This window comes from Bradyrhizobium sp. WSM4874 (genome assembly GCF_055811835.1).
In genome coordinates this window covers 167,236-222,185 of record NZ_JBVVPR010000009.1, presented here as the reverse complement: position 1 = coordinate 222,185, position 54,950 = coordinate 167,236, and the positions used below count along the sequence as shown (strand labels likewise).

At 64.6% G+C, this 54,950-nt stretch carries 55 protein-coding genes, 1 tRNA gene and 2 pseudogenes (1 of these 58 running past the window's edge); 43 read left to right on the top strand and 15 right to left on the bottom strand.

Going from position 1 to position 54,950, the window contains the following annotated elements:
• Window positions 1–286, bottom strand: the 5' portion of a protein-coding gene (locus tag AC0L3P_RS12630; RefSeq protein ID WP_354062685.1) for a YgiQ family radical SAM protein. Its footprint begins 1,736 nt before the window's first position; the window shows 286 of its 2,022 coding nt (coding positions 1–286); its start codon is at window positions 284–286; its stop codon lies off the left edge, out of view.
• A 193-nt stretch (window positions 287–479) separates the two neighbouring features.
• Here AC0L3P_RS12630 and AC0L3P_RS12625 point away from each other — a divergent pair, with 193 nt between their 5' ends.
• Together AC0L3P_RS12625 and AC0L3P_RS12620 are read left to right on the top strand one after the other, a co-directional pair.
• A complete protein-coding gene (locus tag AC0L3P_RS12625) occupies window positions 480–665 on the top strand; it encodes a hypothetical protein (protein WP_473302082.1) in 186 nt (61 codons plus the stop codon).
• Between the two features lie 154 nt (window positions 666–819).
• Window positions 820–984, top strand: coding sequence for a hypothetical protein (locus tag AC0L3P_RS12620; RefSeq protein WP_275174072.1), 165 nt, complete (start codon window positions 820–822; stop codon window positions 982–984).
• A gap of 6 nt (window positions 985–990) precedes the next feature.
• Here AC0L3P_RS12620 and AC0L3P_RS12615 read toward each other — a convergent pair whose 3' ends face one another.
• Window positions 991–1,656 (bottom strand): GntR family transcriptional regulator, encoded by a 666-nt coding sequence (locus tag AC0L3P_RS12615; RefSeq protein WP_473302081.1) that lies wholly within the window; start codon window positions 1,654–1,656, stop codon window positions 991–993.
• An 8-nt stretch (window positions 1,657–1,664) separates the two neighbouring features.
• A complete protein-coding gene (locus AC0L3P_RS12610) occupies window positions 1,665–3,077 on the bottom strand; it encodes an FAD-binding oxidoreductase (protein WP_473302080.1) in 1,413 nt (470 codons plus the stop codon).
• Between the two features lie 178 nt (window positions 3,078–3,255).
• Between AC0L3P_RS12610 and AC0L3P_RS12605 the strand changes: the two genes are divergently transcribed.
• From AC0L3P_RS12605 to AC0L3P_RS12575, 7 genes and pseudogenes are all read left to right on the top strand, one after another.
• A complete protein-coding gene (locus AC0L3P_RS12605; RefSeq protein ID WP_473302079.1) occupies window positions 3,256–4,140 on the top strand; it encodes a dihydrodipicolinate synthase family protein in 885 nt (294 codons plus the stop codon).
• Between the two features lie 204 nt (window positions 4,141–4,344).
• Window positions 4,345–6,668: pseudogene (locus AC0L3P_RS12600) on the top strand (TonB-dependent siderophore receptor).
• Between the two features lie 63 nt (window positions 6,669–6,731).
• Window positions 6,732–7,928 (top strand): PepSY-associated TM helix domain-containing protein, encoded by a 1,197-nt coding sequence (locus tag AC0L3P_RS12595; RefSeq protein WP_473302101.1) that lies wholly within the window; start codon window positions 6,732–6,734, stop codon window positions 7,926–7,928.
• A gap of 137 nt (window positions 7,929–8,065) precedes the next feature.
• Window positions 8,066–9,355, top strand: a complete 1,290-nt coding sequence (locus AC0L3P_RS12590; RefSeq protein WP_473302076.1) for a DUF1963 domain-containing protein — start codon at window positions 8,066–8,068, stop codon at window positions 9,353–9,355.
• A 173-nt stretch (window positions 9,356–9,528) separates the two neighbouring features.
• Complete coding sequence (locus AC0L3P_RS12585; RefSeq protein ID WP_473302075.1) at window positions 9,529–10,761, top strand: rhodanese-like domain-containing protein; 1,233 nt, start codon at window positions 9,529–9,531, stop codon at window positions 10,759–10,761.
• Window positions 10,762–10,860: 99 nt separating this feature from the next.
• Window positions 10,861–12,105, top strand: a complete 1,245-nt coding sequence (gene serA / locus AC0L3P_RS12580) for a phosphoglycerate dehydrogenase (protein WP_473302072.1) — start codon at window positions 10,861–10,863, stop codon at window positions 12,103–12,105.
• Window positions 12,106–12,182: 77 nt separating this feature from the next.
• Window positions 12,183–13,844: a tannase/feruloyl esterase family alpha/beta hydrolase gene (locus tag AC0L3P_RS12575; RefSeq protein WP_473302071.1), complete on the top strand. Its 1,662-nt coding sequence runs from the start codon at window positions 12,183–12,185 to the stop codon at window positions 13,842–13,844.
• 21 nt (window positions 13,845–13,865) lie between these two features.
• Here the strand turns inward: AC0L3P_RS12575 and AC0L3P_RS12570 are convergent, their stop codons facing one another.
• Window positions 13,866–15,584, bottom strand: a complete 1,719-nt coding sequence (locus tag AC0L3P_RS12570) for an ATP-dependent Clp protease adaptor ClpS (RefSeq protein ID WP_473302098.1) — start codon at window positions 15,582–15,584, stop codon at window positions 13,866–13,868.
• 209 nt (window positions 15,585–15,793) lie between these two features.
• Between AC0L3P_RS12570 and AC0L3P_RS12565 the strand changes: the two genes are divergently transcribed.
• The 6 genes from AC0L3P_RS12565 to AC0L3P_RS12540 all read left to right on the top strand — a co-directional run bounded on the left by AC0L3P_RS12565 (window position 15,794) and on the right by AC0L3P_RS12540 (window position 22,718).
• On the top strand, window positions 15,794–16,279 hold the full coding sequence (locus AC0L3P_RS12565) for a MarR family winged helix-turn-helix transcriptional regulator (protein ID WP_354209627.1): 486 nt from the start codon (window positions 15,794–15,796) through the stop codon (window positions 16,277–16,279).
• A gap of 11 nt (window positions 16,280–16,290) precedes the next feature.
• The gene (locus tag AC0L3P_RS12560) at window positions 16,291–17,061 is read left to right on the top strand and encodes an enoyl-CoA hydratase (protein WP_354209607.1); all 771 of its coding nucleotides are present in this window, start codon (window positions 16,291–16,293) and stop codon (window positions 17,059–17,061) included.
• Window positions 17,062–17,180: 119 nt separating this feature from the next.
• Complete coding sequence (locus tag AC0L3P_RS12555; protein ID WP_473302070.1) at window positions 17,181–19,262, top strand: methyl-accepting chemotaxis protein; 2,082 nt, start codon at window positions 17,181–17,183, stop codon at window positions 19,260–19,262.
• Between the two features lie 124 nt (window positions 19,263–19,386).
• On the top strand, window positions 19,387–20,328 hold the full coding sequence (locus AC0L3P_RS12550; protein WP_354062712.1) for a dihydrodipicolinate synthase family protein: 942 nt from the start codon (window positions 19,387–19,389) through the stop codon (window positions 20,326–20,328).
• A 318-nt stretch (window positions 20,329–20,646) separates the two neighbouring features.
• Window positions 20,647–22,047: a selenium-binding protein SBP56-related protein gene (locus tag AC0L3P_RS12545; protein ID WP_354062714.1), complete on the top strand. Its 1,401-nt coding sequence runs from the start codon at window positions 20,647–20,649 to the stop codon at window positions 22,045–22,047.
• A 77-nt stretch (window positions 22,048–22,124) separates the two neighbouring features.
• Complete coding sequence (locus AC0L3P_RS12540) at window positions 22,125–22,718, top strand: hypothetical protein (RefSeq protein ID WP_473302096.1); 594 nt, start codon at window positions 22,125–22,127, stop codon at window positions 22,716–22,718.
• Between the two features lie 3 nt (window positions 22,719–22,721).
• Here the strand turns inward: AC0L3P_RS12540 and AC0L3P_RS12535 are convergent, their stop codons facing one another.
• The 3 genes from AC0L3P_RS12535 to AC0L3P_RS12525 are packed head-to-tail and all read right to left on the bottom strand — an operon-like array spanning window position 22,722 to window position 25,300.
• Window positions 22,722–23,420, bottom strand: a complete 699-nt coding sequence (locus tag AC0L3P_RS12535; RefSeq protein WP_473302069.1) for a DUF1045 domain-containing protein — start codon at window positions 23,418–23,420, stop codon at window positions 22,722–22,724.
• Window positions 23,421–23,438: 18 nt separating this feature from the next.
• On the bottom strand, window positions 23,439–24,632 hold the full coding sequence (locus AC0L3P_RS12530) for an alpha-D-ribose 1-methylphosphonate 5-triphosphate diphosphatase (RefSeq protein WP_473302068.1): 1,194 nt from the start codon (window positions 24,630–24,632) through the stop codon (window positions 23,439–23,441).
• The gene (locus AC0L3P_RS12525) at window positions 24,629–25,300 is read right to left on the bottom strand and encodes an LbetaH domain-containing protein (RefSeq protein WP_473302067.1); all 672 of its coding nucleotides are present in this window, start codon (window positions 25,298–25,300) and stop codon (window positions 24,629–24,631) included. Before AC0L3P_RS12525 ends, AC0L3P_RS12530 begins: the two co-directional genes overlap by 4 nt.
• A gap of 183 nt (window positions 25,301–25,483) precedes the next feature.
• Here AC0L3P_RS12525 and phnC point away from each other — a divergent pair, with 183 nt between their 5' ends.
• The 4 genes from phnC to phnE (AC0L3P_RS12505) all read left to right on the top strand — a co-directional run bounded on the left by phnC (window position 25,484) and on the right by phnE (AC0L3P_RS12505) (window position 29,098).
• Window positions 25,484–26,293, top strand: a complete 810-nt coding sequence (gene phnC / locus AC0L3P_RS12520; RefSeq protein ID WP_354062722.1) for a phosphonate ABC transporter ATP-binding protein — start codon at window positions 25,484–25,486, stop codon at window positions 26,291–26,293.
• Window positions 26,294–26,356: 63 nt separating this feature from the next.
• Window positions 26,357–27,292, top strand: coding sequence for a phosphonate ABC transporter substrate-binding protein (gene phnD / locus AC0L3P_RS12515; protein ID WP_473302066.1), 936 nt, complete (start codon window positions 26,357–26,359; stop codon window positions 27,290–27,292).
• Window positions 27,293–27,368: 76 nt separating this feature from the next.
• Entirely contained in the window at window positions 27,369–28,253 is an 885-nt protein-coding gene (gene phnE, locus AC0L3P_RS12510; protein WP_473302065.1) for a phosphonate ABC transporter, permease protein PhnE, read from the top strand.
• Window positions 28,250–29,098: a phosphonate ABC transporter, permease protein PhnE gene (gene phnE, locus AC0L3P_RS12505; protein WP_473302064.1), complete on the top strand. Its 849-nt coding sequence runs from the start codon at window positions 28,250–28,252 to the stop codon at window positions 29,096–29,098. The genes phnE (AC0L3P_RS12510) and phnE (AC0L3P_RS12505) overlap by 4 nt, the downstream gene beginning before the upstream one ends.
• Before the next feature lie 46 nt (window positions 29,099–29,144).
• On the opposite strand, the gene phnF is transcribed toward phnE (AC0L3P_RS12505), so the two are convergent.
• The gene (gene phnF / locus AC0L3P_RS12500; RefSeq protein ID WP_473302063.1) at window positions 29,145–29,876 is read right to left on the bottom strand and encodes a phosphonate metabolism transcriptional regulator PhnF; all 732 of its coding nucleotides are present in this window, start codon (window positions 29,874–29,876) and stop codon (window positions 29,145–29,147) included.
• 119 nt (window positions 29,877–29,995) lie between these two features.
• Here phnF and phnG point away from each other — a divergent pair, with 119 nt between their 5' ends.
• The 9 genes from phnG to AC0L3P_RS12455 are packed head-to-tail and all read left to right on the top strand — an operon-like array spanning window position 29,996 to window position 36,976.
• A complete protein-coding gene (phnG, locus tag AC0L3P_RS12495) occupies window positions 29,996–30,460 on the top strand; it encodes a phosphonate C-P lyase system protein PhnG (protein WP_473302062.1) in 465 nt (154 codons plus the stop codon).
• A gap of 4 nt (window positions 30,461–30,464) precedes the next feature.
• Window positions 30,465–31,073 carry a phosphonate C-P lyase system protein PhnH gene (gene phnH / locus AC0L3P_RS12490; RefSeq protein WP_275174033.1) on the top strand — a complete coding sequence of 203 codons (609 nt, stop codon included), beginning with the start codon at window positions 30,465–30,467 and terminating at the stop codon, window positions 31,071–31,073.
• A 2-nt stretch (window positions 31,074–31,075) separates the two neighbouring features.
• Window positions 31,076–32,179 carry a carbon-phosphorus lyase complex subunit gene (locus tag AC0L3P_RS12485; RefSeq protein ID WP_275174031.1) on the top strand — a complete coding sequence of 368 codons (1,104 nt, stop codon included), beginning with the start codon at window positions 31,076–31,078 and terminating at the stop codon, window positions 32,177–32,179.
• The gene (locus AC0L3P_RS12480) at window positions 32,176–33,072 is read left to right on the top strand and encodes an alpha-D-ribose 1-methylphosphonate 5-phosphate C-P-lyase PhnJ (protein WP_473302061.1); all 897 of its coding nucleotides are present in this window, start codon (window positions 32,176–32,178) and stop codon (window positions 33,070–33,072) included. The genes AC0L3P_RS12485 and AC0L3P_RS12480 overlap by 4 nt, the downstream gene beginning before the upstream one ends.
• A complete protein-coding gene (gene phnK, locus AC0L3P_RS12475; protein ID WP_275174028.1) occupies window positions 33,065–33,862 on the top strand; it encodes a phosphonate C-P lyase system protein PhnK in 798 nt (265 codons plus the stop codon). The genes AC0L3P_RS12480 and phnK overlap by 8 nt, the downstream gene beginning before the upstream one ends.
• Before the next feature lie 22 nt (window positions 33,863–33,884).
• A complete protein-coding gene (gene phnL / locus AC0L3P_RS12470; protein WP_473302060.1) occupies window positions 33,885–34,583 on the top strand; it encodes a phosphonate C-P lyase system protein PhnL in 699 nt (232 codons plus the stop codon).
• A gap of 11 nt (window positions 34,584–34,594) precedes the next feature.
• A complete protein-coding gene (locus AC0L3P_RS12465) occupies window positions 34,595–35,749 on the top strand; it encodes an alpha-D-ribose 1-methylphosphonate 5-triphosphate diphosphatase (protein ID WP_473302059.1) in 1,155 nt (384 codons plus the stop codon).
• On the top strand, window positions 35,746–36,342 hold the full coding sequence (gene phnN / locus AC0L3P_RS12460) for a phosphonate metabolism protein/1,5-bisphosphokinase (PRPP-forming) PhnN (RefSeq protein ID WP_354062744.1): 597 nt from the start codon (window positions 35,746–35,748) through the stop codon (window positions 36,340–36,342). Before AC0L3P_RS12465 ends, phnN begins: the two co-directional genes overlap by 4 nt.
• Before the next feature lie 22 nt (window positions 36,343–36,364).
• Entirely contained in the window at window positions 36,365–36,976 is a 612-nt protein-coding gene (locus AC0L3P_RS12455) for a pyridoxamine 5'-phosphate oxidase family protein (RefSeq protein WP_354062746.1), read from the top strand.
• Between the two features lie 201 nt (window positions 36,977–37,177).
• Here the strand turns inward: AC0L3P_RS12455 and AC0L3P_RS12450 are convergent, their stop codons facing one another.
• The 4 genes and pseudogenes from AC0L3P_RS12450 to AC0L3P_RS12435 all read right to left on the bottom strand — a co-directional run bounded on the left by AC0L3P_RS12450 (window position 37,178) and on the right by AC0L3P_RS12435 (window position 40,714).
• A complete protein-coding gene (locus tag AC0L3P_RS12450) occupies window positions 37,178–37,681 on the bottom strand; it encodes a DUF6496 domain-containing protein (RefSeq protein ID WP_275174019.1) in 504 nt (167 codons plus the stop codon).
• 69 nt (window positions 37,682–37,750) lie between these two features.
• A complete protein-coding gene (locus AC0L3P_RS12445; protein ID WP_473302058.1) occupies window positions 37,751–38,533 on the bottom strand; it encodes an alpha/beta fold hydrolase in 783 nt (260 codons plus the stop codon).
• A 4-nt stretch (window positions 38,534–38,537) separates the two neighbouring features.
• Complete coding sequence (locus AC0L3P_RS12440) at window positions 38,538–39,833, bottom strand: O-acetylhomoserine aminocarboxypropyltransferase (RefSeq protein ID WP_473302057.1); 1,296 nt, start codon at window positions 39,831–39,833, stop codon at window positions 38,538–38,540.
• A gap of 81 nt (window positions 39,834–39,914) precedes the next feature.
• A pseudogene (locus AC0L3P_RS12435) lies at window positions 39,915–40,714 on the bottom strand (IclR family transcriptional regulator).
• A 131-nt stretch (window positions 40,715–40,845) separates the two neighbouring features.
• Here AC0L3P_RS12435 and AC0L3P_RS12430 point away from each other — a divergent pair.
• The 6 genes from AC0L3P_RS12430 to AC0L3P_RS12405 are packed head-to-tail and all read left to right on the top strand — an operon-like array spanning window position 40,846 to window position 45,450.
• Window positions 40,846–41,811: a Bug family tripartite tricarboxylate transporter substrate binding protein gene (locus AC0L3P_RS12430; protein ID WP_473302056.1), complete on the top strand. Its 966-nt coding sequence runs from the start codon at window positions 40,846–40,848 to the stop codon at window positions 41,809–41,811.
• Between the two features lie 3 nt (window positions 41,812–41,814).
• Window positions 41,815–42,432 carry a flavin reductase family protein gene (locus AC0L3P_RS12425; RefSeq protein WP_473302055.1) on the top strand — a complete coding sequence of 206 codons (618 nt, stop codon included), beginning with the start codon at window positions 41,815–41,817 and terminating at the stop codon, window positions 42,430–42,432.
• A gap of 43 nt (window positions 42,433–42,475) precedes the next feature.
• Complete coding sequence (locus AC0L3P_RS12420) at window positions 42,476–43,336, top strand: fumarylacetoacetate hydrolase family protein (RefSeq protein ID WP_473302054.1); 861 nt, start codon at window positions 42,476–42,478, stop codon at window positions 43,334–43,336.
• Between the two features lie 3 nt (window positions 43,337–43,339).
• Window positions 43,340–44,143, top strand: coding sequence for a 2-oxo-hept-4-ene-1,7-dioate hydratase (gene hpaH, locus AC0L3P_RS12415; protein WP_473302053.1), 804 nt, complete (start codon window positions 43,340–43,342; stop codon window positions 44,141–44,143).
• A gap of 25 nt (window positions 44,144–44,168) precedes the next feature.
• Complete coding sequence (locus AC0L3P_RS12410; protein WP_473302052.1) at window positions 44,169–44,561, top strand: RidA family protein; 393 nt, start codon at window positions 44,169–44,171, stop codon at window positions 44,559–44,561.
• Between the two features lie 13 nt (window positions 44,562–44,574).
• Window positions 44,575–45,450 carry an amidohydrolase family protein gene (locus AC0L3P_RS12405; RefSeq protein WP_473302051.1) on the top strand — a complete coding sequence of 292 codons (876 nt, stop codon included), beginning with the start codon at window positions 44,575–44,577 and terminating at the stop codon, window positions 45,448–45,450.
• 140 nt (window positions 45,451–45,590) lie between these two features.
• Here the strand turns inward: AC0L3P_RS12405 and AC0L3P_RS12400 are convergent, their stop codons facing one another.
• Window positions 45,591–46,598, bottom strand: coding sequence for an LLM class flavin-dependent oxidoreductase (locus AC0L3P_RS12400; protein WP_473302050.1), 1,008 nt, complete (start codon window positions 46,596–46,598; stop codon window positions 45,591–45,593).
• A gap of 229 nt (window positions 46,599–46,827) precedes the next feature.
• Between AC0L3P_RS12400 and AC0L3P_RS12395 the strand changes: the two genes are divergently transcribed.
• The 4 genes from AC0L3P_RS12395 (at window position 46,828) to AC0L3P_RS12380 (ending at window position 49,227) form a co-directional block, all read left to right on the top strand.
• Window positions 46,828–47,250, top strand: coding sequence for an MgtC/SapB family protein (locus AC0L3P_RS12395; protein WP_275174002.1), 423 nt, complete (start codon window positions 46,828–46,830; stop codon window positions 47,248–47,250).
• 153 nt (window positions 47,251–47,403) lie between these two features.
• Entirely contained in the window at window positions 47,404–47,892 is a 489-nt protein-coding gene (locus AC0L3P_RS12390) for a peptidase associated/transthyretin-like domain-containing protein (protein ID WP_473302049.1), read from the top strand.
• A gap of 11 nt (window positions 47,893–47,903) precedes the next feature.
• Window positions 47,904–48,533, top strand: a complete 630-nt coding sequence (locus tag AC0L3P_RS12385; protein WP_473302048.1) for a ferric reductase-like transmembrane domain-containing protein — start codon at window positions 47,904–47,906, stop codon at window positions 48,531–48,533.
• 190 nt (window positions 48,534–48,723) lie between these two features.
• Entirely contained in the window at window positions 48,724–49,227 is a 504-nt protein-coding gene (locus AC0L3P_RS12380) for a Crp/Fnr family transcriptional regulator (RefSeq protein ID WP_473302095.1), read from the top strand.
• Between the two features lie 177 nt (window positions 49,228–49,404).
• On the opposite strand, the gene AC0L3P_RS12375 is transcribed toward AC0L3P_RS12380, so the two are convergent.
• Window positions 49,405–49,809 carry a VOC family protein gene (locus tag AC0L3P_RS12375; RefSeq protein ID WP_275173994.1) on the bottom strand — a complete coding sequence of 135 codons (405 nt, stop codon included), beginning with the start codon at window positions 49,807–49,809 and terminating at the stop codon, window positions 49,405–49,407.
• 159 nt (window positions 49,810–49,968) lie between these two features.
• Between AC0L3P_RS12375 and AC0L3P_RS12370 the strand changes: the two genes are divergently transcribed.
• Window positions 49,969–50,298 carry a hypothetical protein gene (locus tag AC0L3P_RS12370; RefSeq protein WP_275173992.1) on the top strand — a complete coding sequence of 110 codons (330 nt, stop codon included), beginning with the start codon at window positions 49,969–49,971 and terminating at the stop codon, window positions 50,296–50,298.
• Between the two features lie 117 nt (window positions 50,299–50,415).
• Window positions 50,416–51,282: a hypothetical protein gene (locus AC0L3P_RS12365; RefSeq protein ID WP_473302047.1), complete on the top strand. Its 867-nt coding sequence runs from the start codon at window positions 50,416–50,418 to the stop codon at window positions 51,280–51,282.
• A gap of 715 nt (window positions 51,283–51,997) precedes the next feature.
• Here AC0L3P_RS12365 and AC0L3P_RS12360 read toward each other — a convergent pair.
• Window positions 51,998–52,072 (bottom strand) — tRNA-Thr (locus AC0L3P_RS12360).
• A 315-nt stretch (window positions 52,073–52,387) separates the two neighbouring features.
• Between AC0L3P_RS12360 and AC0L3P_RS12355 the strand changes: the two genes are divergently transcribed.
• From AC0L3P_RS12355 to AC0L3P_RS12345, 3 genes are all read left to right on the top strand, one after another.
• Window positions 52,388–52,600, top strand: coding sequence for a hypothetical protein (locus tag AC0L3P_RS12355; RefSeq protein ID WP_275173986.1), 213 nt, complete (start codon window positions 52,388–52,390; stop codon window positions 52,598–52,600).
• A 27-nt stretch (window positions 52,601–52,627) separates the two neighbouring features.
• Complete coding sequence (locus AC0L3P_RS12350) at window positions 52,628–54,334, top strand: FAD-dependent oxidoreductase (RefSeq protein WP_275173984.1); 1,707 nt, start codon at window positions 52,628–52,630, stop codon at window positions 54,332–54,334.
• A gap of 213 nt (window positions 54,335–54,547) precedes the next feature.
• Window positions 54,548–54,856, top strand: coding sequence for an EthD family reductase (locus AC0L3P_RS12345; protein WP_007615494.1), 309 nt, complete (start codon window positions 54,548–54,550; stop codon window positions 54,854–54,856).
• The last annotated feature ends 94 nt before the right edge of the window (window positions 54,857–54,950 follow it).

Genomic DNA, 54,950 nt, shown 5'->3' with positions numbered 1-54,950 from the left:
AGAAGACCTTTGGCTTGCCCAGCGCCTTGAACGGCTCGGCCGAATGCCAGTCCGGCTGCGAGATGATGCCGACGCGAAAGCCCTGCGCCTCCAGCAGGCGGCCGATGATGGCCATGCCAAAGCTGGGATGGTCGACATAGGCATCGCCCGTCACCAGCACGATGTCGCAGGCGTCCCAGCCGAGCGCATCCATTTCGGCGCGGCTCATGGGGAGGAACGGCGCCGGCTTGCGCGGGCGCGCCTGCGCCATCAGGGGTTTTTCGGCGGCGATGATCTGGATGTCCATGGCGCATACGCATAGGACTCCGGGACGGCGAATACAACCGACGGGCACGTGAAAGATCCGGTTCCGTGGGCGGCAGCCCAGGCGTGCGACCGCGTTAACCGTTCGCGAGCGCCGCCATCAGCTGTGTGACGCCGTCCACATACCGCCCAGCCTGTCCCACGTCATGCTCTGCCTCGTTTCAAGGGAGAGATCGATGTTTGTGGTCGACATGCTGCTGATCCTGGCGATGATGTTTTTCCTGTTCCTGCCGATCACCGATCGCAGGACGGTGCGGATGAGGCTCTGCATGCTGTGCGCGCTGCTGGCGCTGTTCTCGGTCTCGGTCACCCGTACCCACGTCGCACCGGTGCAACTCGCGCGCGTAGGCTCGATCCATTAGGCGCGCCAGCTGATCCACGTTCTCGCGTCATACGCAGGAACCAACTGCCCTCGCGAACATTCTGATGCAGGGTTTGCGCCGGACCCGGCTGGCGCGCGCTCGCGTCCGGGGTCTAATATCGCCTCGATGTTCGCCTCTGGCGGATGGGGGAGCCGTGAGTACAGTCATAGAGAACTTGCTGCTCCGAAAGCAGAAGCTCGTCGAGCAGCTCGAGAAGGCGCCCACGGTCGAGGACCGCGACAGGATCGAGCACCAGCTCGAACAGATCAACACCGCCCTGGATTTTCTGGACAGGCCCGGCACGAAGGGCGCGCGGTAGCAGCGCTCAATCCACCTTCAGCGCTTTGGCGTAGACCACGCCAGAATTGGTGATGTGCGTGGTCATCAGCGTCGCGAAGCCGGCGAACTCGCCGAGTGCGAACAGATCGAGCAGCTTGCGATGCTCGTCGAAGGACGTGCGCGTGCGAACGTCGATCGGCGAAGTCAAATTGGTACGCAGTGCTGCGACGCGGCTGGATGCGAGCTGATAGGATTCCCCGAGATAGCGATTGCCGCAATGGGCGAACAGCGCCTCGTGGAAAGCGGCATCGGCGCGGCCATAGGCGATATTGTCCCTGGCTGCAATCGCCGGCTCCATCGCCGCGATTGCCTCGCTCATCGTCGCGGTCGCACCGGCGCGATCATGGTGGAAGGCGAGCTCGGCGGCCTTGGGCTCGAGCGCGATCCTGAACGTGCAGAGCGCGGTGATGTCTTCCGCGCTTGGCGTAAAGACAAAACTGCCGACCTGCGGCCGGATCACGACGAGGCCCTGCGCCTGCAGCTGGCCCATCGCCTCGCGCACCGGGGTGCGGCTGACGCCGAAGGAGTTTGCCACCATCTCCTCGGAGATGGCGGCGCCGAGCGCGAACTCGCCGTCGATGATGGCCTGGCGCAGCCGCTGCATCACCCGCTGCGACAGCGATTTCGGTGCATCGAGCTTCAGTGATCGCATCGGCTCTCTCAGATCACCTTGCCGGGGTTGAGCAGATGATCGGGATCGAGCGCGGCCTTCAGCGTTCGCATCAGCGCGATCTCGGCCTCGCTGCGGGCATGACCTAGCCACTTCTTCTTCAGCGTGCCGATGCCGTGCTCGGCGGAGACGCTGCCGCCCATCTCGCGCACGAGGCCGTAGATGATCGCATCCATCTCTTCCTTCGGCTGCAGCTCGACGGCAAGGCCGGTCACCCAGGAGACGAGATGCAGATTGCCGTCGCCGATATGGCCGTAATAGACGCTCTCGCAGCCCTCGATGCCATCAGCCAGCGCGGACTTGCAGTGCGTGACGAACTCGTCCATCCGCGCCACGGCCAAGCCGATGTCGTAGGAGATGTGCGGCCCCAGCACCTGGCCGAACTCGGCGCAGATGTCGCGCACGCGCCAGAACGCCTGCGTCTGCGCCAGCGATTGCGCCACGGCGGCGTCGGCGAGCAGCCCGCGCTCCATCAGCTCTTCGAGCCAGCTTTGGAAGCGCGGCGCGTCGAGGCTCTCGTCGGTGCCTTGCGCTTCCACCAGCACGTAGAGGCCGTGGCCTGCGGCGACCGGCGGCTTGACGTCGGCGCGTTTCGTGATCACGTCCCAGTAATCCGGCCACATCACCTCAAATGCCGACAGCAGCGGGCCGAGTCCGCTTCGCGCGGCGCCGAGCAGCGCGATCACCGCGGCATAGTCCTCGAGCGCGCAGAGCGCGGCCATGGTCGAGCGCGGTTTTGGAAACAGCCGCAGCACCACGCGGGTGATGATGCCGAGGGTGCCCTCCGAGCCGATGAACAGATGCTTCAGATCATAGCCGGCATTGTTCTTCATGAGCTTGTTGAGGCCGGTGATGATGGTGCCGTCGGGCAGCACCACTTCGAGCCCGAGCACCAGCTCGCGCGTCATGCCGTAGCGGATCACGCGGTTGCCGCCGGCATTGGTCGAGAGGTTGCCGCCGATGGCGCAGGAGCCGCGCGAGCCGAGATCGAGCGGAAAGAAGAAGCCGGCTTCGTCGGCCGCCATCTGGATCGTCTGAAGCGGCGTGCCCGCTTTCACCGTCATCGTCATCGAGGCATGATCGATCTCCTCGATGCCGCTCATGCGCTCCAGCGAGATCGCGACCCAGCCCGCTTCGGGCGATGCGCCGCGGCACAGCCCGGTCAATCCGCCCTGCGGCACGAACGGCAGCTGCGCCTGCCGGCAGGTCGCTATCGCATCGGCAACGCCTTGCGCGTCGACCGGGCGGATCACCGCGAGCGGCGTTTGCGGCAGGCTCGCGCTCCAGTCGTTGCAATTGCGTGCGGGCACGTCGGTGCCGACAAGCACGGCAGCCGCGCCGATCCTGTCGCGCAAGGCGCCAAGCAACTGGGTCGGCCGTTCAATGGGGGTCACCATGTTCATGCGAGACCTCCTCAGAATCTGGCTGCGTGTCATGCGCGCCATGACGACGGAAAGGATTGCGCCTTTGTTGTATGTAAGGTACAAGGACGAAAGTAAAGCAAAAACAACGCTCGGGAAGCCTTCCTCAGATCTTTCGAGATCAGAGGCCTGGTCCGAAGCCACAGCAACGGATGGCGTGATGACGGAGGCAATTCGCGGGTTCTGGATGGCGTCGGCGACGCCGCTGGCAACGGACGGCAGCGTGGACTCCGCCAAGCTCGCGGCCCACGCCAAGCAACTCTTCGGCAAGGGCGTTGATGGTGTCGTGCTGTTCGGCACTACCGGCGAGGGCACCTCCCTCAATGTCACCGAACGCGTCGCGACCATCGAGGCCGTGCTCAAGGCCGGCGTCGCGCCGGAGCGAATTGGGATCGGCGGCGGCTTCCCCGCGATCAGCGACAGCATCGCATTGACGCGTGCCGTGCTCGGCCTCGGCCTGCGTCACGTGCTGTATCTGCCGCCTTACTTCGACCGCAGCGTCACCCCTGAAGGCATCGAGGATGCGTTTGCGGCGATCCTCGACGGCGTCGCCGACGATCGCTTGCGGGCCTACCTCTATCATATCCCGCAGATCTCGGGTGTCGCGATCCCGACGAGCGTCGCCGCGAATTTGCGCAAGCGCTACGGCAAGCTGGTCGCGGGCCTGAAAGACTCCAGCGGCGACTTCAAGCAGTTCCAGGCGTTCCGCGCCGCCGCGCCCGAGCTCGCCATCACCGTCGGCAACGAGGTTGACATCACCCGCGCGATCGCCGTCGGCGGTGCCGGCACCATCTGCGGCATGGCCAACATCGCGCCGGAGCTGGTCAAGGCAATGATCGACGGCAAGGATGTCGAAGCACGCATGCAGGCTGCCGTGGACATCGTGGTGAAATCACCATCCTTCCTCACGACGCTGAAAGCCATCCTCGCGGCACAGACCGGCGATGCGAGCTGGCTGCGCGTGCGGCCGCCGCTCCGCGCCTTGTCCGACGGCACCGCGCTCAAACGGAAGCTCGACGAGCTGACGGCTCCCGCCATCGCGTGAGATCGCGCAAAACCGCCACAGGTGCTGTGAATTCGCGCGCTGCGTGTCGCGCTCGCTGCGCAATCAATCGAGGATTGCCGAATAGCGCGATCGGAATCTAGAACCATTCAACACTAGAGCGATTCAAGTCCGCTTGCGGTTCTCTTCACGTACAGCGGCTGTTAGACGCGCCAGCTTCTGCGTCTGACCTGGAAGTGAATCGAAGTGCGTGTCTATCTGGACGGCCAGCGCGTCAGCGGCCGTCGAACGCTTGCCCGCGATAGCCGCGCGGGTCTTCTTATCGGCGCGGCCGTGCTGCTCGCCGAATGTCTCTCCAGCTCGGCGACCGCGCAGGCCCAATCCGCACTGCCGCCGGTGACGGTGGAGGCGCCGGCACCGCGGCCGAAAGCGGCGCGTGCATCGGACCAGTCCCCACGCCGAGCTCAGACCGTCGCGCGCCAGCGCAACGCCGCCGCGATACCCGCAGCGCCCACGCTCTCGGAACGCGCCGCCGCGGAAGCCGCCGCGCAACAAGCCGCAAAGCTCGGCTACCGCGCGATGCCGAGCGCGACCACGCTGCGCAGCGGCGCCTCGCCGCTCGACACCTCGCAGGCCGTCAACATCGTGCCCGCGCAGGTGTTGAAGGACCAGCTCCCGCGCAACATCGACGACGCGCTGATCAACGTCAGCGGCATCACCCAGACCAACACGCTCGCCGGCAGCCAAGACGCAGTCATCCGCCGCGGCTTCGGCGACAACCGCGACGGCTCGATCATGCGAAACGGCATGCCGCTGGTGCAGGGGCGCAGCTTCAATCCGCAGTCGAAAGCGTCGAGGTGTTGAAGGGGCCGGCCTCACTGCTCTACGGCATCATGGATCCCGGCGGCATCGTCAACACCATCGGCAAGCGGCCGGAGCTGTACCAGCATGGCTCGGTCACGCTGCTCGGTTCGGCCTTCAGTGCTTCCAAGACCGGCGCTGACGGCTTGCTCGACATCACCGGTCCGATTGGTGACCAAGGCCTCGCCTATCGCTTCATCGGCTACGGCGTCAGCGAGGATTACTGGCGTAATTTCGGCCGTCATCGCGAGATGCTGGTTGCGCCGTCGCTGGCTTGGTACGGTCAGGACACCACGGTGCAGCTCAACTACGAGCATCGCGAGTTCATCTATCCGTTCGATCGCGGCACGGCGTTCAATCCGGTAACGAAGGCGCCGCTGGCGGTGCCCACGACGCGCCGGCTCGACGAGCCATTCAATAATACATGGGGTACGTCGGACCTGATCCAGGCGTCGGTCGAGCACCGCTTCAATCAGGACTGGAAGCTCTACGCTGGCTACAGCTACAACACCGAAACCTTCAGCGCCAACCAGCTCCGCATCTCCACGCTCAACTTCACGACGGGCGCCGAGACGCGCAGCAACGACGGCACACGGGGCTCGCTCAGCAACGCCAGCTACGGAACGTCCTACATGTCCGGCGGCTTCTGGCTCGGCGACATGCGCAATGATGTGGTGTTCGGTGGCGACGGCCAGTACCGCACCATCTACCGGGACAATCTGATCCGGCAGGTAACTCCCGCCTTCAATGTCTACAATCCCGTTTACGGTCTGATCGGACCGGGAACGACGGTGTCCAATCCAGACAGTGCGCAGACCGACAAGTTTGGTCAGTGGTCGATGTTCGTCCAGGACACGCTGCATCTGACAGAGCGGTTCGCGTTGGTCGGCGGCGTGCGCTACATGGACTACGACCAGATCGCCGGGCGCGGGAAGCCGTTCGTCACCAACACCAATGTGTCCCAGGACAAGGTGCTCCCGCTCGGCGGCGCCATTTTCAAGCTGACCGACCAGATATCTCTCTATGCCAGCTACACCGAATCGCTGAAGCCGAATTCGACCATTGCGCCGATCGGCATCATGATCGGCTCCAATGTCGCCCCGGAAGAAGGCGTGTCATACGAGACCGGCGTGAAGTTCGATTTAAACAAGCGCATCTCCGGAACGCTGGCGCTCTACGACCTCCACAAGAAGAACGTGCAGACGACGAAGACGAACAGCGCAGGCGTGGTGGAACTCCACACCGTGGGCCGTGCCCACTCGCGCGGCGTCGAGTTGGATGTCACCGGCAGGCTCACCGACAGCTGGGCCTTGATCGGCAGTTATGGCTACACCGATGCCCGCGTGACGGCATCGGAGGATGTCACTCTGCTCGGAAGGAAGCTGCAGAACGTCGCGCTGAACACGGCGTCGCTCTATCTGGTCTATGATTTCGGCACGGCCTTGCCGGGTCAGCTCCGCCTCGGCGGCGGCGCGCGTTATGTCGGTGATCGTCCCGGCGATTCGATCAACTCCTTCTTCCTGCCGTCTTATGTGGTCGCCGATATTTTCGCGACGTATGAGACGAAACACCAGAACACGCCGGTGATCTACCAGTTCAACGTCAAGAACCTGTTCGACACCGTCTACTATCCCTCCGCCGTCAATAATTTGAACGTCGCCATCGGCGACGCGCGGCGGGTGTCGCTGTCGGCGACGGTGAAGTTTTAGCGATGGGCATGTCGCGCAGGGACGCCCGCCTGATGACCGCGCCGAGCGGGAAGGCCCGTGCCAATGCGTAACCCCTGGCGCGCGATCAAGGCGACCCTGCTTCAGGTCCATTCCGTCGCGGGCCTCGGGCTCGCGCTGCTGCTCGCTGTGATCGCGCTGTCCGGTGCGATCATGAGTTTCGAGGACGAGATCGGCGACTATCTGAACAGCGGCATCATGCAGGTCGCGCCGCGCCAGGCAGCGGCGCTGATGCCGGACGAACTGGTTGCGCGCCTGACCGCGGGGCAGGACGTCGGCAAGGTCTCCGCCGTCACGCTGGCGAGCGACCCGTCCGCCGCGGTGCATGTCCGCTTCGCCCGCGACGAACAGGGCGCGCGGCCGTCCTCGCTCTATGTCGATCCCTATGACGCGCGCGTGCTGGGTGCGCCGCGCGGCGAGGGATTCTTTGCGACCGTGCGCAAGCTGCATCGCTGGCTGTTGATTCCCGGCGACGCCAAGGGCTGGGGACGGCAGATCACGGGCATCGCGGCGCTCGGCCTCATCGTGATGCTGGTTTCGGGTCTCGTGCTGCGCTGGCCGCGGCGTGCAGGCAGCGTGAAGATGTGGCTGAAGCCAAATCTCGGGCTCAGCGGGCGCGGGTTGCATCGCTCGCTGCATGCGGTGATCGGCACCTGGGTCCTGCCGGTCTATCTGGTGATGACGCTCACCGGGCTCTGGTACTCGTTCGACTGGTACAAGGACGGAGTCGTCTGGCTGCTGTCGCGGCCGCAAGTCGCCGCCGCTAAGATGCAGCCCAGGATGCCTGCAAAGGCGTCGCGTTCGGCCGCCGGCGCCAGCGAGACGGCACAGCCGATCGGCTTTGATCGCGCGTGGGCCGCCTTCCAGCGCGAGGAGGGGAGCCGCTTCTCCAAGGCGTTGCTGACGCTGCCCGCCGGTGCGGGGACGGCGATCCGGATCCGCTCACGGGGGAAAGACTCCACGCTCGATACCACGCGCGACGAATTCCGCATCGACGCCGTCACCGGTCAGCTGGTCTCCGCGGAACGCTACGCCGCCAAGACGTTCGGCGAGAAGATCATCGCGAACGTGCTCGACATCCACCGCGGCGCGATTCTGGGTTGGCCCGGCAAGCTCGCGTTCATGGTGGCCGCGGCGCTCATGCCGCTGTTCGCGGTCACCGGCGTCCTGCTCTATCTCTCGCGCCGCAAGCTGCGACGCCCCGCGCAGCCACCGCTCGGCCGGCTCGTGCCGGGCGAGTGATCGCGTCGACTGCCGTTCGGCGATCGCCGAATAGCAGTGACAACGAATCGCGTTGGCGCTGCGGACAAGAAGCACTTGTCGGAGCCTTCGCAAAATGGTTCGATTGGTGAGGTGCATCCTAAAGTGGTGGTTATCTGATGGCGTTGTCCGAACGCGACGAGATCGAAGAGACCGCGCTGCCTGCCGTACTGGTGAGACGCAGTGACCTGCCGGTGCCGCTCGCGCACCCAGCGCGGAGTTTCTTCGGCGGGCTTCCCAGGCTGCCTCCGCAGTTCGAGTGGCCGACGGCGGAGGTCAGAGCGAACCAAACCTTGGAGACCGTCGCGCTCACTTTCCTCGCCCAGATCGACCTGGGCGAGGTCCCGGGCTCCGGTTGGTCGCCGCTGCCGAAACGAGGCACGCTCTATTTCTTCTGCAGCTCCGTGTTCGTGGGCGAAGGACGTCCGCCTTGCCGTATTCTCTACGGTACTGCTGCGGGTGACGCATATCCCGACCGCGCGCCACCGGCCGATCTAATGCCGCTGGCGGGGACCAATGGTGACGCCCAGGTCAAATGGCTCGATCCGGCGATCGATTTTCATTCCAAGGTCGAATTCAAATATCCACTTTCTTTCCAGGTCTTCCGGGACTTCTATTTCCATGAGGACGCCGTCGGAGGCGAACTCTTGATCGCAGAATTATGCAAGGCATTGGGTCCCGGGAAGCCGCGAGGACCTGATTTGGTGCAATTCAGAATGGCGTCCGAATACGAGAAGGACGATCATTGGCCATTCAACTGGATCCTGATCAATCATGTGGTTCGGTCTGTGCTGTCGCACGTCGTTCGCGACCTGACACCCGGATACTCCTACAAGCCGCTCAACGACGAGGGAGCCGCGGAATTGAAGCGCCTTCGCGCTGGCGCAATCGGATGGCTCGAGCGCTGTCGGGCGCTGACTCCAATGGATAACGTGGATGCGGACACAAGAGCGACCTTTCGGGCCTGGTGGACCGACGTCGTGCTCACCTACGAGAGTATCCGACAATACGTCTATACGTATTCGTCCACGATCGCGTCGGACCTCGGCAATGCCATCAATCATACGATCCGATGCATGGCGGAGCAGGATGTTGAAGCTCTCGACGAAGTTCCTCTCAGCTACCTTACGAATTTCGCGCGTCGAAATCATTGGAAGACGCCGACCCTAAGAGACGGCCAATACCGCCATTTCAACACCGCCCTGCATCAGATGCTGGGATATGGCAGTGGCCCGCAGAATGCGACGGAGCAGCACTTGGAAGATATATTATTGCTCCAGATGCAAGGTGATCGCGCGTTTCTGGACTGGCACGCCAACATCGGATGCACGCTTCATTTCTGGATCGACCGCGATGCTCTCGATCGGCTCGACTTTGCGAAAGTGGTCGCTACATACGAATGTGATTGAGGTGGTTCGGACGCGGTGAACGGGCGACTGCGTCAAGGCGTTCGCGGGTAGGATCTTCCTCCTCGAACAAGATGTGTCTGACAAGGGCTACCGAATTTGAATGTACGCGGCATGGCTAGCCAATGCCGCAACAATGGTTCAAAAGCTCATGGTCACTTCCCAGAGTTCATGCCATGAAGCTTCCGACCGTCACCCCCGCCGATATCCGCCGCGCGTTGCTGTTGCGCGAGGAGATCGCGCTGCTCGATCTCAGGCACGAGGCTGGCTTCGCGACGGGACATCCGCTGTTCGCCGCCAATTTGGCCGCCGATCGGATTGCGATCGAAGCCGAGGTCAGGCTGCAGCGCAAAGATGTGCCGATCGCGCTCTATGACGATGGCGAAGAACTGGTCACTGCCGGCGCCGAGCGCCTCGCGGCTCTGGGCTACACGAACATCTGCGCGCTCGATGGCGGGCTGAAGGCCTGGCGCGAAGCGGGCTATCAAATCTTCGAGGACGTCAACTCCTACTCCAAAGCCTTTGGCGAGCTGGTCGAATCGCGCAGGCACACGCCCTCGTTCAGTGCCGACGAGGTGGCAAAACTCATCGCGGACAAGGCTAACATCGCCATCCTCGACGTCCGCCGCTTCGACGAATACGCCACCATGAACATTCCGGGTTCGGTCAGCGTGCCCGGCGCGGAGCTGGTGCTGCGGGCAGGGCAGGCGGCACCCGATGCCGAGACCACCATCATCGTCAATTGCGCCGGCCGCACCCGCTCGATCATCGGCACCCAATCGCTGATCAATGCCGGCGTGCCGAACAAGGTCCGGGCGCTGCGCAACGGCACCATCGGCTGGACGCTGGCGCGGCATACGCTCGACCATGGTGCCGACCGGCGTGGTGCGATCGGGTCGTTCGAGGGCGGCCCGGCCAATGCCCGCGACGTCGCCTATCGCGCCGGTGTGCGCCACATCGGCGCGAGCGAGATGGCTGCGCTTGTCGCGCAGACCGATCGCACGCTCTATCGCTTCGATGTGCGTGACGCCGAGGAATATGCCGCCGGCCATCTCCCGGGCTTCCGCCACTATCCCGGCGGCCAGCTCGTCCAGGAGACCGACATGGCGGCGCCGGTACGCGGCGCGCGCATCGTGCTGACTGACGACAAGGGCGTCCGCGCCGACATGACGGCGTCCTGGCTCGCGCAGATGGGCTGGGAGGTCTATGTGCGCGAAGGCGGCTATGACGGCGCGCTCGAAGTCGGTCCGCCGCACGTCCTGCCCAGGCCCGACCCCGCCCACCGCTACCGCCGCCCCTATGAAGGCACCGGCGTCGACGAGCGCGCGATGCAGGCCTATCTCGACTGGGAATATGGTCTGGTCGAACAATTGCGTTTGGACGGAACGCACGGGTTTTACGTGATCTGACGACCGCCCCGCCATCTTCTCCCCGTATCCGAACCCTATTGTGCTGCGCATCCCCCGCGGTCTATGAGCTGCGGCGAAGCTGTGACCCACGGAGATTTCATGCCAGCCCCAGGCCAAAGCCCTGAGCGGAACGCGAAGGCGCTGCTGCTCGAAGGCGTCAACGACAGCGCCGTGGACCTGTTCAGAACGGCGGGCTTCACCAATGTCGAGCGCCTGACCAAGGCGCTGGACGGCGAGGATTTGCGGCGGGCGCTCAAGGGCGTGTCATTGCTGGGCATCCGCTCGCGCACCCAGATCACCGATGAGGTGCTGGAGGCGGCCGACCAGCTTCTCGCCGTTGGCTGCTTCAGCGTCGGCACCAACCAGGTCGATCTGCTGGCGGCGCGCAAGCGCGGCATTCCGGTGTTCAACGCGCCGTTCTCCAACACGCGCAGCGTCGCCGAGCTCGTGATCGGCGAGATCGTGATGCTGCTGCGGCGCATCTTTCCGCGCTCGGTGTCGGCCCATGAGGGCGGCTGGGACAAGTCGGCGACCGGTAGTCGCGAGGTGCGCGGCCGCACCCTCGGCATCATCGGCTACGGCAATATCGGCTCGCAGCTCTCGACGCTGGCCGAGGCGATCGGCATGCGCGTGATCTATTTCGACCGCACCGACAAGCTCCGCCACGGCAACACCGAGCCGGTCGAGAAGCTGGAAGAGCTGCTGGCGCAGAGCGACGTCGTCAGCCTGCACGTGCCGGAGACGCCGGAGACATCCGGGATGATCGGCGAGAAAGAGCTGCGGGCGATGAAGCCCGGCTCCCTCCTGATCAACAACAGCCGCGGCACCGTCGTCGATCTCGATGCGCTGGCGGGAGCTCTGCGCGACGGCCATCTCGCGGGTGCCGCCATCGACGTGTTTCCGGTCGAGCCGTCCTCGAATTCAGACCGCTTCAATAGCCCGGTCCAGGGCCTCGGCAACGTCATCCTCACGCCGCATATCGGCGGCTCGACCGAGGAGGCGCAGGAGCGCATCGGCGGCGAGGTAGCGCGCAAGCTGGTCGATTTTTTCATCACCGGCTCGACCACGGGGGCGGTGAATTTTCCGGAGGTGCAGTTGCATCTGCGTCCCTCCGGCGCGCGCTTCAGCCACGTCCATCGCAACGTGCCCGGCATGCTGCGCCGTCTGAACGAAGTATTCCTCCAGCGCGACATCAATATCGCCGCGCAATATCTGGAGACCTCCGGTGACCTCGGTTACGTCGTGCTCGACGCCGACCTCGGGGGCCAGGATTCAGGCGCGCTGCTTGCGCAGATCCGCAGCCTCGAGGGCACCGTCGGCGCGCGGCTGGTGTTCGAGCACTAGCACTGCATTGACGACTGGCCGCAGGGCGCCTTGAATGCGGCCTGCTGGCGGAACGAACAGAAACTCAGGGGGAAACGATGGCGCAAATCCATGTGAAGCTGTGCGCATTGCTGGTGGGCGCAGCGGGCGCGCTGGGCGCGAATTCCGCTTCAGCGGTGACGCTGACTGAGGATGCGGACACCGTCTGCAAGGGCCTCGTCGGCGGCGCTGACGCCGTGAAGATCGATTCGGCAACGTTGCTGGCGCCCTCGCAACTGGCCGTCGCCGAACGCGGCCCGACGCCGTCGGGGCGCGTCACGCCCGCCAATCCCGGCTTCTGCAAGCTGCTCGGCCACATCGATCCCACCGATCCCAAGGCGCCGCCGATCAGATTTCAGGTCAATCTGCCCGTCGAATGGAACGGCCGCTCGCTGCAATATGGCGGCGGCGGATTCAACGGCGTGCTGATCACGGGCCTGGCGCTGCCGCCGGCCTACCCCTTCGACAAGCCGTCGCCGCTCGCGCGTGGCTTCGTCACCTACGGCACCGATTCCGGTCATGAGTCCAAGCCGGGCGAGCCGCCGCAATTGTTCGCGCTCAACGACGAAGCCTTCGAGAATTTCGCCCATCGCGCCTACAAAAAGGTGCGCGATGCCGCCGTCACGCTGATGCAGCGCGCCTACGGCAAGAGACCTGAGAAGATGTACTTCATGGGTTCGTCCGAAGGCGGCCGCGAAGGCCTCACCATGGCCCAGCGCTACCCCGATGATTTCGACGGCATCTTTGCCCGCGTGCCCGTCATCAACTGGGTCGGCCTGCAGCATGCCGGCACCCGCTCGGGTCTCGCGACCATGGGTGACGGCTGGATCAATCCGGCGCAGGTGAAGCTCGTGGGCGATGCGGTGCGAGCGGCTTGCGACAAAGCCGATGGCTCCGATGACGCGCTGGTGCAAGACCCCGTTTCCTGCAAGGCGGCCTTCAAGGCGGAGACGCTGCGTTGCGCGAGCGGCAAGACCGGCGATCAGTGCCTCACCGACGCGCAGATCAAGGCGATCGACACCCTGCATGCGACCTACAAATTCCCGTTCCCGCTTGCCAACGGTCTCGATGATTATCCGGGCTGGGGCGTGTCGGGCGAGGACACGCCGGCGGTTGGCCCGACCGGCGGCTGGGTCGCGTGGTGGCTCGGCACGGCGCCTCCCGCGCAGCCGCCCGCGCCCAATAACGGCATCGCCTGGATCTACGGCGCCGGCGGCATCCAATACGTGTTCGCACGCGATCCCAAGCTCGACGTGACAACGTATAAGCCCGAACAGCACAAGGCGCGGCTGCTCGAGGTCTCCAGCCTGATGGACTCCACCAACCCCGACCTCAGCCGCTTCCGCGCCCGCGGCGGCCGGCTGATCGTGCTCGAACACATGGCCGACTACGCGCAGAGCCCCTATGCCGGCATCCGCTATTTCGAGAACGTCGAACGCAAGCTCGGCAAGGCCGAGACGGCCGAGTTCGCGCGGCTCTACACCGCGCCCGGGGTAGACCATGTCGGCTCCGGCGCGCCGGCCAATGTCGACATGCTGAGCGCGCTAGTCGACTGGGTCGAAAAGGGCAAGGCGCCCGGCGACCTCGAAGTCGCCGAGCAGAAGGTCGAAGCGCCGTCGTTTGCGACGCTTCGCGCGCTGCCGCTGTGGCGCTGGCCGGCCTGGCCGCACTACAAGAGCGGCCCGGTGACGGAGGCGTCGAGCTTCATGTGCGCGCCGTAGCAGGCACGCCACTTCGGAGCGTCAGCCGGTTGCCATGGCTTGCGCGCCGCCGAGCAATTGCGCGTTGAGCCGGCCGCCGGAGAACAGCATGTCGTCGAGCGCCTCGTCGATATCGGCGGAGATCACGGTATTGCCGCCGTCCCGCGCGATGCTTCCTTGCGCCAGCCGCCGCATCAGCTCCTTGATGAAGGCGCAACTCGTGCCCTGGCTGCGCCGGGCCGCTTCGGCGATGACCGCGTCCTCGATTGGCAGTCCCTTGCCGTAGAGCCGGACCAGCTTGCCGCGGCCGGTCTCGTCGGGTAGCGGCACTTCGATGGCTTGATCGATGCGGCCGGGGCGACCCGCGAGAGCTCCTTCGAGGTCCTCCGGCCGGTTGGTGGTCAGGACGAACAGGATGTCGGCATCTTCCTTCAGTCCGTCCATCTCGTTGAGCAGCTTGTTCAGCATGGATTCCTCGCACGGCCCCATGTCATCGCGGTCGCGGGCGATGAGATCGACATCCTCGATCACCACCATCGACGGCTGGAGCAGCCGTGCCAGGCTCATATAGGCGCCGAGCAGACCGATCTGCTCCGCCGTGATGATCAGCGTTGTATGCCCCGGCAAATGCGTTGCGAGATAGCGGATCGTGTGGGTCTTGCCGGTGCCCGGCGGCCCGTACAGCAAGACGCCTTTGCGTGTCGATTGGCCCAGCCGGCGCAATTGGTCTCGGGTGTTGACGAAGGTCAGAACGTTGCGATCGAGCAGCCGCAGGGTCTGCTCCGGCAGGATCACCTCGTCGCGCGCGACCTGCGGCAAGCGATGCACCGTGATGCCGCGCGAGCGACCGCGATAGTCGGAGTCGGCGTCGAGCGACAGGATCTTGCCGCGATAGGTCCGCGCAGCCTGTACGGCTTCTTCCAATTCATTGAAGCATTGCTGGACGAGAGCCGCGCCTGCGGAACCTGAAGGCACCAGGATCTCGATCCGAATTCCGGGCTCGCGACTGTATTCGCGGTGTGCGCAGAGCAAGACCGCATAGCGGAGATGATCCTGCTCACACAGCCATAGTCCGTTATCCAGACACTTGACCGGGCTCTTCTCGCCTACGTCGACGTCGGAATATTGCAGTGGGGCAATCGCGATCGCATAGCGGCCCTCCTTGAGCAGTCGTGGAATCGACAGCGTTTCGTAGCGCTGCTCCTCGTTCAATCCCACCAGCCGGATGGCCTTGCCGAAGAGCCGGTCGACCGCGGCCTGGAGATCGACCCGCATGTGGCCGGGAAATTGGCGGATCGTGGTCACGAGCTTGCTGCGCGCCGTGGTGGCAAGGTGCCAGTCGAGAACGTCGCAAGCAAAGTCGAAATCTTCCTCTTGTTCGTTCGAGGGCTCATCCGCCGCACGCATGCAGTCGCTGCACAGCCAGACCGTGCGGCTGCCGATACGCACGTCCATCTGTCCCTCCGGCTTGCCGCAGAGTTCGCAAGGAGTCGTGACCGCCTCAAGCGTGACCTGCAGTTGATGGCCGGCCAGGCCGATGGATTGTTGCGCAGATTTGAAAAGGGCTTCGGCGACGGATTGGGGGTAAGGTCCGCAAACCGCCCTTTCCTTCTGCTCGATCTGGGTGATCAGCGCGGTCGCTTCACGGTCTGATTTGCCGAAAACCTGCCGAAGCAGATCCATCACGAATTGGTCCGGCGTATCATCGTCATTATGAATTACGAGCTGGGTCGGCTGGTTCGGGCCACGCATACTGTTCATCACGAAAGTCTCCGGGACAATCTATGATTGAATAGAACGAATAGGGAACACAAAACGAGGCAACCGTCAAGCGTTGCGGCGGCACCTAATTGCGATTGGTGGGTGAGGTCCTGGTGCGCCGGTGCGGCCTGTTGCTCGACGACTGCCGCGGTACATCGATCCACCTGCCGTCCTTTGACATTCCGAGCCGCTTCGATTATCTATTTCGCATGCGAAATAAGGAGGCCGGCGCGGGGCATCATCGGCTGATCTACCTGCTGAGCGTTGCACAGCGGCGCTTGCAGCGCTGGATGGCGGCGCAGCCTTCGAGCGAGGTCACGCCGGCGCAGGCAGGGCTTCTGTTCATTCTCGGCAAGCAGGACGGCGTGCTCATGGGTGAGGCGGGCACGGCGCTCGATCTGGGGCCGGCCGGCATCTCCGGCCTCGTCGACCGCACGGCAGCTGCAAAGCTGATCGAGCGGCGGGCCGATCGGGAGGACGGGCGCGCCTGGCGCGTCTGGCTGACGCCGAAGGGCCGTGCAGCGCTCGCACAGGCAAAGGCCAACGCGGCACAGGTTAACGCCGCGTTGACGGACGGATTCACCAGTGCGGAGATCGATATCGTCGCGCGCTGGCTGACCAGCATTCAGGACAAATTTCCAAGAGAGCTTTCAAGAGAACTTCCAACAGAGCTTTCGCGAGATCCAGAGGAATAGAGGAGAGACCCATGACCGAGCACGTCCGGATCGAGAACAGCGGCGGAATTCTCACACTCACGCTGGCGCGCCCCGACAAGAAGAACGCGCTGACGGATGCGATGTACGGCAAGCTCGCCGATGCCATCGAATCCGCCGAGTCCGATACATCGGCCCGCGTGATCCTGATCCGTGGCGAAGGCGACATGTTCACTGCCGGCAACGACGTCGGCGAATTCGCCGCGGTCGCAGCGGGCAAGTCGGAAGGAAGCCGCAACGTCGTGCGCTTCATCCAGTCGCTGGCGCGGTGCACCCGGCCTTTGGTCGCCGCGGTGCAGGGCCGCGCCGTCGGCGTCGGCACCACGATGCTGCTGCATTGCGATCTCGTCGTGCTTGCCGACAACGCGCAATTGTCGACGCCCTTCGTCAGCCTAGCGCTGGTGCCGGAAGCCGCCTCCAGCCTGCTGATGCCCGCGCGCATCGGTTACGCACGGGCCTACGAGATGTTCGCGCTCGGCGAGACCGTGCCGGCCAAGTCCGCGCTGGAATGGGGGCTCGCCAACCGCGTGGTGCCGCTCGACAAACTCGATACCGAAGCGCTCGCGCTGGCGCAGCGTCTTGCCCGTCAGCCGGCCGGCGCGCTCACCGCCACCAAGAAGCTGATGCGCAATGGCGAGGCGCTGGTCGCGCAGATGAATGCCGAAGGCGAGCAGTTCGGACTGCGCCTGCGCACCGCCGAGGCGCGCGAGGCCTTCACGGCGTTTGCGGAACGCCGTCCGCCGGATTTCACCAAGGTTGCGTGAGATCCGGGGCTGCAGGAAGGCTTGTCGGGTCGGAAACTCACGCCAATTCGATTAAAACCTTAACGGAACATTGGCATGTCGCGGGCAAGGTGACGCTAGAAAGCGTAGGCCCCGACACCATGGCAATGTTTAAGAAATCGGTAAGTTCGCTCCTGCTGACCTTGATGGCCCTGCTGGCCGCGGGTGCGCTGGCGTCTACGGCGATCCAGATGGTCGGAGCGTTCGGCCGCTACAGCGACAGCCTCGAGACCGCGCGGCTTGCCGCCGCCGACAAGGCGATCTTCCATGGCGTGCTGGCGCTGCGCAACAATCGCGGCGATGCCCAGAGCGCGATCCTCGGCGAGGATGATCCGCGTGCCAAACTCGAGGCGGCGGAGAAGGCCGAGCAGGGCGGCTATGACGCGATCGGCGCCGCGCTTGCCACCGTCGACTTCGCCCGCCGCGACGAACTCTCTGGCACATTGAAGCAAGGCTGGAGCGCCGCCTCCCCGCAATTCCAGCTGTTTTACGACGAAGCCAAGCGCCCGCGCGCCGAACGCAAGATCGAGCGGACCAACTCCTGGTACGATGCCGTCACCAAGGTGATCGAGACGGCCAACCTCGCCTCCACCGCGGTGTCGAACCGTGCCTGGATGGACGACCCCTTCATCGCCCGCATGATCCAGGTCCGGCGCTTCGCCTGGCAGGTGCGCGATCGTTATGGAATCCATTGTTCGTCCCTTCGCTCCAACGTCAACAGCAGCAAGCCGCTCGACGACGCTCAGAAGCGATCAGTGGCGCAATGGGATGGCACGATCACCTCCGGCTGGGCGGGCATGGCCGAGTTGCTGGCTGCGCCCGGCGTGGCGGCGGAGCTGGTGACGGCCGCGACGGACGCGAAGACCAAGACCGACGGCGCCCTCAAGCAGATAGGCGAGCTCACCAAGAATTTTGACGGCAGTGGCAAGCCCGCGATGCCCGCCGCGGAATGGAATACGCTTTGTCAGTCACCCTTCGCGTCCATCGTCGCGGTGGCGAACAAGGCGCTCGACCAGTCGATCGTCCGGGCGGAAACGGTACAGGCCAAGGCGCTCACCAATCTCGTCGTGCAGTCGCTCGCGTTCCTGCTCGCGCTGGCCGTGACCCTGACCGGCGTCTACGTGGTCCGCAATCGCCTCATGCGCCCCGTGCGCGCCATCCTGGATGCGATCGCCAAGATCAGCGCCCGCGACTACGCGACGCCCGTCCCGCAATCCAGGTATCCCGACGAGTTCGGCACCATGGCGGCCGCGCTCGAAAGCCTGCGCGAGAGTGCCGCGACCGCGGAACGCCTGGGCCGGGAACGCGAAGCGCAGCAGGCGCTGCAGCTCGCCCGCTCCGGCACCGTCGATGCGGCTTGCCGCAGTTTCGACGACACCGTGCAAGCCGTCATTCACAGCGTTGCCGCGTCGACGAAGGAGCTGGATGCCACCGCGACCGACGTGCGCTCGCTGGTTTCGGAATCGAGCAGCCAGACCGCGGCGGTCTCGTCCTCCGCCGAACAGGCCACCAACAATCTCGAGACCATCGCGGCCGCGACCGAAGAACTCTCGGCGTCCGTCGGCGAGATCTCCGCGCAGGTGCAGGCCAGCGCCCGCGAGGCCCGCGAAGCCGTGTCGCAGGCAGCGCAGACCAATGCGACGGTCGAGATCCTCGATCAGACAGCTGGCCGCATCGGCGAGGTCGTGAAGATGATCAACGCCATCGCAGGGCAGACCAATCTGCTGGCGCTGAACGCCACCATCGAAGCCGCGCGCGCGGGCGAGGCCGGTCGCGGCTTCGCCGTGGTCGCCGGCGAGGTCAAGAGCCTCGCCTCGCAGACGGCGACGGCGACCGAAGAGATCTCCCGCCAGGTCGCGGAGATCCAGGGCGCGACCGGCCAGGCGGTCACTGCCATCCGCGCGATCGGCGGCGCGATCAGCGGCATCGACGAGAAGATGACGGCGATCGCCGCCGCCGTCGAGCAGCAGCGCGCGGCCACCACCGAGATCTCCCGCAACTTCCAGCAGGCCGCGCAGGGAACCCGCGAGGTCACCGACACCATCGGCAGCGTCGCCAGGCTCAACCAGGAGACGGGCAATGCCGGTTCGGTCCTGTCGGTATCCGTGACGAAAATGTCCGCCGACGCCGATCGTCTCCGCGTAGCGGTCGAGAGCTTTTTGGGCGCGGTGAGGACCGCATAACTTCGACAATCTTCCGTCCCACCGTCGCGCGATCGGCATTGCCGCCGATGCACGCGGCGGCTACATCTGTGATGCTGCGCGAGCGTTGCGGCACATGTAAGAGATATCAGGGATGGAGAGTTCGATGCCGGTCACGCCCCAACACAAGGCCCAGCGCCCCTATCGCGGCGTGTTCCCGGTCGCACCCACCATCTTCGACGCGCGCGGCGAGCTCGACCTCGACGGACAGCGCCGCTGCATCGATTTCATGATCGACGCAGGCTCGAACGGTCTGTGCATTCTCGCCAATTTTTCCGAGCAGTTCGTGCTCACGGATGCCGAGCGCGAGACCGTGATGCATGCGGTGCTGGAGCATGTCGCGGGCCGCGTTCCCGTGATCGTCACCACCACGCATTTCAGCTCGGCCGTCTGCGCCGCGCGCAGCCAGCAGGCCGAGGCGGCCGGTGCCGCCATGGTGATGGTCATGCCGCCCTATCACGGCGCAACCTTCCGCGTACCCGAGAAAGGCGTCGTCGAATTCTTCAAGGTGCTGTCGGGCGCGATCAATATTCCGATCATGATCCAGGATGCGCCTGTCGCCGGTACGCCGCTGTCGGTCGAGTTGCTCGCGCGGCTGGCGCGCGACTTCTCCAACATCCGCTATTTCAAGATCGAGGTGCCGGGCGCCGCGTCAAAGCTGCGCAGCCTGATCGAGGCCGGCGGCAGCGATATTGAGGGTCCCTGGGATGGCGAGGAAGCGATCACGCTGCTCGCCGATCTCGATGCCGGCGCCACCGGCGCGATGACCGGCGGCGGCTACCCCGACGGCATCCGCCAGATCGTCGATCCCTATTTCGCCGGCAAACGCCAAGAGGCGAAAGCCGCCTACGAACGCTGGCTGCCGCTGATCAACTACGAAAACCGCCAGTGCGGCCTGATCGCCTGCAAGGCGATGATGCAGGCCGGCGGCGTGATCAAGTCGGACACGGTGCGGCATCCGTTGCAACCGCTGCATCCGGCGACGCGGGCAGGGCTGCTGGAGCTGGCCAAGGAGCGCGATGCGCTGGCGTTGAGGTGGGGGAAGTAGCCTCTGCCGGCGTCCTGGACAAGCGCGCCCGAAGGTTATGTGTCCCGCCTCCCGTGCGCGATTGCGCACTAGGCCGGGACGACACTGAGTGTGATGCACGGTGTGAGGTGCGCGCCCTGGCCTGATCCCGCCAGCTTCCATCCGGCTGAAAGCGTCGAATTAACGCGGTTCGGGCGGTTTCGCGCAGCCCGGCGATGACATATTGTACGCTCGCCAACCAGGCCCGCGGAGCATATCGAGACATCGAGCAACAACTCTTCATTATGCCGCTATTCCGAAGCAGGTTGGTGCGAACCAACGAAACAGGAAGGCAGTGCCATGACGATGAGGCCGGATCCCACCTTTCACGCATCGCCCAAGCTTGCGATGGAAGCAGCTGCCGAGAACTTTGCCTACACGTTGCTGCTCAGTCCGGATTTTTCAAAACCGGATGCTCTCGCGGTCATCGACGTCAAGCCGGGATCGCCGACCTACAGCCAGATCGTCCACACCGTGACGATGCCCAACAAGGGCGATGAGTTTCATCACTTCGGCTGGAATGCCTGCTCCTCCGCCTTGTCGCCGCTCACTGGGCATGCCTTCATCGAGCGGCGCTATCTCATCATCCCCGGGCTGCGCTCGTCGCGGATTTACATCATCGATACCAAGCCCGATCCGACCAAAGCCAAAATCCACAAGATCATCGAGCCCGAGGAAGTCTTCAAAAAGACCGGCTATTCGCGGCCGCACACCATCCATTGCGGGCCGGACGGCGTCTATGTGAGCACGCTCGGCGGCGGCGGCAAGGACGGCACCAACGGGCCTCCAGGCGTCTTCATCATGGATTGCGAGACGTTCGAGGTCCTTGGACGATGGGAGATCGACCGCGGTCCGCAGACGCTGCACTATGATTTCTGGTGGAACCTGCCGCGCGACTACATGGTGACGAGTGAATGGGCGTTGCCGCCGCAGTTCGAGAACGGGATCGTCGCGGAAGATCTGCTGGCGAACAAATATGGCCATCGTCTCCACTTCTGGGATCTTCGCGCCCGTCGCAACGTGCAGACTATCGACCTCGGCGCCAATCATCAGATGGCGCTGGAGGTACGGCCGGCGCACGATCCGGTTCGCGAATACGGCTTCGTAGGCGTTGTGGTCGACACCACGAATCTCGAAGCATCGATCTGGACTTGGTGGCGCGAAGGCGGGAAATTCCATGCGGAGAAGACGGCGACGATCCCTCCCGAGCCTGCGCCAAAGGAGAAGCTCCCGCCGCTGCTTCAGGGCTTTGGCGCCGTGCCGCCGCTGGTGACCGACATCGATCTGTCGATGGATGATCGTTTTCTCTATGTCTCGTGCTGGGGCACGGGTGAAATGCGCCAGTACGACGTGAGTGATCCGCGAAAGCCGAAGCTTGCGGGCTCGGTTCACATCGGCGGCATCGCGCGCCGCACCCCCCATCCGAACGGCAAGGCATTTGCGGCCGGTCCGCAGATGGTCGAGATCAGCCGGGACGGCAGGCGGGTGTACTGGACCAATTCGCTCTATTCCACCTGGGATGACCAGTTCTATCCCGATGGCGTTCCGGGTGTGGAAGTCATGGCCAATGTCGGTCACAATGGTGGCCTCGAGCTCGACAAGAACTACTTCGTGAGCTTCCCCGACGGATATCGTGCGCACCAGATTAGGCTGGAGGGCGGCGATTGTTCGACGGACTCCTTTTGCTACCCGTCGGCCTAGATTGGGCACACGCGAGCCAGGGCTGGCTGTGGCTCGCTCTTGTTGCGAGCGGTCTCTATCACGGGGTCAATCCGGGAATGGGCTGGCCGCTCGCCGTTTCGGCCGGGCTCATGGACAAGAGCCCGCGCGCGCTCTTTCGTGCGTTGTGGGCTCTGGCGGCCGGACATCTCCTGGCAACACTTCTCGTACTGCTGCCATTCGCGCTCCTGCTCGTGCTGGCCGAGTGGCAGCGCTCGATCCAGCTCGGCGCGAGCCTTCTCCTCATCGGCTTCGGCGTCTATCGGCTGGTCGAGCGGCGCCATCCGCGCGCGCTGGCACGAATTCCGCCGACGCAATTGGCGCTCTGGTCATTTGCCGTTGCCATTGCTCATGGCGCCGCCTTGATGCTCGTGCCGATCTATCTCGGGCTCTGCCAGGCCTTCGAACTCGATGCCGGCCATGAGGCCGCCGGCGCGTTGATGAAGGCGAGTCTCGGGATGGCGGTGCTGGTGTCTTTGGTGCACGTTGCCGCCATGGTCAGCGCCGGCGGATGCCTGGCATGGCTGGTCTACCGCCATCTGGGATTGAGGTTCGTCTCGCGAAGCTGGTTCAATCTGGATGTAATCTGGTCGACCAGCCTCATTCTGGTTGGCGTTGTGGCGCTCGGCTTCTATCTCGCGAGCTGGCACTGACGCTTACTGCGTCAAGGCCCACTCGCCGATGATGCGGAAGCGAGCTTTGGCGTCATCCTGCTTGAACAGCGCGACGCGATCGATCGCAAGCGTCTTGAGACCGAGAGCAGCAAACCTTTCCCGCAGCATCTGCAGAATCGGCCCGCGCCGCTCCGCGTTAAGCCGCCCCGTCAGCGTCATGTGGAAACGGAATTCCTCCATCACGTAAGGGTAGCCCCAGCGATCGAGATAGTCGCGCTGTCGCTCGTTGAGCTTCTCGGGCTTGCGACGCGCGCGATCCTCTGCCGTCAGGGCGGTGCGAAAGCCATCGAACGCACGGACGCAATCGGCGGCGAGCTCTTGGAGCGCATCGACCGGCTCGGCCGGAATGACCGCGATGAAGCCGCTGATGGCATCGACGACCGGGCGGATCACCGGGATCATCCGCGCCTCGCCGGCGAAGGCCGCGCAGGCCGCCAAGAGCTCCGCCTCTGTCCTGTCCGGCGCGAGCGCCATCGGCGCCTTCAGCGTGCCGTGAAAACCGTACTTGCGGGGATCGGCGGTGATGTCGCGCCAGTCCGGCGCGGGACGCGATGCGTCAGCGGGAAAGGGCAGCTCGTTGCCGGTATAGGCATCGTAGCCGAGCAACTCCGCGCCGAAGCGGGTGAGGGCGCTGTCGACGCCTGCGGCAAAATAGATCGCGTAGCGGGGGAAACTTGTCATCGTCCGAGCATAGCGGGTTTATGCCGCGACGACAGCTTCGCGCGGGGTAGCTGCCATGCCGAGCAACCGCGTCGCGTCGGTGAGATGCACGAGCTTGCCGCCTGATATCACGGCGATCAGCCGCGGCCGCAGCGGCACGCTGTCGTCGACCAGCAGGATGTCCGCGCGTCGGCCTTCCGCGAGCACGCCGCGATCGGCAAGGCCGGCCGCGCGCGCGGGCGCGGCGGAGACCAGGTTCCAGGCCTTGGTCAGCGGCAGCACGCCATCGGCGGCGAGGCGGAACGCAGCGAGCAGCTGCGCGGGATAGTAATAGTCCGAGGCCAGCACTGAGCAGAGCCCTTTGGCAATCATGTCGGATGCCTTGGTCCAGCCGGTGTGGCTGCCACCGCGCTCGACGTTCGGCGCGCCGTAGACGATGGCGTCACCGTGGCTTGCCGCCTCCCGCGCCGTCTCCTCGTTGACCGGAAACTCTGCGATCGCCACGCCCATGGCGCGAAAGCCCTGGCGCATCACCGGCGTCGCATCGTCATGCGAGAGCATCCGCACCTCGGCGGCGCGTGCCGCCGCGGCCAGCCGTGACACGGAAGCCGGCACTTCACTGGCGCGGGAGAGCACACGCTCGACGAGGCGGTCGAACTCCTCGCTCGACAGTCCGGTGCGCTCCACCATGCGATTGCGCTTGCGGGGCTTGGCCATGTCCCCGACCGTGCCGTCCATGTGGTCGTTGAAGGCGAACAGGTCGACGCGGCCCTCGCTGAGCCACTGGCTGATCTCGGTTTCGGCGCCGAGATTGTAGGTCTCGTGGCGCAGGTGAAAGCGGGTGTCGGCGGCGAATTGCGGGCGTTGCCGTTCGATCGCCTCCATCAGGCCGCGCGCATTGTCGGCGCTGCGCAGGCCCGGCTCCCACGAACAGGTCGTGGCGTGAAACACGGTGGTGATGCCGTTGCTGATCGCTTGGCGGTCGCTGTCGGCGAGCGCCACGTCGATCGGAAAGTCGACCCCGGCGCGCGGCATCATCTGCCGCTCGAAGGCATCGCCATGCAGATCGACGATGCCCGGCAGGACCAGCAGATCGCGCGCGTCGATCGCAAGCCGGGCCCGCCCGCGAGACGCATCGATCTCGGCGATGTCCTGTCCGGACAACGCAAGCGACGTCTCCACCAGCTCGGAGCCGATCAGGGTCCGGCCCCCCTCAAGAAAAATGTCTGTCACGCGACCGCGCTTGATTTGCTGCCAAGAGGACCCTTGAGAGAATTCGCTCGTGCTTCATACGTCGTGAGGAAATCTTCAATGCCGAGCTTGCGGAAATCGGGCAATGCTGCACGCAATTTGTTGTGATCCCAATCCCACCAGGCGAGGCTGGCGAGCCGTCCGGCGACGTCTTCCGAGAATCGCCGGCGAACGATGCGCGCCGGATTGCCGGCAACGATGGTGTAGGCGGGCACGTCCCTGGTGACGATGGCGCCGGCCGCGATCACCGCGCCGGTGCCGATGTTGCGGCCCGGCAGCACGATCGCGCCATGGCCGATCCAGACGTCGTGGCCGATATGGACGTGGTGCTGGCGCCGCCAGTCGAAGAATTCCGTGTCGTCGCTCTCGCCTTCGAAGTAGGCGCTCGAACGATAGGTGAAGTGCGCCTGCGTGGCGCGGTGCATCGGGTGATTGCCCGGATTGATTCGCGTCATCGCCGCGATCGAGCAGAATTTTCCGATGGTCGTGTAGGTGATCTGGGCGTCGTTCACGACATAGGAGTAATCGCCCATCGTCACCTCGTGCAGCATCGTGCGCGCACCGACCTCGGTGTAGGCTCCAAGCCTGGTGTCGTGCAGCGTCGCCGAGGGATCGATGGTCGGCTGGACCGAAAGGGCTTTGGCGGCCATGTTGCATCCGAACGAGAGGGCGGGCGTTTCTCTTCGAGCGGCTTGATGACAATGTCATGACGACGTGATGACAGGGGATGAACAGTGGATGAGGTGTGTAGGATCGCCGCACCGCAATGTCCGTGTCACACAAGTGTCAAGCGCCGGCGTTAGCGGTGGGTCCCAGCTACTCTGGAGCCCTGCATGCTGGTGGTTGAAGGTCTGACGTGTCGCTTCGGCGTGAAAGCCGCGGTGGACGATGCCTCGTTTCAAGTTTCTCCCGGCGGTTTCGTCGGCGTGATCGGACGGTCCGGCGCCGGCAAGTCGACCCTGCTGCGGACCATCAACCGTCTCGCGACCCCTTCGCAGGGTCGCATCCTGTTCGACGGCCTCGACGTCACGGCGCTGCGCGGCAAGGAGCTGCGGCAGTGGCGGGCGCGCTCGGCGATGATCTTTCAGCAGTTCAATCTGGTCGGCCGGCTCGATGTCCTCACCAACGTCCTGATGGGTCGGCTTGCGACGATGCCGGCCTGGCGCTCGCTGTCGCAGACCTGGCCCGAGCAGGACAAGGCGCTGGCGATGTCCGCGCTCGAACAGTTCGATATCGCCCCGCTCGCGGCCCAGCGCGCCGATCAGCTCTCCGGCGGCCAGCAGCAGCGCGTCGCGATCGCCCGGGCGCTGGTGCAGCAGCCCGACATCATCCTCGCCGACGAGCCGATTGCCTCGCTCGATCCGCGCAACACCAAGATCGTGATGGATGCCCTGCTGCGGATCAACAAGCACTTCGGCATCACCGTGCTCTGCAATCTGCATTCGCTCGACCTGGCGCGCAGCTATTGCGACCGCCTGATCGGCATGGCGCAGGGTCGCGTGGTGTTCGACGGCGCGCCGGCGGAGTTGACCGAGCACGTTGCGCGCGAGCTCTACGATCTCGAAGCCGCCGATGTCATGGGCGGCATGCCTGCGCCGGTGCGAGAGGGCATTCCGGCGCTTGGAACGGCGGCCGCCGCCTGAGCCGCGCCGCATCAATAGTCACCAGTTTTGCGTCAACCGACCCCAACCGATGAAGAGGGTATCATGATCACTCGCAGATTGATTCTTGCCGGCGCCGCCGCGCTCGCGTTCACGACTTCAGCCTCCGCCGAGGACTGGAAGGCCAAATATCCCGAGCTGACCTTCGCGGTCATTCCGGCGGAAAACGCCTCGGGCGTGACCGAGCGCTGGGCGCCGTTCATGAGCTACCTGTCCAAGGAACTGGGCGTGAAGGTCACGCTGCGCATCGCCAACGACTACGCGGCCGTGATCGAAGGCCAGCGCGCCGGCAACATCCACATCGCGAGCTACGGCTCGGCGTCGTTCGCCCGCGCCCGCCTCACCGGCGTCAAGACCGACGCCTTCGCCAACGACATCAACGCCGACGGCTCCACTGGTTATTACTCGGCGTTCTTCGTCAAGGCGAGCAGCCCCTACAAGAGCATCGACCAGCTCAAGGGCAAGAACCTCGGCCTGGTCGACCCGAACTCGACCTCCGGCAACAACGTGCCGCGCTTCGAGCTCGACAAGATGGGCATCACCGATGCCGACACCTATTTCAGCAAGGTCGTCTTCACCGGCAGCCATGAGAACGCGATCCTGGCGCTGGCGCAGGGCACGGTCGACGTTGCCGCCAACCAGTGGACCAGCGACGACGATTCGACGCTGGCGCAGATGCTGACCAAGGGCATGCTGAAGAATGCCGACGGCTCGGCGATGAAGAAGGACGATTTCCGCATCATCCACAAGTCGGCGCCGATCATCAACGGTCCCTATGCCTACAATTCCGATTTGCCGGAAGAGGCCAAGGCCGCGATCGCGAAGGCGTTCTTCGACGCGCCGGCCAAGGACAAGGCTGCGTTCGATCGCCTCCAGGACGGCCAGAAGAAGGGGTTTCATCCCGCGACCACCAAGGATTGGGATGGCACGATCGAGCTGATCAAGTTCGTCGATGCGCTGCGTAAGAAGAAGGCGTCCTGAGTTTCGGGACGACGCACTGGAGCCGGGTCGATGGACCCGGCTCTTTCTCTTTGATTGACCATTTTTCCTGGCCAAGATGACCGTCGCGGTTTCGATCCTTCCCGAGCAGCAGCTCGCCGTGCTCAACGCCGCCTATCGCCAGGCGGTCGCGCGCAAGCGGCTCCGACTCCTCTTTGGAGTCGTGATCTTCGCCGCAGCACTGCTTCTCGCGGCGATCGGCGCGGAAGTGAATCTGCGCACGCTGTTCGCCCATTACGGCAATTTCATCAGCTATTTCGACCGCATCCTCACACTCGACACCGGCCAGCGGGTCTGGACCGATGTCGGCGAATGGCTCTGGGGCTGGCGCAAATGGTTGAAGATGCTGGGCGAGACCCTGCTGATCTCCTATGTCGGCACACTGATCGGCGCGACTTTTGCTTTTTGCCTGAACTTCTTCGCGGCTGAAAACACCTCGCCCGCGCCCTGGGTGCGTTTCGTGGTGCGGCGTCTGCTCGAATTCGCGCGCACGGTGCCCGGCATCGTGTTTGCGCTGATCTTCGTGATCGCGTTCGGCCTCGGACCGATGGCGGGCGTGCTGGCGATCGCGATTCACTCCACCGGCGCGCTCGGAAAGCTGTTCTCGGAGATCGTCGAGAACGCCGACATGAAACCGGTCGAAGGCGTCCGCTCGACCGGCGCGAGCTGGCTCTCCTGCATGCGCTTCGCCATCCTGCCGCAGGTCACGGCAGGCTATGCCAGCTACGCGCTGCTGCGTTTCGAGATCAATGTCCGCGAGGCCTCCGTGATGGGCTTCGTCGGCGCCGGTGGCATCGGCCAGGAGCTCGTCGTCGCCATCCGCAAGTTCTACTACTCCGACGTCAGCGCGATCCTGCTTACCATCATCGTCACGGTCTTCATCATCGACATCAGCACCGGCTGGCTGCGCGGCCGACTGTTCGGCAAGGAGGCGCGGACGTGACGGGGCCGCAGGACATTGACACCGCGTCGCTTCGCGCGCGCTACCCCGATGTGTTCGACCGGCCGGCCTCGGCGCGGCTCGCCATGCCGGCGATGATCGTCGCGGCGCTCACGATCCTGGTTTATGGCCTCATCGATCTCGATTTTTCGCCGTCGCGGTTCGTCGCGGGGCTCAGCCAGCTCGGCTGGATCAGCCTGATGATGATCCCGCCGGATCCCGGCTCGTCGCTGCCGATCTATCTGAAGGCGCTGGGCGAGACGCTGTCGATCGCGCTGCTCGGCACGACGCTTGCGGCCGTGTTCGCGCTGCCAGTCAGCCTGCTTGCCGCGCGTAACGTCGTGCCGTCGAGCATTTTGCGCTTCCCGATTCGACGTTTCCTGGATTCGATCCGCGGCGTCGACACGCTGATCTGGGCGCTGGTGTGGATCAACGTGGTCGGGCTCGGCCCGTTTGCCGGCGTGCTCGCCATTGCCGTGTCGGATTTCGGTGCCTTCGGAAAGCTGTTTTCGGAGGCGATCGAGGGCGCCGACCAGAAGCAGGTCGAGGGCATCCGCGCCTCCGGCGGCAGCGCGCTGCACGAGATTCGCTTCGGCCTGCTGCCGCAGGTCCTGCCTGTGATCGCCGGGCAGGTGCTCTATTTCATCGAATCCAACACGCGCTCGGCCACCATCATCGGCATCGTCGGCGCCGGCGGCATCGGCCTCCAGCTCGCCGAGCAGATTCGCGTGCTGGAATGGCAGAAGGTGTCGTTTCTGATCCTGATGATCCTGGTCGCGGTCGCCGCGATCGATTTCGTCTCGGGCAAACTCCGCTTCGCGATCATCGGCCGAAGGGCGGTGGCGTAACTTTCTTCCTTCTCCTCTTAGGGGAGAGGGGCGGAGAACAGCCCGCTCACCCGTTCTCCACCAGAAACTCCACCCGCTCCGCGGCAAAGCGCGAATGCTTGGTCACCAGCGGCTTACCGTCGAGATCGTGGTCGGTGGCGTCGACCACCAGGATCGGCCGTCCCAGCGCCAGATCGAGCCGTGCGGCGTCGGTTGCATCGACAATGCCGGCGGTGATCCGGGTCGCGCCGCGGCGATAGTCGCGGACGCCGTAATGCTCGAGCAATTTCGTCATGGAGCGGGTCGCGGCAAAGATCTCGCCCGCACCCGGGAACAGCTGCGCCGACAGCCACGTCGTGGAGACGCAGATCGGCGTGCGGTCGGCGAGGCGCATCGCCTCGATCCGCACCAACGGTGCGCCGGCCTTCAATCCAAGTTCGCGCGCGAGTTCGCGGGTCGCGACATCATCGGACGCCTCGATCAACCGGCCATGCGGTTCGCGGCCGTCGGCGCCGACGATCTCGGAGAAACGGGTCCGCGAGCGCAGTGGATAGGCGAGCTTCTGCGCCTCGACATAGGTTCCGCTGCCGCGTTCGGCCCGCACGATGCCGCGCTCGGCAAGCGCTGCCAGCGCGCGCCGCACGGTGTGGCGGTTCACGCGATAGGTTTCGGCGATCTCCACCTCGCCCGGCAGCTTGTCGCCGGCCGCAAAGCGGCCGTCGGCGATGCCGCGCTCGATGCCGTCGGCAACGAGGCGCCACAACGCGACGCCGGAGGAAGCTGTGTCCTGCATGCTCATGTGGCCGGCAAGCTACTCCAGAAATCACGCCTTTGTCACGAAACAGTCATGGCGCTCCGGTATCAAGTTGTCTAGTATCATAGACAACTTGGATTCGGCAAGTTCTGCAGAAAAGTTCGGTGGATCTGGTGACCCAGCACAACAATCAGCAAGCCCAGCGCCAGGCCGCAATGGCCGTGCTGGCGCACGCGGAGGCGGGCGAGATCGCCGCTCGCCTCCGCGCTCTCGCCCTGCCGGCGCATCAGGATCTGCGTGCGCCGGAAAACGGCCTCGTCATGCTGCGTGGCCGCGTCGGTGGCGACGGTGCGCCGTTCAATCTCGGCGAAGCCGCGGTGTCGCGCGCTGCGGTGCGGCTTGCGAGCGGCGAGGTCGGCTTCGGTTACACGCTCGGTCGCGACGGTGAGAAGGCGCGGCTGATCGCGCTGTGCGATGCGCTGGTGCAGTCCAGTGATTTCAGTGGCGCGGTTGAGCGGGAAATCATCGCGCCATTGCGTGAGCAGCTGATGATCAGGCGCAAGCAGGTGGCGGCCGAGACCGCTGCGACGAAGGTTGATTTCTACACCATGGTGCGCGGTGAAGGGTGAGATCATGACCACGATTGCGGAACTGCCGCCGGGGTTCGCCGACAAGGTGCTGTCGGCGCAATCGACCTTTCGCTCGGTCATGGACGCGATGGCGCGGCCGGGCTCGGTCCAGCGCATCGTGCCGACATCAGGAGCGCCTCAGACGATGATGCGCGGCACGGCCGCGATCGCGCTGACGCTGTTCGATCACGACACGCCGCTCTGGCTCGATGCGCGCATGTCGGAAAGCACAGACGTCATGAAATGGCTGAAATTCCACACCGGCGCGCCGGTGGTGCAGGATTCCTCGATCGCGAGCTTCGCCCTGATCAGCGACGGCGGGGAACTGCCTTCGCTCGAGCGCTTCGCGCTGGGCACCAGCGAATATCCGGATCGGTCGACGACGTTGATCCTTCAGGTCGAGAACCTGGATTCGGGGCGCAGCTTCGAGCTGCGTGGTCCCGGGATCGACGGCGTCGCGACGCTCCAGGCGTCGATCAAGCCGTTCGACCTGTTCGAGCGCCTGCGCGTCAACGAAACGCTGTTTCCGCGGGGCGTCGATGTGGTGCTGGTCGCCGATGACGCCGTGGTTGCGATCCCGCGCACCACGCGTGTCGTGAGCAAGGGAAGCTAACTATGTATGTCGCAGTCAAAGGCGGCGAGCGCGCCATCGAGAACGCCCATCGCCTGCTCGCCAGTGCGCGGCGCGGTGACCAAAGCGTGCCGGAAATTTCCCTCGACCAGATCTCCGAGCAGCTCGGCCTCGCCGTGGACCGCGTCATGAGCGAAGGCTCGCTCTATGACCGCGAGCTCGCGGCGCTCGCCATCAAGCAGGCGCGCGGCGATCTGATCGAGGCGATCTTCCTGGTCCGCGCCTTCCGCGCCACGCTGCCGCGCTTCGGCGCCAGCGAGCCGGTCGAGACCGGCGCGATGCGGGTGCAGCGGCGGGTGTCCTCGACCTTCAAGGACATTCCCGGGGGCCAGATCCTCGGCCCGACTTTCGATTATACCCACCGCCTGCTCGATCCCTCGCTCGCCGAGGGCTTTGTGCCGGAAGCGCCGGCGACGGCCGAAGCATCCACGGCGCCGACGCCGCGGGTGACCGACATTCTCGGCCGCGACGGGCTGATCGAATCCTCGCCGCAAGCGGAAGAGGGCGCCAGCGTCGGCGATCTCACCCGCGAGCCGCTGAACTTTCCGGCGGATCGTGACCTGCGCCTGCAAAATCTCGCGCGTGGCGACGAAGGGTTTCTGCTGGCGATGGGCTATTCCACCCAGCGTGGTTACGGGCGCAACCATCCCTTTGCCGGCGAGATTCGCTTCGGCGAGGTCGAGGTCGAATTTTCGGCTGAAGACGTCGGCTTCGCCGTGCCGCTCGGCTCGATCGAGCTCACCGAGTGTCAGATGGTCAACCAGTTCAAGGGCTCCGCGACCGAAGCGCCGTGCTTCACGCGCGGTTATGGCCTCGCCTTCGGCCAGAGCGAGCGCAAGACCATGTCGATGGCGCTGGTCGACCGCGCGTTGCGTGCCCGCGAGCTCGGCGAGGAGGCACTCGCCCCGGCGCAAGACGAGGAATTCGTGATGTCGCATTCGGACAACGTCCAGGCGACCGGCTTCGTCGAGCATCTCAAGCTGCCGCATTATGTCGACTTCCAGTCCGAGCTCGGCCTGTTGCGCAAGCTGCGCAGGGAATTCACTGATGCCAATGCGCCCGACGCCATGAAGGAGGCCGCGGAATGAACGCGCCCGCCTACAATTTCGCCTATCTCGACGAACAGACCAAGCGGATGATCCGCCGGGCGATCCTCAAGGCGATCGCGATCCCCGGCTATCAGGTGCCGTTCGCCAGCCGCGAGATGCCGATGCCCTATGGCTGGGGCACCGGCGGCGTCCAGGTCACCGCTGCGATCCTCGGGCCGCAGGACGTGCTGAAGGTGATTGACCAGGGCTCCGACGACACCACCAACGCGATCTCGATTCGCAAATTCTTTGCCAAGACCGCCGGCGTCGCCACGACGACGGCGACTGAAGATGCGACCGTGATCCAGACCCGTCACCGCATTCCGGAGACGTCGCTGCACGAAAATCAGGTTCTGGTCTATCAGGTGCCGATCCCGGAGCCTTTACGTTTCCTCGAGCCGCGCGAGACCGAAACGCGGCGCATGCACGCGCTCGCCGAATACGGCCTCATGCATGTGAAGCTCTACGAGGACATCGCCCGCTTCGGCCACATCGCGACGGCTTATGCCTATCCGGTGAAGGTCAACGCGCGCTATGTCATGGACCCGTCGCCGACGCCGAAATTCGACAATCCCAAGATGGACAATTGCCCGGCGCTGCAATTGTTTGGCGCCGGCCGCGAGAAGCGGATCTATGCGATCCCGCCCTATACGCAAGTCGTGTCGCTCGACTTCGAGGACCATCCCTTCGAGCCCTATCGCTTCAATGCGCCCTGCGCGCTGTGCGCCGCGGAAAATTCCTATCTCGACGAGATCGTCACCGACGACAAGGGCGGGCGCATGTTCGTCTGCTCCGACACCGATTATTGCGAGGGCCGCCAGGCCGCCGGCCATCACGGCAGCCTCAGCGCCGCGCCGTACAAGGACAAGGCGCAGGAGGCATCGAATGGCTGATCAAGACATGCTCGAGAATGACGAGCCACTGCTCGTTGCCGAGTCGCTCAGCAAATCTTATGGCCGCATCGCCGCGTGCCGCGATGTCTCGTTCTCGCTCTATCCCGGCGAAGTGCTGGCAATCGTCGGCGAATCCGGCTCGGGCAAATCGACCCTGCTGCAGCTCCTGTCGGGCCAGCTCGCGGCCAGCGGCGGCCAGGTGTCCTATCGGATGCGCGACGGCGTCGCCCGCGATCTCGCCACGCTGGGCGAGGCCGAACGACGCTTCCTGTTCCGCACCGATTGGGGCTTCGTCCACCAGGACCCCGCGCAGGGACTGCGCATGGCGGTCTCGGCCGGCGCCAATGTCGGCGAGCGGCTGATGGCGGTGGGCTGGAATCACTACGGTCGCATCCGCGATACCGCGTCGGACTGGCTGACCCGCGTCGAGATCGACATCGCACGCATCGACGATGCGCCGCGGACCTATTCCGGCGGCATGCGCCAGCGTCTCCAGATCGCCCGCAACTTGGTCACCGAGCCGCGGCTGGTGTTCATGGACGAGCCGACCGGCGGCCTCGATGTTTCCGTGCAGGCCCGCCTGCTCGACCTCGTGCGCAGCCTGGTCGCCGAGCTGCATCTCGCGGTCATCATCGTCACCCATGATCTCGCGGTCGCGCGCCTGCTGTCGCACCGCGTGATGGTGATGAAGGGCGGCCGCGTCATCGAGACGGGCCTCACCGATCAGGTGCTCGACGATCCCCGCGAGCCCTACACCCAACTCCTCGTCTCCTCGATTCTGCCGCCATGAGCCTTCCAGGAAGAGTTTTCCAATGACCGCCATGATCGACATCACTGATGCCAACAAGAGCTTTACGATGCACCTGCAGGGCGGCATCGAATTGCCTGTTGTCAGCGGCGTGACCTTCCACGTCAACCCGGGCGAATGCGTCGTGCTGTCGGGGCCATCAGGCGCCGGAAAATCATCGATCCTGAAGATGATCTTCGGCAATTATCGCTGCGACTCCGGCCGCATCGGCATTCGCCATCGCGGCGAGGTGATCGATCTCGCTACCGCCGAGCCGCGGGAGGTCCTCAACATCCGCCGCGCCACCATCGGCTATGTCAGCCAGTTCCTGCGCGCGGTGCCGCGGGTTGCCACCATCGACGTGGTCGCCGAGCCCCTGATCGTCAACGGTCTGGCGCGCGCTGAGACGCAAGCCCGTGCTGGCGAATTGCTGCATCGGCTCAATATCCCCGAGCGGCTCTGGCAGCTTCCGCCCGCGACCTTCTCCGGCGGCGAGCAGCAGCGCGTCAACATCGCGCGCGGCTTCATCTCGGATCTGCCGATCCTGCTGCTCGACGAGCCCACCGCCTCGCTCGACGCCGCCAACCGCGCCGTCGTGGTCGAGTTGGTCGCCGAGAAGAAGCGCCAGGGCGTCGCCATGGTCGCCATTGTCCATGACGACGAAATCCGTCATCAGATTGCCGATCGCATCGTCGACGTCACCAGCTTCGCCGCTGCGGCCTGAAGGAAATGGACATGAGCGTCAAGAAGGACACCGTGATCGCCAACGCCAGGATCGTGCTGGCGGACCGGGTGATCGAGCAGGGCTGGCTCGCTCTCGCCGATGGACGCATCGCCGAGATCGGCGAGGGCAGGGCGCCTGCGGGCGCCGAAGATGCCGGCGGCGACCTCATCATGCCCGGCTTGATCGAACTCCACACCGACCACCTCGAGGCGCATTATGTGCCGCGGCCAAAAGTGTTCTGGAATCCGGTCGCTGCCGTCGTCTCCTATGACGGCCAGCTCGCGACCTCCGGCATCACCACGGTGTTCGACTCGCTTCGGGTCTGGCGCGAGGATGGCGCCGAGGAAGTTGATGGACGCGCCGGCGTGCTTGCGGCGGCGATCACGACCGCGCGCGATGCCGACCTGCTGCGCGCCGATCACTTCCTGCATCTGCGCTGCGAAATCCCGATGCCGAGCGTGGTCGAGGAGGCCAGGGAGCTGATCGATCGTCCCGACGTGCGGCTGATGTCGCTGATGGACCACACCCCCGGCCAGCGCCAGTTCCGCGACGAAGGCAAGCTGCGCGACTATTATCGCGGCAAGGGCGGCGGCAAGACCGACGCCCAACTCGACGAACTGTTCGCGAAGCGTTTCGAGTATCAGAAGGCCTATGCCGCGACCAACGTGCGCGAGATCGTGGCGCTGGCACATAAGTACAAGATCCCGCTGGCGAGCCATGACGATACCACCGAGGAGAACGTCGTGGACGCCGTGCGCGATGGCGTTTCGGTGGCGGAATTTCCGACCACGCTGGAGGCCGCGCGCGGCCTGCACGAGGCCGGCATCGACATCCTGATGGGCGCGCCGAACGTCGTGCGCGGCGGCTCGCATTCCGGCAACATCGCCGCGGTCGATCTCGCCCGCGAAGGCCTGCTCGACATCCTGTCGTCGGACTACATTCCCTCGAGCCTTCTGATGGCTGCGCTGCATTTGCCCGAGCACGTGCCCGCGATCAGCCTTGCGGCGGCGATCCGCACCGTGACGAAGGCGCCCGCCGAGGCGGTCGGCCTGTCCGACCGCGGTGAGATTTCCGTCGGCAAGCGTGCCGATCTGATTCGCGTGCACGTCGCAGGCCACGTCCCCGCGGTCCGCAGTGTCTGGCGCGAAGGGAGCCGCGTCGCATGAGCGATACCGTCACCGTGGCGGGAAAGACGACGGGTGCGATCGGGCCCGGGCGGCTCGTGCTCGTGGTCGGTCCGAGCGGTGCCGGCAAGGATACGCTGCTGCGGCTGGCGCGGGCGGCGTGCATCGAGGATCACGACATCGTCTTCCCGCGCCGTCTCGTGACGCGCGAATCCTCGGCCGACGAAGACAATATTGCGGTGAGCCCTGACGAATTCCGTCGCGCGCACGAGCATGGCGAATTCGCCGTGCATTGGGAGGCGCATGGGCATTGCTACGCGCTGCCGCTCGACCTCAACGACGACATTCGTGCCGGACGCGCCGTCGTCGCCAATGTTTCGCGCACGGTGATCGGCGCGCTGCGCCAGACCTATGCAAGCGTCGTGGTAGTCGCGGTCACTGCGCCGCCGGATGTGCTGGCGCAGCGGCTTGCCGCCCGCGCCCGGCACAGTGACGGCAATATCGCGGAACGGCTGACGCGCAGCGTCGACGACGCATCGGCGCAGGCCGATGTCACCATACTCAACGCGGGCAGCGCGGAGTATCATGGCCGTCAGCTTCTGCGCGTGATCAGGAATCAAGGCTGGCTCGAATAGCCGGCACAGCAAGGAGACTGGAATGTCGGTGATCGAAACGGTCGAGCAGCTGGAGGCCATCTACGGCGTCACCAACGACGCCTCGACCGTGAAAGTCGCCGACCACGTCACCCCGCTCTATCGCGTCTTCATCGAAAAGGCGCCGTTCGCCGCACTCGCCACCATCGGACCCGAGGGGATCGACTGCTCGCCGCGCGGCGATCTCTCCGGCTTCGTCCGCATTCACGATCCGAAGACGCTGATGCTGCCGGATCGCCGCGGCAACAACCGGGTCGATTCCTTGCGCAACATCGTGCGCGACCCACGGGTGTCGCTGATGTTCCTGATCCCCGGCTCCGGCAATGCGGTCCGCGCCAATGGTCGGGCGCATCTCTCCATCGATCCCGAGCTGCTCGCCTCTTTCAAGGTTGGCGGCAAGGCGCCGCGCAGCGTCATGGTGATGACGGTCGACGAAATCTACTTCCAGTGCGCCCGCGCCATCGTCCGTTCCGACCTCTGGAATCCCGACAAGCGCATCGACCCCAAGACGCTGCCGACGCCCGGCCAGATCCTCGCCGAGATGAGCGAGAACAGGGTCGGCGGCGCGGAGTACGATCGCATCTGGCCCGAGCGTGCGGCCGCGACGATGTGGTGAGTTCGTTCTTCCCCTCTCTCCCTGCGGGAGAGGGTGGCTCGCCGCGTAGCAGCGAGACGGGTGAGGGGTCTCTGTCCTCACGGAAAACGTTATGCGCGGACACAACCCCTCATCCGGCGCTTCGCGCCACCTTCTCCCGCAAGGGGAGAAGGGAAGAAGGGGGAGAACGTGCTCTCCGAGCGGAGCCGGCGCGCGAATTGATCAACTCCGGCGGCGCGCCCTGGTGCGTGCCGCCTTCTTTGCGGCGGTGGAGCGCGCCTTGGCGCCCTTGGTGCGGCTCGCCTTGCGCGCGGTGGCTGAACGCGACGCGGCGGATCGCTGGCTCGCGGCACGCTTGCCCTGTTTCGACAGTGCACTGCGCGACGCGGTCGAGCGCGGCTCCTTCTTCAAAACCTTTTCGACGGCTCGCGATACGCGCGGCCGGCGTTTCGGGGTGCGCTTGCCCTGACCGACCTCATAGGCATATTTGGCGCTGCGTCGCGTCGCCTTCTTGACGCGCCCTTTTCGCGGCGGCGGGAGATCGACGCCGGCGCGGCGCGCTTCGGACAGACCGATGGCGATGGCCTGTTTCGTCGAGCGCGCGCCATGCTTGCCCTTGCGGATCTTGTCGATCTGGTCCTTGACGAATTCGCCGGCCTGCGTGGTTGCCGATTTACCGGCACGCTTGTCTTGCCTGGCTTTGCGAATGACTTCCTGTCTTGGCATGGGTCCTGTTCCCTCTGGATCTTCACAGGGATATCTGACCGCAACGCGCAAGATGGACGATTGATCCTTTCAGTTCCTGAGCGCCACCAGCAGTTCATCCGGGCGCTCGGCCATGATCATGTGACCGGCGCCGGGTACCACGACGGTCTTCGCATGCGGGATCGCCGCCGCGAGTGCCTTGCCGGCCTTCACCGGCGTCATCATGTCCCGCTCGCCGAGGATGAGCGTCGTGGGCACCTTCACGCTCGCGGCTGCTTGAAGCGCATTCGCGTAAGCATTGCAGGCCGACAAATCCCTGAACAGCACGCCCGGCTCGCAGTGTTTCAACACAGCCTGCGCTCCGCCATGCATCCACAGGCCCGGTGCGAGGCTGCCGCCGATCTCGGCGTTGAAGCCGAGGCCCCAGATCGAGACCATGTCGTTTGCATCCTGCGAATTGGCTTCGGCCGCCTTCAGCAGATCCGGGCCGACCGTCATGGTCGCGGCCGTGCCGATCAGGCTGAGCGCGGACACCTTGTCGGGGTGACGTGCGGCCGTCTCCAGCGAGATTAGCGAGCCCATGGAATGGCCGATCAGATGCGCTTTCGTAACTCCGGCCGCATTGAGCAGGGCCGCCGTCCAGTCGGCCATCTCGGCGATGCTGCCGAGCGACGGTCCGGGCGAGCGGCCGTGGCCGGGCATATCAGGCGCCAGCACGCCAAATCCGTGATGGGCGAACCAGCGGGTGTGCAGCGCCCAGGTCGAATGATCGAAGCCGGCGCCATGGAGGAAGACGACCGCGGGCAGGGATCTGTCGAAGTCGCGGCCGCCGGTTGCGACCAGCACTTCGGCGCCGTTGACGGAGAGCTTCATGGTGTCAGACCTTTTGCGAGATGCGCAGCGCCTGCGCGAGATCGTCGATGATGTCGCTTGCGGTCTCGATGCCGACCGAGAGCCGCACGAGCTCCTCGCCGATGCCGGAGGCCTTGAGCTGCTCGGCGTCCATCTGCTGGTGCGTTGTTGACGCCGGGTGGATCACCAGCGTCTTGGCGTCGCCGACATTGGCGAGATGGCTGATCATGCGCAGCGATTCGATGAACTTGCGGCCAGCAGGCCGGCCGCCCTTGATGCCGAAGGAGACGATCGAGCCGGCGCCGCGCGGCAGCAGTGTCTTTGCCAGCTGGTAGTCCGCGTGGTCCTCGAGCGAGGGATGCAGCACCCAATCCACGGCCTTGTTGGCTTTCAGCGCCTCCAGCACGAGGTGCGTGTTCTGCATGTGGCGATCCATGCGCACGCCGAGCGTCTCCACGCCTTGCAACAGCTGGAACGCGTTGGTCGGCGACAGACAGGCGCCGAAATCGCGCAGGCCTTCGGTGCGTGCGCGCATGATGAAGGCGGCCGAGCCGAACTGCTCGTCGAAGACGATGCCGTGATAGCCGCCATAGGGCTCGGTCAGTACGCCGAATTTTCCGGATGAACGCCAATCAAACCGGCCGCCATCGACGATGGCGCCGCCGATCGCGATGCCGTGGCCGCCGATCCATTTGGTCGCCGAGTGCATGACGATGTCGGCGCCGAGCTCGATCGGGCGGCTGAGATAGGGCGTGGCAAACGTGTTGTCGATCAGCAGCGGAATTTTCGCATCATGCGCGATCGCCGCGACCTTCGGAATATCAAGCACCTCGAGCCCGGGATTGCCGATGGTCTCGCCGATCACCAGCTTCGTGTTCGGCCTGATCGCCGCGCGAAAAGCGTCGAGATCGCGCGGCTTGACGAAGCTGGTGGTGATGCCGAAGCGCGGCAGCGTGTGCGCCAGCAGGTTGATGGTGCCGCCATAGAGCGAGCTCGACGCGACGATATGGTCGCCGGCGTTCAGAAGCGTCGCGATGGCCAGATGCAGCGCGGCCATGCCGCTCGCGGTGCAGATCGCGCCGACGCCGCCCTCCAGCGCCGCCAGCCGTTCCTCGAGCACGCCCGTGGTCGGATTGGAGATGCGCGTATAGATGTGGCCGGCGCGCTCGAGATTGAACAACGCTGCGGCGTGATCGGAATCCTGGAACACGTAGGACGTGGTCTGGTAGATCGGCACGGCGCGGGCGCCGGTCGCGGGATCCGGATGCTGGCCCGCATGCAGGCTCAGGGTCTCGAAGGCGGGCGGTTTTGGCGCGGGCATGCGGGGCCTCGTTGCTCGGTCGGCGGAGGCGGCCCTTGTGCCACAAAACGGCGCGCGAAGTCAGCCCATTGACAGCGTTGTCTAACCCCGGATCGCCTGCTCGATCATCCGCGCCTCTCGCAGCAGGATCTCCGCGACCTCCTGTTCGCGGCGTGGGCCGAGCCTCGTGCGAACGGCGGAGACGGTCATCGCGGCAGCGGGGCGGCCGTCCGGGGTCTTGATCCAGGTGGAGATCGATTTCGTGCCCTGCACGAGACCAATTTCCCTCATACCGTACCCCAGCCGTCTTGCGGCGGTGACCTGGCCCAGCACCGTCGCAGCGTCGGTCCGATAGGCCTCGAATCGCTTCTCATTGGCTGCGACGATTTTGCGCGCTTCCTGGGCCGGCATCGCGGCGAGAATGGCGACGCCTGCGCTGGAGACGCCGAGCGGCCGGCGCGCGCCGACTTCGATCGACAGCACCTGGATCGGATAGATGCCGATCCTGCGATCGACGCACAGCGTGTCGTTGCCGGTCCGAACCGTCAGGAACAGCGTGTCGCCGATCTCGGTGGAGGCGCGTTGCAGCGACGGATTTGCGGCGATCAGCAGCCGCGACGGCCGGGCCCGTGCGAGCGCGAGCTCCGGCACCTGGTTGCCGATCGCGTAGCGCCCGGTTTTGTCGTGTCGTTCGACTATGCCTTCCTCGATCAGCACGTGGACGATGCGGTGCACGGTCGGGCGGGTGAGGCCGGTGGCCCGCACCACTTCGGCCAGCGGGACGCCGTCTTCGCGGCCGGCGGCGAGAATGCGCAACACCGCGAGTGCGCGCCGGATCGCCTGTGCGCCCTGTCGCGGCTCCGTCATGCGCGGGTGGATTTCGCGGAAGTCGTGTTGTCCATAATATGGACAAGAACGCCACAATTCACTCGACAGGTAAAGCGCGCATCTGGAGATTGCACTCCGAATCGAGATGCCGTGTACGAATTCAGGCAAATCGACGTAAAATTGGAAGCGCCGCCGGGAGGTTAACATGAGATTAATCTGGATTGCCATAGCTGCCGCAGCGGCGATGTTGACGGGACCGGCGTCGGGCCAGCAATGGCCGTCGCGCAACGTCAAGCTGATCGTGCCCTATCCGGCCGGCGGCAATGTCGACAGCGCCGCGCGCATTATCGCCGACAAGCTCCAGGAAAAGCTCGGCCAGCCCTTCATCATCGAGAACAAGGCGGGTGCCGGCGGCATGATCGCGGGCGAGGCCTTCGCGAAATCCGCGCCCGACGGCTACACGCTGTTCGTCGGCGCCAACGGCCCGGTGCTGTTCGCGACCGAAATCAACAAGCGCGACGTCTACAGCTGGAAGAAGGACTTCCTGCCGATCACGACGATCTCGATGACGCCGCTGGTGCTCGAGGTTCATCCTTCCGTGCAGGCGACGAATTTCAAGGAATTCATCGACCTCGCCAAGCGCGAGCCCGGCAAGCTGACGATGGCCTCGCCCGGTCCCGGCACCACCAACCATCTGCTCAGCGAGCTGATGCAGTCCAGCCTCGATCTGCAATGGGTCACCGCGCACTATCGCGGCAATGCGCCAGCGGTCAACGATCTGCTCGGCGGGCAGGTGCAGTTCGCGTTCGACCAGCTCACGGTGAGCCTGCAGCATATCAAGGCCGGCCTGTTCCGGGCGCTGGCCGTCACCAGCCCGCATCGCCTGAAGTCGCTGCCCGACGTGCCGACTTTCGCCGAGCTCGGCTACAAGGACTTTGACGGCCAGACCTTCACCGGCCTGTTCGCACCGGCAGGCACGCCGGCGCCCGTGATCGACAAGCTGCACGAGGCGCTGACCGCGATCCTGAAGGACCCGGCCGTGGTCGACAAGTTCGAGAAGCTCGGTGGGGAAGCTGTCGCGATGACGCCGGACGAATTCAAGGCCTATCTCGCGCGCGAGGACGCCAAATGGATTCCGATCGTGCGCAAGGCCAACATCAAGGCGGATTGATCGATGCGGATCGACCCCAGCGAGCTCGGCGCCGAGCGCATCTACCGGCTGATGACCGGCATCGTGGTGCCGCGTCCGATCGCCTGGGTGACGAGCCTGTCGCGCTCAGGCGTGCTCAACCTCGCGCCGTTCAGCGCCTTCACCTTCGTCTCGCAGAAGCCGCCGATGCTGGCCATCAGCGTCGGCCGCAAGGGCGCCGACTACAAGGACACCGCGCACAACATTCTGGACACCGAGGAATACGTCATCCACATCGCCGATACCCCATTGATGCAAGCCGTGCACGATTCGTCGGTCGAGCATCCGCCTGAGATCAGCGAGGTCGCGGAGCTCGGGCTGGAGACGATCGCGAGCGAGCGCATCAAGGTGCCGCGGCTCAGCATCGCACCGGTTGCGATGGAATGCCGCTTCCGGCAGTGCCTCGAATTCGGCGACGCCCGCAGCCGCCTCATCGTGGGCGAGGTCGTGATGTTCCACCTCCGCGACGGCCTCGTGAACGACGGCAAGGTCGAAACCGCAGCGCTCGATCCGATCGCGCGCATCGGCGGACCGCGCTACGCCCGGCTCGGCGAGATCGTGACGCTGCGCGGCGTGTTCCAGACTCCCAAATCGAAAGACTGAGCGCGCTGCCCCGCGCGCGCCCCAAGACCGTTGGAGAAAAACCATGCGACTCCTAAGTTATCTCGTGGACGGAGAGCCGCGCTACGGTGCCGCCATCGACGGCGGCGTCGTCGACCTGACCCGGCGGATCGGCCGTGACTTCTCCGACGTCAGGGCGCTGATCGCGGCCAATGCGCTGGCCGACGCGCAGGAAGCCGTAGCCGGACAAAAGCCGGACTACGCACTCGACGATCTCGTGCTGCTTCCGCCGGTGCTGGCGCCGGAAAAGCTCTGGTGCATCGGTGTCAATTACGCCGAGCGCAATGCGGAGTATAAAGACAGCTCCGACCTGCCCAAATATCCCAGCCTGTTCGTGCGCAGCATGTCCTCGATGACAGGCTCCGGTCAGCCGCTGGAGAAGCCTGAGATCTCCGATCAGCTCGACTACGAAGGCGAGCTCGTCATCGTGATCGGCCAGGGTGGCCGGCACATCCCGCGCGAAAAGGCCTGGTCCTACATTTTCGGCATGACGCTGTGCAACGAGGGCACGATCCGCGACTGGCTGCGCCACGGCAAGTTCAATGTCACGCAAGGCAAGAATTTCGACCGCTCCGGCAGCATCGGTCCGTGGATCGTCACATCGGACGAGCTCGACCCGCGCGGGCCTCATGACATCGTCACGCGCGTGAACGGCGAGGTGCGGCAGCAGGACACCACCGAGCGGCTGATGTTCCCGTTCGATTTTCTGATCTCCTATCTCTCGACCTTCGCAACCCTCAAGCCCGGCGACATGATCGTGACGGGCACGCCGACCGGGGCAGGCGCCCGCTTCGACCCGCCGCGCTGGCTGACAGTCGGCGATGTCGTCGAGGTCGAATCCGGCCGCATCGGCGTGCTGCGCAATACCGTGGCCGCGGAGAGTTAAACCATGCTGGATACTCCCACGATCGAACGCCTTGCCGCGCGCCTCGACGAGGCCGAGCGCACCAAGACGCTGATCACGATGTTCACGAAAGATTATCCCGATTTCAGCATTGAGGATGCCTATGCCGTTCAGCGCGCCTGGACCAAGCTCCAGCTCGGTCGCGGCCGGGTCATCAAGGGCCACAAGATCGGCCTGACCTCGAAGGCGATGCAGAACGCGGTCGGGATTTCCGAGCCCGACTACGGCGTGCTGTTCGCCGACATGTTCTATGCCGATGCCACGCCGATTCCGTTCGACCGCTTCCACGCGCCGCGAATCGAGGTCGAGCTCGCTTTCGTGCTGAAGGCGCCGCTGCGCGGGCCCGATTGCACCATCTTCGACGTGCTCAACGCCACCGATTACGTGACCCCGGCGCTGGAGATTCTGGAGACGCGCATGCACCGCGTCGATCCCGAGACCGGCAAGGCGCGAAAGGTCATGGACACGATCTCGGACAACGCGGCGAACGCCGCGCTGGTGCTCGGCGGCCGGCCGTTCCGTCCGATGGATGCGGACATGCGCTGGATCGGCGCGCTGCTGTTCCGCAACGGCGAGGTCGAGGAAACAGGGCTTGCCGCCGGCGTGCTCAATCATCCCGCCAATGGCATCGCCTGGCTCGCCAACCGCCTTGCGCCGCATGACGAACATCTGGCCGCCGGCGAGGTGGTGCTGGCCGGATCGTTCACGCGTCCGGTCGACATCCGCCGCGGCGACACTTTTCATGCCGATTATGGCGCGTTCGGCTCGGTGTCGTGCCAGTTCGTCTGAACCAATAACCAAGAGGGAGCGCATCATGACCGGTCACACGCGGCGCAAGAGCATCCATATCGGCGGCTTCAAGCATGCCAATCCGATTCCGAACGCCTGCCGCATCGGCAATCTCGTGATGTCCGGCGTCATCCTGGGCCGCGATGCGGCTGGCGCGATGCCCGAGAGCCTGGACGCGCAATGCGCCAACATGTTCGCGCATATGAAGGCGACGGTCGAGGCCGCCGGCGGCACCACGGACGACATCATCAAGATGACGGTGTGGCTGAAGGACCGTACGCAGCGCGGGCCGGTCAATGTCGAGTGGCTCAAAATGTTTCCGGACGAGCATTCACGCCCGGCGCGCCACGCGCTGCCGATGGACAACATGGACGGCGGCGCGCTGGTGCAGTGCGACTTCACCGCCGTGATCGACTGAGGGAGTTTTGCGTATGCCGACCTATCTGCCGTTCGATCCCAACCCGCGCCGCCCGATCAAGGCGCCGCCGCCCAAAACCGTCGACAGCCAGTTTCACGTGCTGGGCCCCATTGACAAATATCCGGAGCGTCCCGGCGCGGCCTATCGGATGCCGACCGCGACCTGGGAAGCGGCGCTGCGCGTGCACAAGACGCTCGGCATCGAGCGCGGCATCATCGTGCAGACCACCACCTATGGCGCCGATCACGCCGTCGTGCTCGACGGCCTCGCCGCGATGGGCCCGAACTATCGCGGCTGCGCCAACGCGCTGGTGTTCGCCGAGGCGAACGACGCTTATCTCGCAAAACTGCATGACGCCGGCGTCCGTGGCGCGCGCTTCAGCTTCCGCCAGGAGCTCGGCGCCGTGCTGTCGGATGCCGATTTCGCTCGCGCCATTGCGCGCATCCGCGAGCTCGGCTGGTACGTCAAGATCCAGCCCGAGAAGGACGGCATCGTCTCCAGCGTCGCCAAATACGAGAATCTCGACGTGCCCGTGCTGATCGACCACATGGCGCGGCCCGATCCGGAAGCCGGCAGCAACGATCCGAATTTGCGCAAGATGCTCGAGCTGCTCGCCAAGGGCAATTTCTGGGTGATGCTGTCGCTCGGCGAGAAGACCTCGAAGCTCGGCCCACCCTACGATGACGTCATCCCGATCGCGCGCGCCTATATCGAGGCGGCGGTCGACCGCTGCGTCTGGGCCAGCGACTGGCCGCATCCGGTCTCGGTCAAGCAGCCGCCCAACGACGCCGACCTGCTGGAGTTGATGTACCGCAACGCGCCTGATCAGACGGAGCTGGAGAAGATCTTGGTGCACAATCCGGCAAAGCTGTTCGGCTTTCCGGATTGAGGGGAGAGCGGGCACCAAGGCTTCCACAACGTCATGGCCGGGCTAGTCCCGGCCATCCACGCGTCGCCACGCGGCACTAAGAACGTGGATGCCCGGGACAAGCCCGGGCATGACGACCTCGTGAACTGCACCCACTGCGCTCACGCGGCCGGCTGTGAAGCCAGCCTGTCGCGCACCCCAGCCGCAATCTCGAACGAGCGCAGGCGCGCGGCGTGGTCGTAGATCTGGCCGGTGGTCATCAATTCGTCCGCGCCGGTCTCCACGATCAGCGCCTTCAGCTTCTGCTCGACCACGGCAGGCGAGCCGACCGCCGAGCAGGACAGCGACTGGCCGACCATCGCCTTCTCGGCCGGCGACCACAGCGCGTCCATGTCGTCGACCGGCGGCGGCAGCGGGCCGGGCGTGCCGCGGCGCAGATTGATGAACTGCTGCTGCAGCGATGAGAACATGCGCTGCGCGTCCGCGTCGCTGTCGGCGGCGAACACGTTGACTCCGACCATCGCGTAGGGCTTGTCGAGCTGCGCCGAGGGCTCGAACCGCGCGCGATACTCCCGCAGCGCCGGCATCATCATCTGCGGCGCGAAGTGCGAGGCGAACGCGAACGGCAGGCCGAGCATGCCTGCGAGCTGCGCGCCAAAGGTGCTGGATCCCAGGATCCACAGCGGCACCTTCGTCCCCATGCCCGGCACGGCGCGGATGGTCTGGTTCGGCTGCACGTCGCCGAGCAGCGCCTGCAACTCCAGCACGTCCTGCGGAAAATTCTCGGAGCTGGTGGCGAGATCGCGCCGCAGCGCCCGCGCGGTGAACTGGTCGGTGCCTGGCGCGCGGCCGAGCCCGAGATCGATCCGCCCGGGATAGAGCGAGGCCAGCGTGCCGAACTGCTCGGCGATGACCAGCGGCGAATGGTTCGGCAGCATGATCCCGCCGGACCCGACCCGGATCGTTTTTGTCCCGCCCGCGACATGCCCGATCACCACCGACGTCGCCGCGCTCGCGATGCCCGTCATGTTGTGATGCTCGGCCAGCCAGAAGCGCTTGTAGCCCCAGGCTTCCGCATGCTGGGCGAGATCGAGCGAATCGCGAAATGCCTGTGATGCGTCTCCGCCCTGACGGATGGGAGCGAGGTCGAGTACGGAGAAAGGGATCATGGGCGGGTCCGGACGGCGCGTGCGATGGGAACGTGGACTCGACATGTAGGAGCCGGCCGCAGGAATACCAGCCGAAGCGATCATTGTGCTGCGCCGCCTCCTTACGCGGAGGCGAAGTCCTCGCTGCTGATGCATGCGGCAAATCCGCCTGCACTGAAACCGCGGGCCGCATTGCGGCGTTGCCGGCCGGTTTGGTCAATGGCGACGATTTTCATTTCGGGGGCTTTCTTTGGATAGATTCAACATCGGCGTTCATGTCGTTGCGCTGGCTGCGGCCTTCGCGCTCGCCGTTCCCATTGGCTGGGACCGCGAGAAGCGGGCGCGCAGCGCGGGCTTGCGCACCTTTCCGCTGGTCGCAATGGCAAGCTGCGGCTTCGTGCAGGCCAGCGAAAGCCTGCTCGTGCATTCGCCTGACGGGATGGCAAAGGTGATCGAGGGCCTCATCACCGGCATCGGCTTCATCGGCGGAGGCGCGATTCTCAAGCAGGGAAATTCGGTACAGGGCACCGCGACGGCCGCGAGCCTCTGGGCGACCGGCGCCATCGGCGTCTCCGTCGGGCTCGGCGCTTACGATGTCGCGGTGACGGTCGCCGTATTCACGTTCTTGACGCTTCGCTTGTTGACGCTGGTCAAGGAAGACGACGATCATTGATGCATATGCGGGCGGCCTGCACCCCGTTCACAACACCGTCATTGCGACCGATCATGCGCCCTGCCTCCACTGGGCGCCTCGCGCTGGTTGTTGTATCCTTGCCGCAGCAAATCGCATGGTCGCCAAATCGCACGGTCACAAGGAGGAATTGACATGACCTCGGTCGTACTCAGCCGCCGTAACCTCCTCGTCGCCGGCGGTTCCATCCTGGCAGCCGGAACATCAGGGCTGCTGTTGCCGGCCCGCGCGGACGGCCTTGCACCGACCGAAACGATGTCGGGCGGGGCGAACAATTACCGCAAGGGCGCGGCGATCGTGGAGCGGATCGGCAAGGGCGGCTTCTGGATGAGTGGCACCGTCCGCCGCGCCGGCGACGGGGCTCCACTGGCTGGGCAGCGCATCCAGATCTGGGCGCACACCACCGAAGGCCAAGAGCACGAGCCGCAGAGCCATGGCGCCACGCTCACCGACAAGGACGGCAAGTTCCGGCTCGAGATGCCGCAGATCATTCCCATCTTCGGCCAGCCGCATGGCCACCTCGCCTATGACAGCGGCGAGTTCAAAACAGTCTTTCTGCGGCCGGTGATGCGGAGCGCAAAGGAAACCAGCCTTGAGGCGCACTTCGTCCTGCAGGCGGCCTGATCGCATTGGAGATGAAGGGGCGGAGATCGGCCCGGGCACCCGTGATCTGGGCCGTCCTTGCCCTGGCCATCGGCGTGCCGATCGCGCTCGCTGCGGGAAGCGAGCAGCTCGCATGGCGCGGCCCGGTCTACATCCTCGCCGGCTTCGCCGGGATCATTGCGCTCGGTCTCGTGCTCGTTCAGCCCCTGCTGATCGGCGGATATCTGCCGGGCCTGTCGGCCTATCGCGGCCGGCGCGCCCATCAGTGGATCGGCGGCGCGCTCGCTCTGGCGATGGTGATCCATGTCGCCGGCCTCTGGATCACCAGTCCGCCCGATATGATCGACGCTCTGACCTATACCTCACCGACGCCGTTCTCCCCCTTCGGCGTGACCGCCATGTGGGCCATCTTCATCGTCGCGCTTCTGGCGCCACTCCGCCGGCGATTGGGCCTGCGGCTTCGCACCTGGCGCATCGTCCATATTCCGCTCGCGATCGTCATCGTCGCAGGCAGCGTCGCCCATTGCCTGCTGATCGAGGGAACGATGGAGACAATCTCGAAGGCGGCGCTTTGCGCAGCTGTGCTTGCGGCGACCGTCAAGGTCATGGTTGATCTCTGGCGAAAGCGAACGTTGCGCGGCGAGACTGCTGCGCGGCAGTGACATGGCCAGATTAGGGTTCGTAGCCCGGATGGAGCAAAGCGAAATCCGGGACGACCGCATCCATAGCCACCGGCCCCGGATTACGCTTGCGCTCCATCCGGGCTACGCCGCCTTTCACACGCGTTGAGCATCGTCAGCGCCGATGTCCGGTCTGCTTGCCGCAGAAGTCGGTGAAGCTTATCCTCACGAGATGGCTGTCAGCGCCCCCGACCTGAAAGCATTCCTGCTCGCCACACCGTTCTTCGGCGGTATCCCGGATCAAAGTCTCGACCTCCTGATGTCGATGCTGGTCGAGTGCCGATTTGATACCGGAGCAACCGTCGTGACGGAGGGCGATCCCGGACGCTCGCTGTTCATCGTCAAGTCCGGCCGGCTGGCGGTGAGCAAACGGGCCAATTCGGGGAGCGTCATCCCGATCTCCGTTCTGGAGCCCGGCGATTTCTTCGGCGAGATGACGCTGATCGAAATGCAGAATCGATCCGCCACGGTGGTCGCGGAGAGTCCGACCGTGCTGTACGAGCTGACGGCCCAGAAGCTCTACGCCTGCTACAAGGCCGATATCCACGCCTATGTGATCGTCCTGCAGAACATCAATCGCGAGCTTTGCCGACGGCTGCGCCGCAGCGACGATCGCTTTGCGGAGCATCAGATGGTGACGAGAAGTGATCAAGTGATAATGCGTAAGGATGGGTAGAGCACTTGCGAACCCGATCATGTTTCGTCACCGTGCATGGCCTTGATGGTTTCGCTTCGCTTTACCCATTTTTGGGCGCTTGTGGTCCTCCGTCGCGCTGAAATGACCGTGCCCGAGCGTGACGGCCATTGGCGGCGGCCGTCCGCATGTCGACGACACGAGCGACCTAGCTGCTCGTCAAGATCGAATCGGCTGCCCGATTCCCAGCAAGTTACCTTCGCTGTCGCGGAACCACGCGCCCCGCTCACCGATCCCCTTGCTGGGGTAATTCCCGGTAATCGCGGCAATTCCATCAACGGTCTTCAAGCCGGGTAGGTCATATTCCTCGAACTCGACTCCCCGCACGCGAAGCTCGCGCACCGTTGCCTCGATATCCTCGACTTCCCAGCCCATCTGTGTGTGCGTGCCGAATGGCAGTCCGGCCGAGATGAATATCGCAAACTCGCCATTCGCACAGACGTAACGGAGTCCACCCTCGCGCTGTTCGACCGGCTCGAGCCCGAGTTTTTCCGAATAGAACGCTCGCGCCCGATCCAGGTCTTTGGCTGGAAGCCGGGTTGCCACCTTCGCGTTCCCAAGCATGCCTCTCCCCTTTTCTTGGTCTTAAGCTCGCGTAGGATGGGCAGAGCACTTGCGAAACCCGTCACCATTCGTCATCGAGCAAGCCTTCCATGGGTTTTCGCTTCGCCGTACCCATCCTACGAACTTCCCGGCACCGTAGGCTTCGAATAGGAAAATAACATGGCTCAAGCCGGAGAAAATGGAAGACTGGCGACGTTCAAGCACCACGCCAAGGTGCACTCCTTCAGACTTAGCACTGCTTTGCTGACTTGGATTTTGCTCGGCGCGACGCTCTTTTACAAGCCTGAGTGGGTCCGATGGGCCCTGCGGACCGGAACGCACGGTATTGAAGCTGTCGGCGATGCGCTTCCTGGCTATTGGGGCGCTCAGGCCGAAATTGTCTTGCGTGAACTCGGTGGTTTCCTTTGGATCCAGATCACGGCCGCGATCCTGTTTGTCAGGTTCGTGTTTTGGCTGATCGGAGCCTCGTGGCGCCGTGGTCGGCGGTAGATCCGGTCAGCTCGCGTAGGATGGGCAGAGCCCTTGCGAAACCCATCATGCTGCGTCGTCGAACAAGGTCTCGATGGGATCGCTTCTCGGACGAGCGCTTAATTGGGAGGAACGACAATGACGCTGGTGGTAGCGTATGCTGGAGCCGATATTTGCTTTATGGTGGGAGATACGCTCCTCAGCCACGAGCACTTTGCACTCAAAGGCGATCTTGGCCCAGTCAACGGCGAATTTCACAGCTTAAAAATACAAATACTGACGGGCGAACTTGCGATCGGATTTGCGGGCAATTTTGATGTCGCTTATTCTGCGGTCGCCGCTTTGAAATTTGCCCTATCTGTTGATCCCACGCTCGATCCCACCGAATGGATCGCTTCTAGAAGCATCACTGACGCTGATTTTCTTGTCCTGAAGAATGGCGTGAGGAAGGAACTATTCGTCATCGAGTCTGCCAACGTTCGACAGGCGATTAACGCGCATATCGGCGACGCCGAGGAGTGGAATAGGTTTCTCCAACTAAAGAAGGAATATAGCGGGGCAACTGAGCGACACACGATCGATGAGAACGGAAGAGTTGTGCAGTCAGACCCAGTGACAAACGGCGAGAAGGAATTCTCGATCGTCTCCGATGCTATGGAAGCACTGTGCTGGGAATGCGTCAGCCGAAAAGAGCCAACTGTCGGAGCAATCAGCGGCTGCGTTGTTCGCGTTGTCGATGCCCGAATTTCAGGACAGCTCGAATACCTTCAAACCGTTGAGGCCTCTCATTTCCCATGGGAGCCATCTGGAGGGTTCATCGTTATGGCATCGAATGAGCCTGAGCGCGGCATTGGAATCTATTTTAGAGTGGGGCAGCGGGGCTTCATTCTTCCTGTCAGTGGCCAGCCGCCGTGCGTCGCTAGCACGGCGGCAACCCTTGAGGCTTTTGTAGATGAAGCCCTCTCCATGTTTGGAATGAAGCTGACTGGCGGGAAGTGGGGTTAACTGTCTGACGCGGGAATTGAAAACCTGATTTTAACCCGTCGGGCAACACACCCGCCTCCCACAGATCCTCGTCAACCCTCCCTCACAAAAATATTCCACTTTACCGAAATTCGGAATCGCAGTATCCGTCCGTCATCCCGGTCCAGGGAGAGGGGCGATCGTCCGTCGTAACGAACGTGGATCGGGGTGCGGTGGACGCGGCAGCGTCGGGCACGAAGGGGGGACCAGGGCGAGATGAACCTCGTGAGGTCTTGTCTAGCGTGCGGACGACCGGCGCCAACGCCCTGCGAAGCCCTTTTGGGCGAAGCAGGACGTGTCCGGCGAAGCCTCTTGGCGAAGCCGGATCGCTGCGTACGGCAAAATCGCGTGGTCCTGGCCGTCGTTGCTACGGTCAAGCCTTGCGGAGATGGATCGGGGCTCAACCGGGTCTTCGTCCATCGCCAATTCGCAAGGCGACGGTGACAAAAGGAACTCGTCGCCGGGGAGAGCGCGGCATAAGCCGTCAACCCACTGCGCAGGGAAGGCCGAGTGTTCGGCGTCACCTGTATGCTGCTGTGCGGTCTCTTTGCGCTACATCTTTGCGCAGCGGACCGCGGGTGCCAGCCGGCACCCGGTCTTCCCTGCGCTCTCTTCACAGAAGAGGGCTACGGAAAAGCAAAACTCGGGCATCCCATGCCGCGAGAAGGCTGCTTCATGCGTGATTTGAGCGAGGGAATGGTGCTGCCAGACAGGATTGAACTGTCGACCTCTCCATTACCAATGGAGTGCTCTACCACTGAGCTACGGCAGCATGTGCTGGGGTAAGAATCGGCCGCCACGAGGGGCCTACCAAGCGGGCCGATATCTGCCACAAGCCCCCCTCCTGTGCAAGCTTGCTAGCTCCGCCAAACCGATAAAATCGGGCCGATATCGAGGCCAAAATGCCTGTTTTGGCTCGAAACGGCCGACTTTCCCCGGATTCGGGTCCGATACCCCCACCCAACTGGCCAGTTGCCGGATGCGCCGGATTCGATCCATTTCGATTTTCGCACGATCGGATCGCGCGGGCCTCTTGAGCTGCCTTATTCCTCGGGCATGCTATCGCCGATCGCTGCAATGGACCCCGATGGCAGACGAGAACGACAAGGGCGACCGACAGGAGTCGAGACAGGCGAGGGCGTCCCGCGACGACCGGCTCAAATCGGCGCTGCGCGAAAACCTGAAACGGCGAAAGATGCAGGCGCGCGAACGGGCCGCAAGTGGCGGCCCCTCGCAGAACGAAGATGATTCCCTAAATGAGGGGACCGCCGGCGAGATGGCCGGCAAGACCGGCGACTAGAATTTTTTGGAGTGCATGGACGTGGCAATGGGGCAGGACGAATCGCAACGACCCGACGGTGACGCGCAGATGTCGCGGTTCACCCGCCCTGAACAGACCTTTCCGACGCTGACATCGGCCGAGATCGAGCGGATGAGACATTTCGGCGAGGTCCGCAACTATACCGATGGGGAATTCCTGTTCGAGACCGGCAAGCCCGGGCCCGGCATGTTCGTCGTGCTGAAGGGCCACGTCGCCATCACCCAGCGCGACGGCCTTGGCCATGTCACCCCATTGATCGACCAGGGGCCGGGGCAATTTTTGGCCGAGCTCAGCCAGCTCTCGGGACGGCCGGCGCTGGTCGACGGCCGCGCCGAAGGCGAAGTCGAGACGCTGCTGTTGCCGCCGGAGCGGCTGCGCGCGCTGCTGGTCGCCGAGGCCGAGCTCGGCGAGCGCATCATGCGCGCGCTGATCCTGCGCCGGGTCAATCTGCTCCAGGGCGGCGTCGGCGGCGTGGTGCTGATCGGCCCGTCGCATTCGGCAGGTGTGGTGCGGCTGCAGGGCTTCCTCACCCGCAACGGCCAGCCGCATCATCTGCTGGATCCCGCGCGCGATCGCGACGCCGCCGACGTCATCGCGCGTTATTCGCCCAAGCCGGACGACTGGCCGCTGGTCGTCACCCCCGATGGTGCGGTGCTGCGCAATCCCGGCGAAACCGAGCTTGCACGCGCGATCGGCATGATCGGCGGCCCGCGCAACGACCGTATCTACGACGTCGCGATCGTCGGCTCCGGGCCGGCCGGGCTCGCCACCGCCGTGTATGCCGCGTCAGAAGGACTTTCCGTCGCGGTGCTCGACACCCGCGCCTTCGGCGGCCAGGCCGGCGCCAGCGCGCGCATCGAAAACTATCTGGGCTTTCCGACCGGAATTTCCGGCCAGGCCCTGACCGCGCGCGCCTTCAACCAGGCGCAAAAGTTCGGCGCGGAAATCATGATCCCGGTGACGGTGAAGTCGCTCGACTGCACGCGCAAGGATGGCGCGTTTTCGGTGGCGCTTGACGGCTGCGACCCGCTGCATTCGCGCGCGGTGGTGGTCGCAAGCGGCGCGCGCTATCGCCGGCCTGAGATCGAGAACCTCGACAAATTCGAAGGCCGCGGCGTCTGGTATTGGGCCTCGCCGGTCGAGGCGAAGCTGTGCGCCGGCGAGGAGGTCGCGCTGGTCGGTGCCGGCAACTCCGCGGGACAGGCCGCTGTTTTTCTCTCGGGGCACGCCAAAAAAGTGCTGATGATCATCCGCGGCGGCGGCCTCGGCGCCAGCATGTCGCGCTATCTCATCGAGCGCATCGAAGCCACGCCGAACATCGAACTGATGTTCAACACCGAGATTACGGCGCTCGAAGGCGACGAGGCCTCGCTGCTGCGGCGCATCCGCTGGAAAAGCCGGCTCTCGAGCGACGAGGATTTTGCCGACATCCGCAATCTCTTCCTGTTCGTCGGCGCCGATCCCGCCACCAACTGGCTCGACGGTTGCGGCGTGACGCTCGATCGCGGCGGCTTCGTCGTGACAGGCGCGCAGTCCGAGCAGAACCAGGGTCGGCTGGTCGCGCCGCTGGAGACCTCGGTGCCCGGCGTTTACGCCGTCGGCGATGTCCGCTCCGGCTCGGTCAAGCGCGTCGGCGGCGCCATCGGCGAAGGCGCGCAGGTCGTTGCCTCCCTGCACGGCTATCTCGGCGACGCCGCAAAACCGGCGCTTTAGTCAAGGACAAGACAAGTAAATGGCAAGTCGATTGAGGCTTGCCATTGCGCGCGTTGATGCAGACTATCTCCTCATCCTGAGGAGCGTGCATCGTGCGCCTCTCGAAAGGATAAAGGCCCAGCGGCAAAAGCCGGGCCTGCATGGTTCGAGACGGCGCTCGCGCGCCTCCTCACCATGAGGATCGACAAAGAAAACGCTTAACGGGAGGACTAAATGGCTGAAATCGTCGTGCTGTACAAAACGCCCACGGATGCTGCGGCCTTCGACAAATATTATGCCGAGACCCACATTCCGCTCGCGAAGAAACTTCCAGGCCTGAAGAAGTACGCCATCAGCAAGGGGCCGGTCGGCTCCCCCGCTGGACCTTCCGGAATCCATCTCGTTGCCATTCTCACCTTCGACAGCACGGCCGACATCCAGGCGGCATTCGCTAGCCCGGAAGGTAAGGCGACCGGCGCTGACGTGCCGAAATTCGCCAGTGGCGGCGCTGACCTCTTGATCTTCGACACCAAGGAAGTGTGAGCCGCGATTCGACGTATGTCGTGTAGCCCGGATGGAGCGTAGCGTAATCCGGGATTCTCGCATGCAAATGCAGCGGCCCCGGATTACGCTACGC

What these genes read in the sequence shown, in the direction of transcription:
- AC0L3P_RS12590 (WP_473302076.1), top strand. Translation starts at nt 8,066, where the DNA reads ATGGCGTTGTCCGAACGCGACGAGATCGAAGAGACCGCGCTGCCTGCC.
- AC0L3P_RS12445 (WP_473302058.1), bottom strand. Translation starts at nt 38,533, where the DNA reads ATGAAGCTCTCCGTCAACGGCGCCGAAGTGCTGGTCGCAACCGGCGGC.
- AC0L3P_RS12410 (WP_473302052.1), top strand. Translation starts at nt 44,169, where the DNA reads ATGACCGGTCACACGCGGCGCAAGAGCATCCATATCGGCGGCTTCAAG.
- phnK (WP_275174028.1), top strand. Translation starts at nt 33,065, where the DNA reads ATGGCTGATCAAGACATGCTCGAGAATGACGAGCCACTGCTCGTTGCC.
- phnE (WP_473302065.1), top strand. Translation starts at nt 27,369, where the DNA reads ATGACCGTCGCGGTTTCGATCCTTCCCGAGCAGCAGCTCGCCGTGCTC.
- AC0L3P_RS12425 (WP_473302055.1), top strand. Translation starts at nt 41,815, where the DNA reads ATGCGGATCGACCCCAGCGAGCTCGGCGCCGAGCGCATCTACCGGCTG.
- AC0L3P_RS12390 (WP_473302049.1), top strand. Translation starts at nt 47,404, where the DNA reads ATGACCTCGGTCGTACTCAGCCGCCGTAACCTCCTCGTCGCCGGCGGT.
- AC0L3P_RS12455 (WP_354062746.1), top strand. Translation starts at nt 36,365, where the DNA reads ATGTCGGTGATCGAAACGGTCGAGCAGCTGGAGGCCATCTACGGCGTC.
- phnN (WP_354062744.1), top strand. Translation starts at nt 35,746, where the DNA reads ATGAGCGATACCGTCACCGTGGCGGGAAAGACGACGGGTGCGATCGGG.
- AC0L3P_RS12535 (WP_473302069.1), bottom strand. Translation starts at nt 23,420, where the DNA reads ATGACAAGTTTCCCCCGCTACGCGATCTATTTTGCCGCAGGCGTCGAC.
- AC0L3P_RS12570 (WP_473302098.1), bottom strand. Translation starts at nt 15,584, where the DNA reads ATGAACAGTATGCGTGGCCCGAACCAGCCGACCCAGCTCGTAATTCAT.
- AC0L3P_RS12525 (WP_473302067.1), bottom strand. Translation starts at nt 25,300, where the DNA reads ATGGCCGCCAAAGCCCTTTCGGTCCAGCCGACCATCGATCCCTCGGCG.
- AC0L3P_RS12480 (WP_473302061.1), top strand. Translation starts at nt 32,176, where the DNA reads ATGAACGCGCCCGCCTACAATTTCGCCTATCTCGACGAACAGACCAAG.
- AC0L3P_RS12405 (WP_473302051.1), top strand. Translation starts at nt 44,575, where the DNA reads ATGCCGACCTATCTGCCGTTCGATCCCAACCCGCGCCGCCCGATCAAG.
- AC0L3P_RS12540 (WP_473302096.1), top strand. Translation starts at nt 22,125, where the DNA reads ATGGGCTGGCCGCTCGCCGTTTCGGCCGGGCTCATGGACAAGAGCCCG.
- phnC (WP_354062722.1), top strand. Translation starts at nt 25,484, where the DNA reads ATGCTGGTGGTTGAAGGTCTGACGTGTCGCTTCGGCGTGAAAGCCGCG.
- phnH (WP_275174033.1), top strand. Translation starts at nt 30,465, where the DNA reads ATGACCACGATTGCGGAACTGCCGCCGGGGTTCGCCGACAAGGTGCTG.
- serA (WP_473302072.1), top strand. Translation starts at nt 10,861, where the DNA reads ATGCCAGCCCCAGGCCAAAGCCCTGAGCGGAACGCGAAGGCGCTGCTG.
- AC0L3P_RS12595 (WP_473302101.1), top strand. Translation starts at nt 6,732, where the DNA reads ATGCGTAACCCCTGGCGCGCGATCAAGGCGACCCTGCTTCAGGTCCAT.
- AC0L3P_RS12585 (WP_473302075.1), top strand. Translation starts at nt 9,529, where the DNA reads ATGAAGCTTCCGACCGTCACCCCCGCCGATATCCGCCGCGCGTTGCTG.
- AC0L3P_RS12385 (WP_473302048.1), top strand. Translation starts at nt 47,904, where the DNA reads ATGAAGGGGCGGAGATCGGCCCGGGCACCCGTGATCTGGGCCGTCCTT.
- AC0L3P_RS12350 (WP_275173984.1), top strand. Translation starts at nt 52,628, where the DNA reads ATGGGGCAGGACGAATCGCAACGACCCGACGGTGACGCGCAGATGTCG.
- AC0L3P_RS12370 (WP_275173992.1), top strand. Translation starts at nt 49,969, where the DNA reads ATGGCTCAAGCCGGAGAAAATGGAAGACTGGCGACGTTCAAGCACCAC.
- phnF (WP_473302063.1), bottom strand. Translation starts at nt 29,876, where the DNA reads ATGAGCATGCAGGACACAGCTTCCTCCGGCGTCGCGTTGTGGCGCCTC.
- AC0L3P_RS12345 (WP_007615494.1), top strand. Translation starts at nt 54,548, where the DNA reads ATGGCTGAAATCGTCGTGCTGTACAAAACGCCCACGGATGCTGCGGCC.
- AC0L3P_RS12565 (WP_354209627.1), top strand. Translation starts at nt 15,794, where the DNA reads ATGCGAAATAAGGAGGCCGGCGCGGGGCATCATCGGCTGATCTACCTG.
- AC0L3P_RS12575 (WP_473302071.1), top strand. Translation starts at nt 12,183, where the DNA reads ATGGCGCAAATCCATGTGAAGCTGTGCGCATTGCTGGTGGGCGCAGCG.
- AC0L3P_RS12550 (WP_354062712.1), top strand. Translation starts at nt 19,387, where the DNA reads ATGCCGGTCACGCCCCAACACAAGGCCCAGCGCCCCTATCGCGGCGTG.
- AC0L3P_RS12440 (WP_473302057.1), bottom strand. Translation starts at nt 39,833, where the DNA reads ATGCCCGCGCCAAAACCGCCCGCCTTCGAGACCCTGAGCCTGCATGCG.
- phnD (WP_473302066.1), top strand. Translation starts at nt 26,357, where the DNA reads ATGATCACTCGCAGATTGATTCTTGCCGGCGCCGCCGCGCTCGCGTTC.
- AC0L3P_RS12380 (WP_473302095.1), top strand. Translation starts at nt 48,724, where the DNA reads ATGGCTGTCAGCGCCCCCGACCTGAAAGCATTCCTGCTCGCCACACCG.
- AC0L3P_RS12625 (WP_473302082.1), top strand. Translation starts at nt 480, where the DNA reads ATGTTTGTGGTCGACATGCTGCTGATCCTGGCGATGATGTTTTTCCTG.
- AC0L3P_RS12450 (WP_275174019.1), bottom strand. Translation starts at nt 37,681, where the DNA reads ATGCCAAGACAGGAAGTCATTCGCAAAGCCAGGCAAGACAAGCGTGCC.
- AC0L3P_RS12555 (WP_473302070.1), top strand. Translation starts at nt 17,181, where the DNA reads ATGGCAATGTTTAAGAAATCGGTAAGTTCGCTCCTGCTGACCTTGATG.
- hpaH (WP_473302053.1), top strand. Translation starts at nt 43,340, where the DNA reads ATGCTGGATACTCCCACGATCGAACGCCTTGCCGCGCGCCTCGACGAG.
- AC0L3P_RS12465 (WP_473302059.1), top strand. Translation starts at nt 34,595, where the DNA reads ATGAGCGTCAAGAAGGACACCGTGATCGCCAACGCCAGGATCGTGCTG.
- AC0L3P_RS12430 (WP_473302056.1), top strand. Translation starts at nt 40,846, where the DNA reads ATGAGATTAATCTGGATTGCCATAGCTGCCGCAGCGGCGATGTTGACG.
- AC0L3P_RS12560 (WP_354209607.1), top strand. Translation starts at nt 16,291, where the DNA reads ATGACCGAGCACGTCCGGATCGAGAACAGCGGCGGAATTCTCACACTC.
- AC0L3P_RS12485 (WP_275174031.1), top strand. Translation starts at nt 31,076, where the DNA reads ATGTATGTCGCAGTCAAAGGCGGCGAGCGCGCCATCGAGAACGCCCAT.
- AC0L3P_RS12365 (WP_473302047.1), top strand. Translation starts at nt 50,416, where the DNA reads ATGACGCTGGTGGTAGCGTATGCTGGAGCCGATATTTGCTTTATGGTG.
- AC0L3P_RS12400 (WP_473302050.1), bottom strand. Translation starts at nt 46,598, where the DNA reads ATGATCCCTTTCTCCGTACTCGACCTCGCTCCCATCCGTCAGGGCGGA.
- AC0L3P_RS12615 (WP_473302081.1), bottom strand. Translation starts at nt 1,656, where the DNA reads ATGCGATCACTGAAGCTCGATGCACCGAAATCGCTGTCGCAGCGGGTG.
- AC0L3P_RS12375 (WP_275173994.1), bottom strand. Translation starts at nt 49,809, where the DNA reads ATGCTTGGGAACGCGAAGGTGGCAACCCGGCTTCCAGCCAAAGACCTG.
- AC0L3P_RS12355 (WP_275173986.1), top strand. Translation starts at nt 52,388, where the DNA reads ATGGCAGACGAGAACGACAAGGGCGACCGACAGGAGTCGAGACAGGCG.
- AC0L3P_RS12610 (WP_473302080.1), bottom strand. Translation starts at nt 3,077, where the DNA reads ATGAACATGGTGACCCCCATTGAACGGCCGACCCAGTTGCTTGGCGCC.
- AC0L3P_RS12420 (WP_473302054.1), top strand. Translation starts at nt 42,476, where the DNA reads ATGCGACTCCTAAGTTATCTCGTGGACGGAGAGCCGCGCTACGGTGCC.
- phnL (WP_473302060.1), top strand. Translation starts at nt 33,885, where the DNA reads ATGACCGCCATGATCGACATCACTGATGCCAACAAGAGCTTTACGATG.
- AC0L3P_RS12605 (WP_473302079.1), top strand. Translation starts at nt 3,256, where the DNA reads ATGACGGAGGCAATTCGCGGGTTCTGGATGGCGTCGGCGACGCCGCTG.
- AC0L3P_RS12545 (WP_354062714.1), top strand. Translation starts at nt 20,647, where the DNA reads ATGACGATGAGGCCGGATCCCACCTTTCACGCATCGCCCAAGCTTGCG.